Annotated in this window: 37 protein-coding genes (1 of these 37 running past the window's edge); 19 read left to right on the top strand and 18 right to left on the bottom strand. The window is 45.8% G+C overall.

The annotated features are described in order from the left end of the window. The coding region (locus QUA77_RS13455) for an Ig-like domain-containing protein (RefSeq protein ID WP_445302076.1) at positions 1–3,032 on the top strand (3,032 nt) is incomplete at its 5' end. Positions 3,033–3,680: 648 nt separating this feature from the next. On the opposite strand, the gene QUA77_RS13460 is transcribed toward QUA77_RS13455, so the two are convergent. Beyond that, complete coding sequence (locus QUA77_RS13460; protein WP_333040648.1) at positions 3,681–4,304, bottom strand: GNAT family N-acetyltransferase; 624 nt, start codon at positions 4,302–4,304, stop codon at positions 3,681–3,683. Positions 4,305–6,017: 1,713 nt separating this feature from the next. Between QUA77_RS13460 and QUA77_RS13465 the strand changes: the two genes are divergently transcribed. Together QUA77_RS13465 and QUA77_RS13470 are read left to right on the top strand one after the other, a co-directional pair. Next, a complete protein-coding gene (locus QUA77_RS13465) occupies positions 6,018–9,539 on the top strand; it encodes a response regulator (RefSeq protein ID WP_333450533.1) in 3,522 nt (1,173 codons plus the stop codon). Positions 9,540–10,187: 648 nt separating this feature from the next. Next, positions 10,188–10,637 carry a hypothetical protein gene (locus QUA77_RS13470; protein ID WP_333450535.1) on the top strand — a complete coding sequence of 150 codons (450 nt, stop codon included), beginning with the start codon at positions 10,188–10,190 and terminating at the stop codon, positions 10,635–10,637. 219 nt (positions 10,638–10,856) lie between these two features. Here QUA77_RS13470 and pheS read toward each other — a convergent pair whose 3' ends face one another. Further along, the gene (gene pheS / locus QUA77_RS13475) at positions 10,857–11,861 is read right to left on the bottom strand and encodes a phenylalanine--tRNA ligase subunit alpha (protein WP_015177077.1); all 1,005 of its coding nucleotides are present in this window, start codon (positions 11,859–11,861) and stop codon (positions 10,857–10,859) included. A 222-nt stretch (positions 11,862–12,083) separates the two neighbouring features. On the opposite strand from pheS, the gene surE reads away from it, so the two are divergent. Together surE and QUA77_RS13485 are read left to right on the top strand one after the other, a co-directional pair. Then, the gene (surE, locus tag QUA77_RS13480; protein ID WP_333040643.1) at positions 12,084–12,890 is read left to right on the top strand and encodes a 5'/3'-nucleotidase SurE; all 807 of its coding nucleotides are present in this window, start codon (positions 12,084–12,086) and stop codon (positions 12,888–12,890) included. Between the two features lie 128 nt (positions 12,891–13,018). Beyond that, positions 13,019–13,417, top strand: coding sequence for a hypothetical protein (locus QUA77_RS13485; RefSeq protein WP_333040641.1), 399 nt, complete (start codon positions 13,019–13,021; stop codon positions 13,415–13,417). 252 nt (positions 13,418–13,669) lie between these two features. On the opposite strand, the gene QUA77_RS13490 is transcribed toward QUA77_RS13485, so the two are convergent. Together QUA77_RS13490 and QUA77_RS13495 are read right to left on the bottom strand one after the other, a co-directional pair. Then, the gene (locus QUA77_RS13490; RefSeq protein ID WP_333450538.1) at positions 13,670–14,887 is read right to left on the bottom strand and encodes an LL-diaminopimelate aminotransferase; all 1,218 of its coding nucleotides are present in this window, start codon (positions 14,885–14,887) and stop codon (positions 13,670–13,672) included. 227 nt (positions 14,888–15,114) lie between these two features. Further along, a complete protein-coding gene (locus tag QUA77_RS13495; RefSeq protein ID WP_015177073.1) occupies positions 15,115–15,441 on the bottom strand; it encodes a thioredoxin family protein in 327 nt (108 codons plus the stop codon). Between the two features lie 144 nt (positions 15,442–15,585). On the opposite strand from QUA77_RS13495, the gene QUA77_RS13500 reads away from it, so the two are divergent. Next, positions 15,586–16,338 carry a biotin/lipoate A/B protein ligase family protein gene (locus QUA77_RS13500; protein WP_333450540.1) on the top strand — a complete coding sequence of 251 codons (753 nt, stop codon included), beginning with the start codon at positions 15,586–15,588 and terminating at the stop codon, positions 16,336–16,338. Between the two features lie 201 nt (positions 16,339–16,539). On the opposite strand, the gene QUA77_RS13505 is transcribed toward QUA77_RS13500, so the two are convergent. The 4 genes from QUA77_RS13505 to psaK all read right to left on the bottom strand — a co-directional run bounded on the left by QUA77_RS13505 (position 16,540) and on the right by psaK (position 20,953). Continuing rightward, positions 16,540–17,322 carry a DUF928 domain-containing protein gene (locus QUA77_RS13505; protein WP_333450542.1) on the bottom strand — a complete coding sequence of 261 codons (783 nt, stop codon included), beginning with the start codon at positions 17,320–17,322 and terminating at the stop codon, positions 16,540–16,542. 38 nt (positions 17,323–17,360) lie between these two features. After that, the gene (locus tag QUA77_RS13510) at positions 17,361–19,310 is read right to left on the bottom strand and encodes an adenylate/guanylate cyclase domain-containing protein (RefSeq protein ID WP_333450544.1); all 1,950 of its coding nucleotides are present in this window, start codon (positions 19,308–19,310) and stop codon (positions 17,361–17,363) included. Between the two features lie 81 nt (positions 19,311–19,391). Beyond that, a complete protein-coding gene (locus QUA77_RS13515) occupies positions 19,392–20,588 on the bottom strand; it encodes a site-2 protease family protein (protein WP_333450546.1) in 1,197 nt (398 codons plus the stop codon). Between the two features lie 80 nt (positions 20,589–20,668). Next, positions 20,669–20,953, bottom strand: a complete 285-nt coding sequence (gene psaK, locus QUA77_RS13520) for a photosystem I reaction center subunit PsaK (RefSeq protein WP_333040629.1) — start codon at positions 20,951–20,953, stop codon at positions 20,669–20,671. Between the two features lie 133 nt (positions 20,954–21,086). On the opposite strand from psaK, the gene QUA77_RS13525 reads away from it, so the two are divergent. Next, entirely contained in the window at positions 21,087–21,734 is a 648-nt protein-coding gene (locus QUA77_RS13525) for a phosphoribosylanthranilate isomerase (RefSeq protein WP_333450547.1), read from the top strand. A 133-nt stretch (positions 21,735–21,867) separates the two neighbouring features. Here the strand turns inward: QUA77_RS13525 and QUA77_RS13530 are convergent, their stop codons facing one another. Further along, a complete protein-coding gene (locus QUA77_RS13530) occupies positions 21,868–22,158 on the bottom strand; it encodes an acylphosphatase (RefSeq protein ID WP_333450548.1) in 291 nt (96 codons plus the stop codon). Positions 22,159–22,217: 59 nt separating this feature from the next. On the opposite strand from QUA77_RS13530, the gene QUA77_RS13535 reads away from it, so the two are divergent. Continuing rightward, the gene (locus tag QUA77_RS13535; RefSeq protein WP_333450549.1) at positions 22,218–22,769 is read left to right on the top strand and encodes a CPBP family glutamic-type intramembrane protease; all 552 of its coding nucleotides are present in this window, start codon (positions 22,218–22,220) and stop codon (positions 22,767–22,769) included. A gap of 45 nt (positions 22,770–22,814) precedes the next feature. Further along, positions 22,815–24,116: a HEAT repeat domain-containing protein gene (locus tag QUA77_RS13540; RefSeq protein ID WP_333040620.1), complete on the top strand. Its 1,302-nt coding sequence runs from the start codon at positions 22,815–22,817 to the stop codon at positions 24,114–24,116. A 316-nt stretch (positions 24,117–24,432) separates the two neighbouring features. Here QUA77_RS13540 and QUA77_RS13545 read toward each other — a convergent pair whose 3' ends face one another. Further along, positions 24,433–26,472 (bottom strand): BamA/TamA family outer membrane protein, encoded by a 2,040-nt coding sequence (locus tag QUA77_RS13545; RefSeq protein WP_333040615.1) that lies wholly within the window; start codon positions 26,470–26,472, stop codon positions 24,433–24,435. Between the two features lie 151 nt (positions 26,473–26,623). Next, entirely contained in the window at positions 26,624–26,824 is a 201-nt protein-coding gene (locus QUA77_RS13550; protein ID WP_006634481.1) for a hypothetical protein, read from the bottom strand. Positions 26,825–26,982: 158 nt separating this feature from the next. On the opposite strand from QUA77_RS13550, the gene QUA77_RS13555 reads away from it, so the two are divergent. The 3 genes from QUA77_RS13555 (at position 26,983) to QUA77_RS13565 (ending at position 29,424) form a co-directional block, all read left to right on the top strand. Continuing rightward, positions 26,983–27,312, top strand: a complete 330-nt coding sequence (locus QUA77_RS13555) for an alpha/beta fold hydrolase (protein WP_333450551.1) — start codon at positions 26,983–26,985, stop codon at positions 27,310–27,312. A gap of 36 nt (positions 27,313–27,348) precedes the next feature. After that, complete coding sequence (locus tag QUA77_RS13560) at positions 27,349–27,813, top strand: alpha/beta hydrolase (RefSeq protein WP_333450552.1); 465 nt, start codon at positions 27,349–27,351, stop codon at positions 27,811–27,813. A gap of 129 nt (positions 27,814–27,942) precedes the next feature. After that, positions 27,943–29,424, top strand: coding sequence for an ATP-binding protein (locus tag QUA77_RS13565; protein WP_333059403.1), 1,482 nt, complete (start codon positions 27,943–27,945; stop codon positions 29,422–29,424). Positions 29,425–29,545: 121 nt separating this feature from the next. On the opposite strand, the gene QUA77_RS13570 is transcribed toward QUA77_RS13565, so the two are convergent. The 4 genes from QUA77_RS13570 to QUA77_RS13585 all read right to left on the bottom strand — a co-directional run bounded on the left by QUA77_RS13570 (position 29,546) and on the right by QUA77_RS13585 (position 34,142). Further along, complete coding sequence (locus tag QUA77_RS13570) at positions 29,546–29,899, bottom strand: slr1659 superfamily regulator (protein ID WP_333450554.1); 354 nt, start codon at positions 29,897–29,899, stop codon at positions 29,546–29,548. Positions 29,900–29,965: 66 nt separating this feature from the next. Beyond that, positions 29,966–30,574: a DUF6272 family protein gene (locus QUA77_RS13575; RefSeq protein ID WP_333059402.1), complete on the bottom strand. Its 609-nt coding sequence runs from the start codon at positions 30,572–30,574 to the stop codon at positions 29,966–29,968. Positions 30,575–30,605: 31 nt separating this feature from the next. Then, entirely contained in the window at positions 30,606–31,841 is a 1,236-nt protein-coding gene (locus QUA77_RS13580; protein ID WP_333450557.1) for an adenylate/guanylate cyclase domain-containing protein, read from the bottom strand. Between the two features lie 156 nt (positions 31,842–31,997). Then, complete coding sequence (locus QUA77_RS13585) at positions 31,998–34,142, bottom strand: SpoIIE family protein phosphatase (RefSeq protein ID WP_333450558.1); 2,145 nt, start codon at positions 34,140–34,142, stop codon at positions 31,998–32,000. Positions 34,143–34,317: 175 nt separating this feature from the next. Between QUA77_RS13585 and QUA77_RS13590 the strand changes: the two genes are divergently transcribed. Beyond that, complete coding sequence (locus QUA77_RS13590; protein WP_333040601.1) at positions 34,318–34,677, top strand: VOC family protein; 360 nt, start codon at positions 34,318–34,320, stop codon at positions 34,675–34,677. A 3-nt stretch (positions 34,678–34,680) separates the two neighbouring features. After that, positions 34,681–35,961, top strand: coding sequence for a recombinase family protein (locus QUA77_RS13595; protein WP_333450560.1), 1,281 nt, complete (start codon positions 34,681–34,683; stop codon positions 35,959–35,961). Between the two features lie 49 nt (positions 35,962–36,010). Here the strand turns inward: QUA77_RS13595 and QUA77_RS13600 are convergent, their stop codons facing one another. From QUA77_RS13600 to QUA77_RS13610, 3 genes are all read right to left on the bottom strand, one after another. Next, positions 36,011–37,228, bottom strand: coding sequence for an adenylate/guanylate cyclase domain-containing protein (locus QUA77_RS13600; RefSeq protein WP_333040649.1), 1,218 nt, complete (start codon positions 37,226–37,228; stop codon positions 36,011–36,013). Between the two features lie 195 nt (positions 37,229–37,423). Beyond that, positions 37,424–41,104: a GAF domain-containing protein gene (locus tag QUA77_RS13605; RefSeq protein ID WP_333450562.1), complete on the bottom strand. Its 3,681-nt coding sequence runs from the start codon at positions 41,102–41,104 to the stop codon at positions 37,424–37,426. A 105-nt stretch (positions 41,105–41,209) separates the two neighbouring features. Further along, positions 41,210–42,763, bottom strand: coding sequence for an ATP-binding protein (locus QUA77_RS13610; protein ID WP_333450574.1), 1,554 nt, complete (start codon positions 42,761–42,763; stop codon positions 41,210–41,212). 649 nt (positions 42,764–43,412) lie between these two features. On the opposite strand from QUA77_RS13610, the gene QUA77_RS13615 reads away from it, so the two are divergent. The 5 genes from QUA77_RS13615 to QUA77_RS13635 all read left to right on the top strand — a co-directional run. Next, positions 43,413–44,735 carry an AAA-like domain-containing protein gene (locus QUA77_RS13615; protein WP_333450564.1) on the top strand — a complete coding sequence of 441 codons (1,323 nt, stop codon included), beginning with the start codon at positions 43,413–43,415 and terminating at the stop codon, positions 44,733–44,735. 357 nt (positions 44,736–45,092) lie between these two features. Further along, complete coding sequence (locus QUA77_RS13620; protein WP_333450566.1) at positions 45,093–48,611, top strand: WD40 domain-containing protein; 3,519 nt, start codon at positions 45,093–45,095, stop codon at positions 48,609–48,611. A gap of 27 nt (positions 48,612–48,638) precedes the next feature. Further along, the gene (locus QUA77_RS13625) at positions 48,639–52,220 is read left to right on the top strand and encodes a WD40 domain-containing protein (RefSeq protein WP_333450568.1); all 3,582 of its coding nucleotides are present in this window, start codon (positions 48,639–48,641) and stop codon (positions 52,218–52,220) included. 27 nt (positions 52,221–52,247) lie between these two features. After that, positions 52,248–55,832 carry an AAA-like domain-containing protein gene (locus tag QUA77_RS13630; RefSeq protein ID WP_333450570.1) on the top strand — a complete coding sequence of 1,195 codons (3,585 nt, stop codon included), beginning with the start codon at positions 52,248–52,250 and terminating at the stop codon, positions 55,830–55,832. A gap of 27 nt (positions 55,833–55,859) precedes the next feature. Continuing rightward, positions 55,860–57,671: the 5' portion of an AAA-like domain-containing protein gene (locus QUA77_RS13635; protein ID WP_333040590.1), read on the top strand. The gene runs 1,770 nt beyond the window's last position; 1,812 of the gene's 3,582 nt are visible here — the first part of the coding sequence; it begins with the start codon at positions 55,860–55,862; the stop codon falls past the right edge of the window.

Genomic DNA, 57,671 nt, shown 5'->3' on the forward strand with positions numbered 1-57,671 from the left:
TCGGCGCAGTTAGCCCCCCAGCTAACGCAAATCTCGGTTTAACAGGAACGACACCCCCGCCGACTCCAGCACCAGTACCAACGCCCACTCCCACACCATTACCAATACCGATTCCAGCACCAACACCAACTCCCACACCAACTCCCACACCGACTCCCAACGAACCGCCAACAGCCAACAATACTAACCTCACCCTAGAGCCCAACAGCACCGCGCAAATTCCGGGATTAGGAAAAAGTGACCCCGATGGGTCGATCGCCTCTTACACCATCAACACCCTGCCGCCAGCGGCCCAAGGAGTCCTGTTTTTAGGAGATCCAGCCAACGGCGGAGTAGCCGTGACACCAGGTCAAGTCCTGACACCGGAACAGCTAGGACAACTATTTTTCCAATCCACAGGTAGCTTTACCGGAGCAACTTTCAGCTACAGCGCCACAGATAGCAACGGCGCTACCAGTTCCCTGGCTACCGCTACTCTCGGTTCCACAGGAGCAACTCCCACACCAAATCCCCTAAACTTACCGCCAGTAACCAACAATGCTAATTTCACGGTAGACCCCAACAGCAGCGCGCGGGTGCCGGGATTGGGAGGAAGTGACCCCGATGGGTCGATCGCCTCTTACACCATCAACACCCTACCGCCAGCGGCCCAAGGAATCCTGTTTTTAGGAGATCCAGCCAACGGCGGAGTAGCCGTGACACCAGGTCAAGTCTTGACACCGGAACAAATAGGACAACTATTTTTCCAATCCACCGGCGACTTTACCGGTGCCAATTTCAGCTACAGCGCCACAGATAACAGCGGCGCTACCAGCCCCGCCACTGCCACAGTTGCCGCTATCTCCCCGACTTCCAACCAACCGCCTTCGATTAACAATGTTAACTTCACGGTTCCGACTAACGGCATCGTGCAGGTGTTGGGATTGGGAGGAAGTGACCCCGATGGGTCGATCGTCTCTTACACCATCACCAGCGTCCCCCCAGCCAACCAAGGAGTCCTGTTCTTATCAGCTTCAGTCAACGGCGACGTACCCGTGACAGCCGGTCAAGTTTTGACTCCGGCAGAAATAGGACAACTATTTTTCGTAGCCACAGTTGACTTTAACGGAGCAACTTTCAGCTACATCGCCACCGACAACCTCGGCAAAGTCAGCCCCGCTAGCGCTACTGTTGCTGCTATCTTGAGGCCAGTTGGAACTGTTCCCCCACTCATACCTACACCCACACCAACACCCGCGCCCGGTATCTCAAATCCGATCGCCGAACCAGATACCGACTGTTTGTGTCAGCCCATTATTGAAAAACCGGGAATTAACTTTGCGCCTCCGCAGCAACCACCTGCTGTTGGATTTGTCCGGCCTATTTCACAATTTTCAGAGGGACAAACCACCAAAGGAACCGATGGCGATGACTTCATCGTAGACACCAAAGGCAACCAAAAAATCGTCGGTTTTGAAGGCAACGACCTGCTTTTAGGTGAAGACGGCGCGGACGAAATTTACGGCAACGAAGACAATGACACGATTTTTGCGGGCATTGACACCGATATTGTTTACGGAGACGAGGGCAACGATATCGTATTTGCAGGCAAACAGAACGACTGGATTGCCGGCGACTTAGGCTCTGACAACCTGTTTGGAGATCGAGGTGCGGATACTATTCTCGGAGACACCGGGCAGAACAACTCCCAGAGTCCTGACGATGCTCGCGATTTGATTTTCGGAGGCGAGGGTGCAGACCTCATTAACGGCAACGAGGGCGACGATACCATCCATACCGGCAAAGGTGACGATATTGCCCTTGGAGGTAAAGAAAATGACCGAATTTGGGGCGAAATCGGCTCCGATACGTTGTTTGGTGGCATCGGCTCCGACAGCTTGTTTGGGGGCATCCGCGACCAAAGGGCCACCGACTCCGAGGGACGCGACTTGCTGTACGGAGGCTTCGGTAACGACTTCCTCAACGGCCAACAAGACAACGATACGCTGGTTGCAGGCAAAGATAACGATCGCGCTTACGGAGGTAAAGGCAATGACATCATCTACGGTCAATTAGGCTCCGATACCCTCTACGGCGGCGAAGGAGCCGATACTCTGCTCGGCGACAGTGGCAGTTCCCAGTCCATCGGGGATCTCGGCGAACAAGACTTAATCTTTGCCGACAGCGGCAACGACATCATCGGCGGCGGCCACGGTAATGATACCGTGCAAGCAGGTAAAGGCAATGATTGTGTTTGGGGTGGCAAAGATAATGACCTGATTTGGGGCGAACTCGGCTCAGATACCCTTGTCGGGGACAGCGGCGACGACACCATGTACGGCGGTGCTCGAAGTCGAGCTAAAGATGTTGGCGGCCAGGACTTGCTTTTTGGTGGCATCGGTGCTGATGTGCTGTTCGGCGATGAGGGTGACGATACCATCAGTGGCGGTCAAGACAACGACTTGATTTACGGCGGTAAAGCTAACGACCTCATACACGGAGATCTGGGCGACGACTTGATTTACGGGGGTGACGGCAGCGATGAACTCTGCGGTGGCGAGGGCAACGATACCATCTATGGCGATCGTGCTGATAACCGGGCTTTCTCGGTGGGCGCAAACGACCAGCAAGACTGCATCAACGGCGGTGAGGGCGATGACTTGCTCTACGGCAACGAAGGCCAAGATACTATCAACGGAGATGCTGGCAGCGATACTCTGATTGGTGGTAAAGATAACGACCTTCTCAATGGGGGCGCTGGAGATGACTGGCTGTTTGGCGACTTGGGCGAGGATACTTTAATTGGAGGTATGGGGAGCGATCGATATGTGTTGAGTGCTGATGGCGGCACTGATACTGTCATTAACTTCGAGGTAGGCGTCGATAAGTTGGTTTTGAGCGACAGCCTGAGTTTCCAGCAGTTGCAATTTAGCGCCACTCCGAACGGTACGTTGCTGCGAGTAGCAGGAACCGATCGGGTTTTAGCGAATCTGGTTGGGGTTAACGGGGCGATCAGCTCCTCGGATTTCCTACCAAATCTCTCTGAGCTCTAGAATTGGCGGCGAAAGTCTCCTGTTCTGACGAACAAAACGCCACAGAAGTTCTGATCTGCTGTGGCGTTCCTCACAATACTCAATCCGGGCTAGAAACTTTGTAGCGCTCGGCCATTGACATCACTCTTACAGTTGCCTTTTGTTCCTCTCTAAAATGCTAAAAAATAAAGGTGTATTCAAGCTGGATTTGGTATAATATCAAATCTGTTAGGAGCTAGAGTATTCATCAATCTATTATCTTTATCGGCGTGAATCATGGTCTATCTATTGTCATCTGCGGTGAATAAAATATATTTTTTTACCGCTAGTAAACACAGATTAACGCAGATTAATTATATTAATTCCTGTTGAATAATCCGTAATTCTTGACTATTTTTACGCCTGACGACGCTACCGGAGTTTATATAAGTTTGTATGGTTTTTTTAAGGTGTTTCAAGGTACACAATGGTTGGTAGCTCAAGTGTTTACTACCCACTAATTTTAGTGTGTTGTGCGATCGAGCTTAAGAGCAAACTAAAATTCATCACTAATTCCCCATTCCCATTCCATTTATTCACAATAGAAGGAAAGAAGAGATACACGGATAGCTATTTTTTCCTTTTTCTTGGCGAAGCCCCAATTCCCCATAATAAATTCAAATACTTAGCTTAGGATAGCGAAATCTGCTTGCGTAAAAATAGCCGACGCGGCTGGCCGAACAGCCAACCAGTCCAATTCCAATCCACCTGTTGCAAGCGATAGCCGGCCTGATAGTATAACTGTCGCGCCGCGTGATTATTTTCCAGAACGTGGAGGTAAATCTCAGAAAATCCCCATTCTCTAGCTGTCTCCTCGCAGTGGCTGAGCAATTGTTGAGCAACCCCCTGCCGCCGATACTCCGGGTGAACGGCTAAATTCGACAAATAAGGATAGTCAGAATTAGGGCTTTGCCAAGGAAAGCGAGAACGCAGAGCCATTTCTACTGTTCCTGTTATGCGCTGAGCTCGGTGCGATCGATAATTCTGCGTTCCCTCCTCGCGCGAGACTAGCTCAGCAACCAGACAAATGTAATGTTCTGCCTTAGAACGCAGTCGATTTTTTAAATCTTCGTAAATGCCCAAACGCAACACTGGATACACCCATTCTACAAACCCCTCGCGGGAGTGAAAGCTCATGGCTAAAATATCAGCTAGCTGCGTTAAGTCGTTGGGCGCAGCCACCCGGATAGAAAAACCAGAAAGTCCGGGAGGTTGTTGTTGGTGAGATGGTGAGGAAAAAAATGAAGGATTCACAATGCCAGGCCACTATAGTAATTTTTTTACGCGGGTTTCTAAGCTACCCTCTTAGAAAATTCACTGATGTTATACTGATCTTATAACGTAACTTATAGGCATAGTTTATTACCCGATTAAATTACATTTTTTTTGCTTGACTTTAAGTAGCGTTTGAGGTAAATGGAAAATTATTAGCATTTAATACTCTAGTTATGACAAAATAAAACTCATCCCCTAATACTAGATTTGTGGATAAGCTATTTGACCTTTAAATTGAAGCTTGATCCCTGGCTTTCGGCCGGCATCACAAGAGTTTAAGTAAACAGTAGCTTACAAATTAAATGCGCGACAGCTTAGCGGGCAAGGTATTAAAAACAATCACAAAGGTTTTAACGTCAGGTTCCCGGCATCCTACCGCTCTCTGCTTACGGAAATACCCGATCGAATATAATTTATCCGTCAAGCGGTAGTTGAAAAACTCAACGACTGACCATACTAACACCGGGCACGATCGCGCGTCGGATGTTCCCCGCCGCCCCCCCGGCTTGGCACCCCAGCTTTCAGCAGTTCTGGGCTATCCATCGCCCATCCCCCATCGAACCGGTCTTACCTGTTGAGCTACTGGGTACTTTTCCAACGTCCAATTTAAATTTGGATGCCTGGAAACAGTCTGCAAGGGTTTTCCCCGTCGGTTCGATACTCTGCTGCGCGCGAGCGAGACCTTCAAAACCTCGATCGAGCTGATTGACCCTGCCCAAAAACCGATACAAGCCACCGACACTCGTCGGGGACAGCTCAAAATTTTAGACCCTAGTTCAAGCTCCCCGATTCATCTGTGGAGTAAATCTAAAATCTAAAATCTAAAATCTAAAATCGACTGATCGGTTTCCACAGAGTACATCCCTAGCTAAGATTAACAGATGGATGCTCAAGCTTGCGGTGTTTCGCCGCAGTAATTGGCTTGTCGAAGGTCTGCAGGACGCACAAAAAATGCCGAGATCGGGGAAAAAAGTGCAAGTCTACCTAAAATGGTACAGCAATTGCGTCACTCCCACAGACACCTCTGTGGTCTGTCAGCCACCCCCCAATATCAGTTAGGGGCTCAGGGCCCGATGGTGGTCGTTATCCTTGGCTGACTGTTAAAGTTGCTGTTACTTGTGGGAAAAAAACACAGGCGAAGATGTTGGTTGTCTATTGTATCTTGCTGCGGGCAGCTTTCACATACCAAATACAATATTCCCAGGAGCTAGGAGCAAACATAAATTTGGCAAATCAACTCACAATCAGGACGGTTATTCCTATGTATTCTGAGATATCCAGACGGCAGTTAAAATGGCCAGATTTGTGTTTGCTCTATTGCTGTATAAAGGTAAGGGGTAAAAAAAACTTATCGGGAGACGAGTTTATATGAATATCATTAAATAATAAAATTGGGGTGCACGACAGATAACTGTGGCTCAGAAGAATTCCGAATTTAAAACCCAGACATCAAAAATCAAGGTTGATGCTTGCCTCGCACACTCACAACAACTTCATATCCACGAATTATTGTGATACCATTTTCCCAAAATAATGGCACTCTAGGCAAAATCCCAATCCTTATGTCATCAGTCATTCGCAATCGAAAATCGAAAATCGAAAATGGTATGACTTCAGCAATTTAAATCGGCGAATTCTTCCTTTAATCAGACTTATTAAATCGAACAGCCCCGGGGCACAGGAGAACGGTGCATGAATTCCCAAGAAAATCCTAAGCTAAAAATTCTGATCGTCGATGACGAACCGGATAACCTCGACTTGCTTTACCGCACCTTTCATCGAGACTACAAAGTGCTCAGAGCCGAATCTGGTCCCGCTGCTCTCGAAATTTTGGCAAAAGAGGGAGAAGTTGCGGTGATTATCTCCGACCAGCGAATGCCAAAAATGAGCGGTACGGAGTTTCTCAGCTTGACGGCGGCTCAGTACCCCGACGTGATCCGAATTATTTTAACTGGCTATACGGATGTTGAAGATTTAGTGGAAGCTATTAACGCTGGCAAAGTATTCAAATACGTTACCAAGCCTTGGGATGCTCAAGAGCTGATAAATCTTGTCAGTCAAGCTGTTGAGACTCACAATCTTCTGAAAACGCGCACCAATGAACTGCGCCGTGCTTTGAGCCAAGAATCGCTGCTTTATGCCGTTACCAATACTATCCGCTCGGCTCCCAATTACCAGCAAATGCTGCAAAGAATTGTGGAAACTGTCGGGCAGATGTTTGAGGTGAGTTGCTGTCTGCTGCGGCCGTTCCAAGACGGCCGAGTTGCCGATGAGTGGTTCGTTTACCAGAAGGGAGAAACTCAAGGGTTGGGGGGCGATGAGGAAGCGATGCCCAGAGATGCTTCTGCTGCCGAACTTTCCCCGGATTTGCTGCCGGATTTGGTTTGGGAAACTTTGGATGTGGAAGTGATTCAAGATGCCCAAACTGACGATCGAGTTTTAAACTCGGATAATCAACAACGACAGCAGGCTTACGAAGCTGCGAATATTCGATCGAGCTTGATCGTACCGCTGTTTTACAAAATCGAACTGATGGCAGTCTTGGCGCTGCACCAGTTTGATCGACGGCGCCAGTGGCAAGACCACGAGGTACAGTTGGTAATTACGGTGGCAGACCAAGCGGCTTTGGCGCTTTCTCAAGCCCGGGCTTACGAACAGGTGCGGGCGCTGGCCAAGCGCGAGGCCTTAGTCAATACTATTACTACGGCAATTCGATCGAGTCTCGATCCTCAAAATATTTTTGCAGCCATTACTCAACAACTCGGCCAAGCTTTGCAAGTTGACGGCTGCGCCCTATCTCTGTGGACAGAAGATGATGAATACGTCCAATGCGTGGGGCTATACGACACAAATAGAGATACCGTGGCTGTAGAACAGGGTTTTATTGATCCAGAGGTAGTTGCGAACCCTCTGGGCTACGAGACGGCTTCTGGCGATGCTGCTGCTAACACTCGCGCCTGGGTTTTTGCCCATCCTTCTTTGCCACAGTCTTTGGTGCCGATTCGGGGCAATCCGGTGTTGCTGCAAGTTATGGTATCAAAAGAGCCGGTGGCGATCGAAGATCTCGAGGAACACCCCGAGTTAAATGTTACAGAACTCCAAGTTCGATCGCCAGCCCGCGCCCTGTTAGTCGTTCCCTTACTCTCAGAAGGCAAAATCATCGGCAGCATTTCCCTGCGCCAAAATCGCAGCATCCGCCGCTGGAACATCTCAGATATTGACCTGGCTCAAATAGTCGCAACTCAAGCGGCTCTAGCCGTGCAGCAGTCGCGCCTCTACCAGACTACCAGACAGCAGGCAGAACGGCTTCTGGAAGCCGATCGGCTCAAAACCGAATTTTTCCAAAATATCTCCCACGAGTTCCGCACCCCTCTAACTCTAACTATCGGCCCTCTAGAATCAGCTTGCAGGCGCCAAGAAGACTTGCCCTACGAACAAGCCGTAATCGCTTTGCGTAATTCCCGCCGCCTCCTGCGCTTGGTAAATCAACTGCTGGACTTGCAGCGGCTCGATGCCGGACGGATGCAGCCGAGTTTCCGCCCCTGCGATTTAGTCGGTTTCTGTTACTCTACCGCAGAGTCGTTCCGCGCCTACTGTGAGAAAAAAGGACTGCACTTAATTACCCAACTGCAAGAATGTCCTTTACTTTATTTGGATCTGGAAAGATTTGACAAAGTTATTTACAACCTGCTATCAAATGCTGTTAAATTCACCCCAGAAGGCGGAACTATCACCCTGAAAGTTGAATCGGCTGGCGCTCACTGCTTGTTGCAAGTAAAAGACACCGGTATCGGCATTCGCACCGAACAAATTCCCTATTTATTCGAGCGCTTTCACCAAGCCGAAGGTTCTGCTAGCCGTTCCTACGAAGGCAGCGGTTTAGGTTTGGCACTTGTCAAAGAATTGGTCGAACTCCACGGCGGTCAAGTTTCAGTTGAGTCAGTTTACGGGGAAGGTACTACTTTTACCGTTTGGCTGCACTTCGGTTCGACTCACTTGCCCCCGGAACAGGTACTAGAAATACCCGCAGAGTTTCACTCATCCAAAGCTGCGGTGGAACTGGCCGATGTGGAGGCAGATTTGTCCGAAAATGAGGCTGAAAATCACAACTTTGAGGCGATCGAGCCGATCAGATCTGAAACAGCAGTGGGAACGGTTTTGGTGGTTGACGACAATCCCGATTTACGCTTTTATGTGTCGGCTATTCTGCGAGATTCCGGTTTTGCAGTTTTGCTCGCCCGCAACGGAGAAGAAGGATTTGCCGTGGCTAAAAAACGCCGTCCTAATTTAATTATAACGGATTTGATGATGCCTTTGGTCTCGGGTTTGGATTTGATTAAGATGATTCGAGAGGATGAGGAATTGCAGGGAACTCCGGCAATTTTGCTGACTGCTAAAGCCGACGAAGATACTCGAATTGAAGGAGTAGAACGGGGTGCGGATGCTTATTTGTCCAAGCCTTTTAACGATCGAGAATTGTTGGCGGAAGTGCGGAATTTGATCGCCCTCAAACAAAACGAGCGCCGAGTGCAGCAGTTGAACAGTTATTTAACTGAGTCGGTGCTGCGCCGATTTTTACCGCCGGCGATGGTGAAGGCCGCTGCGGCTGGAGATTTGGCATTGGATTTGCGCCCGGAACCGCGATTGATTACTATTTTGTTTAGCGATATTGTCGGTTTTACTCAAATGGCAAATACGCTGCGCTCGCGCCGGGTAGCTGAGCTGTTGAATGAATATTTGGCGGCAATGACTAAGGCTATTTTTGACAGTGGCGGTACGGTGGACAAGTTTGTTGGAGATGCGGTAATGGCTTTCTTTGGCGCGCCGGAGGAACTAACGCCTAACGAGCAAGTACGCCGCGCTATCGCTGCTGCAAGGCAAATGGTGCTATCTCTGAAGGAGCTTAACCAGGGCTGGTTGGAGCAGGGAATTGTTGGGGAAAATGGCGTGCCTCCGGTGCGGTTTCGCTGCGGAATTCACCAGGGTACTGCGGTGGTGGGGATGTTTGGCGGCCCCGATCGATCGGATTATACTGCGATCGGGCCGAGCGTGAATATTGCCGCCCGCTTGCAAGAGGTCACGGAACCAAACACGGTGCTAATTTCGGCGGCGGTGGCAGATTATGTTGAGGAAAATCGCATTGTTAAATATAAGCCTTTGAAACTAAAGGGAATTGATGAAACTGTATTGACTTTTTTACTAAATTGTGATTAGTCATGATAAGTATTATATGTTGATACCCCACGCACAATTTCGGGAACAACCTATTCCTAAATAAGTAGATGAGCCGCAAAATATGTATGTAGTCCAAAGCGATGGTCACTCTGTGATATCGTTTCCGGTTGCATCGGAATAATAAAATCGAGTCAACAGTTAACCCTCAACCATTCAGTTTTTAGACCCGCCCGTCAATAGTCAACAGTCAACAATAATTCCAGTGCAACAGGAATTGATATAATTCATCTATGTTTATCTGGGTTTATCTGCCTGTATATGCGGTTAAAAAAAGACAATTTATTAACCGCAGGTAACAAGGGATTGACGCTGATTCACGCAGATGTAGAGCAGAGATATAGGAAGAATCTTTCTCCTAACAGATTTGATATCAAGTGTTTAATCTAAAATCTAAAATCTACAATCTATCCATCAAAGTTCAAGAGTCCCAATTACGCTTGTAGAGTCAAATCTCAAATCTCAAATCTCAAATCTCAACTCTACCATTGACTGACAGTCCTGGCTTGAATCTATCAAAAGAGGGAACTTTTTTAACCGATCGTCGCTGGATAACCTCTATCTAGAGAACGGTTACGCTGATCGCTCTGATCGAGTAAAAATAGAATGTCATCTCTCATTTTGTATTCTATGAAACTGAATTATTTTACGAAACGACTTTCGACTTTAGGGCGCTCGATCGCTGCAACTGTGCTTTGCGTCTGTGCGATGGCCTTCGTCTGGTCTGGTGCGTTCTTCTCTAACACCGCAGCAATGGCATCTCCTGCTGTAAACTCGATGGCAGCAGACCCAGATGCGGGCGATGTGGTTCAAGAAAAAGCCAGCAAAGATGCTGGACGAGCCAAGAACTTCATCCGAGATACAGAAGAGAAGGTTAAGGAAACTGCCAAGACAAATGCTGCTAAAGTCGATCGAGCATCGGATGATGGTAGTGTAGTAGAGCGCAAAGCTAAGAAAGATGCGGCCACAATTGAGAAAAGAGCATCGGAAGATTCAGCTCGGACTCAGAAAGCAGTAGATAATACCAAGAATGCTGTCGAGAGCGCTGTTGACAGCATCAAGGGTGTTTTTGGCAAGTAGACAATAAATAAGTAGGTAAGCGCAAAAAAACAATAATATCTTGCAGGGGCTTGTAGGGACGGCTTTAGGGCTTATTTACAGTAAGGGCGAGTCGATCGTTGCAGAACCCGCCCTCTCCCCAAGTAATGTTTATTTGTACTTACTTACTTCAAACTGAAAGATTGATGTACATTGACCAAGACTTCTAGACGGCTCGTGTAAGCGACCCCAAGCCCTTGTTTAAAATTGTCGCAAAAAGCGCAAATCGCTAGCATAAACCCGGCGAATGTCGTCGATTTCATAAAGTACCATTGCGAACCGCTCGACACCAAAACCGGCCGCAAACCCAGTATATTTTTCTGGATCTAAACCGACTCCTTTAAGAACATTCGGATCGACCGTTCCGCAGCCCAAAACTTCCAGCCATTTGCCGTTCCACTGCAAATCAACTTCGGCAGAAGGTTCCGTAAACGGAAAGTAACTGGTGCGGAAACGGATAGGCAAATCTTGCCCGAACATTTGCCGCAAAAACTCTTTAATTGTGCCTTTCAAGTCAGTAAATGTCAGACCTTCATCAATTGCTAAAAGTTCAATTTGGTGGAAAACTGCCGCGTGAGTAGCATCAACAGTATCGCGGCGGTAAACGCGGCCGGGAGAGACAATCCGAATCGGCGGTTTGTGCTGTTCCATGTAGCGAATTTGCACTGATGATGTCTGAGTCCGCAGCAAGTCGCCGCCTGGTAGGTAAAATGTATCTTGCATATCCCGCGCTGGGTGGTCGGGCGGGGTGTTGAGCGCCTCGAAGTTGTAATAATCTGTTTCCATTTCCGGGCCGTTGGCGACGGTGTATCCGAGGCCGACAAAGATATCGAGAGCGCGGTCTATGACGGCGTTTAAGGGGTGAACGCGGCCTTGGGGGCGAAAAATCCCCGGCATCGTGACATCGATGGTTTCTGAGGCTAATTTGGCTTGGATTTGGGCGGTTTGGAGGGCGGCGCGCTTGTCTTCTAAATCGGCTTGCAGGGCTTCTTTAACTGTATTGGCGATCGCACCTACTTTGGGTCGCTGGTCTGGCGACAGTTTGCCCATCATGCCTAAAATTTGAGAGAGTTGGCCTTTTTTGCCGAGGTAGCCGACGCGCAACTGTTCGAGTTGTTCGAGGGTATTGGCAGTGGCGATCGCACTTTTGGACTCTTGACCGAGGGTTTCTAGTTGAGTTTCAATGTCGCTTAGCTGGACAGTCATTTTGATTTTAGATTTTAGATTTTAGATTTTAGATTGATGGCAGTTTTGGGCCAAGTTGAGTTTAGCGCAATTTTGGCTCTACAGCTTGTTGATTTTAGATTTTAGATTTTAGATTTTAGCTTTTCGGCAGTTACGGATAATTTGTAATAGGTAATTGGATATTAGAGCGATCGCCGTAGTTGAATCTAGTTTAGTATTGTTATAAGGCCTATAAAAATTTCAATGAAACTTTTAATTAGCAACGACGACGGCATCTTTGCACAAGGCATCCGCAGCCTCGCCAACGCTCTCGCCGACGCTGGCCACGACGTGAGCGTAGTTTGTCCCGACAGAGAGCGCTCCGCTACCGGCCACGGCCTTACCCTGCACCAACCCATCCGCGCTGAAATTGTCGAATCTATTTTTGAGCCCGCAGTTCAAGCTTGGGCCTGTTCGGGTACTCCCGCCGACTGCGTGAAACTTGCTTTGTGGGCTTTACTTGACAAACCGCCGGATTTTGTTCTTTCCGGTATCAACCACGGGCCCAATTTAGGCACGGATATCATCTGTTCGGGTACGGTTTCGGCAGCAATGGAAGGAATTATGGAAGGCATTCCCAGCATTGCTTTTAGCCTCGCCAGCTTTACTTCGCAGGAATTTGGGCCGGCGGTAGATTTCGCTGTCACTTTGCTGGCACAGTTGGAAAAACAGCCAATGGCCAAACCGATGCTGTTGAATGTCAACATACCAGCAGTCACACAAGCAGAAATTACCGGAGTTGCGATCGCCCGTCAAGGCATTCGCCGCTATTTCGACATATTTCAAAAGCGCACAGATCCGCGCGGCAAAACTTATTATTGGCTGGCTGGGGAATTGTTAGAAGATGTAGAAGAAATCGCTGATTCGGCGGTGCCGCATGATATTCCTACAGACGTACAAGCTATTCGCGACAACAGAATAACCGTAACTCCCTTGCAATATAATCTCACCTGTGCTCCAGACTTGCACTCGTTGCGGGATTGGCAAGTTGAAGGTTTTCCCAAGCAGTGAGATCCGATCGACCCGATCAGAGCGGTAAACTAGGAATTAAGGAAAAGTGCCTCTCAAGGTCTATACCTTAAGCGTTAACACAGGCTCCCAATTACTTGTTAGTTTTTTTTTACTCAAGAAAAACAGTTATGAACGCTCCCACCTATAACACTCATTCTGTCACTTGCCCGATCTGCAACCGTTCCAGCGTCGTCGGCCCAGTTGGGATGGTCAGTGGACTATTCACTTGTCCCCACTGTCATTCTCATATGGTAATTAGCTGGAGCGGTCATTTTGTGCGCGATCCTTTTAGTCTCAAACAACTGACGGTAGGAAAAATGCTCAGGCGCGAGAGCAGACCGTTAGCTCGCCTTCAGCGGGACTTTGGACTGAGTAAGCCTTTTCCGCTGATTGCCATTTTGGGCAGTGTGGTGTTTTTCGGGTGTGCGCTCGCCGCTACGGAACAATCGCTACCCCCACAGAATTCACTGCAAGGATTTTTAGAGTGGGTGAGCGGAACTGGTAATTCCGAAGATGTCTCACGTTAACATTTCTTAAAAGAAATTCTGACAGATACTGCGTGCAAATATCTATTCCTTTAGGTAGAAATCACACTATTTTAGCAATTGCATCCCTCTTGAGCTAGGGGTAAGCACTTAGACGCCTTGCGCTTCATCCTGTGCCCAAAAACGTCAAAACCCCAGTCCGGCAGGGGTTAAAACCCCTGCCTCAAAGCTCAAGTTTGGTGGGCGTAAGTCTCACAAGGGTGTTTCGGGTTAAGTTGACAAATATCACATCGCTCAATTTAGAAACTCAGCAATTTTTCTAACTGCTGCTTCCAAAATTGCTGGCGACTCTACTAAGGCAAATCGCACGTAGCCTTCTCCTGATTTCCCGAAACCGGCACCGGGGGAAGCTGCGACTCCTGTATTCTGTACTAGCTGAGTGCAAAATTTCACGGAATCGTGGGCCCAAGGTTCCGGCAGTTTCGCCCAGACGTACATGGTGGCAGGGGGTACGGGTACTTGCCAGCCGATCACCTGTAGCGCGTTTACAAAGGCATCTCGCCGTTTTCTGAAGGTTTCTACGCTGGTTCTGACGGTATCTTGAGGGCCTGTTAATGCGGAGATCGCTCCATTCAAAATCCCTCGGTATTGGTTGAAGTCCACTGCGGCTTTTACCTGTCGCAGGGCTGCAATTAGTTCGGAATTGCCGATCGCGTATCCGACTCGAAAACCTCCCATACTGTAGGATTTGGATAGTGTAAAAAACTCGATCGCCACACTCTTATCTCGATCCGCCTGAAATATTGACGGCGCCATCAATTTTCGATATTCTTCCTCGTTACCAGGCTCTGCCTCTATGAGAGAATTGCGATCGTCAAACACCAAATCCACATAAGGGAAATCGTGAACTAAAACAAGTTGATGTTCCCGACAAAAATCCACAGCTTTCTCAAAAAAAGCAACCGGGGCGATCGCAGTTGTAGGATTATGAGGATAGCTCAAAACCATCATCTTCGACTGAGCCAGCACTGCTGTCGGAATATCTTCAAATATCGGCAAAAAGGCATTTTCTGCTAATATTGGCATCGGATAAATTTGACCACCAGCCAAATGCACACCGCCCGCGTGGGAAGGATAGCCCGGATCGAGCAGCAAAGCAAAGTCTCCAGGGTTGAGTACAGCTAAAGGCATATGCGCCGTTCCTTCTTGGGAACCAATTAACGGCAGCACTTCTGTTTCTGGATTGACTGCAATCCCAAATTTTTGCTCGTACCAAATAGCTGCTGCTTCCCGAAAATCTCTTGTGCCGTTAAATAGCAAATAGCCGTGAGTGCTGGTGTCGGACAGAGAATGTGCGATCGCATCTGTAATGTGAGCAGCCGCCGGCAGATCCGAAGAACCCAGAGACAAGTCAATCACATTCTGCCCCGCTGCTCTAGCTTGAGCTTTTGCCCGATCCATATCGGCAAATACATTAAATTGCAGTGGATCTAAACGTTTAGCAAATTGCATATTTTCTGTATTTTTGGGGGATTTTTAAGGAATATTTTTATATTAGCTAAATTATTTTTTATATTGCATTTTTATTGGGTTTGTGTTTTTTTTCCTAACCGCAGAGAGCGCAGAGGGCGCTGAGCCCGAGAGGAAGATCGAGGAGAAAAGAGAGGTGTTAACAAAAATATTTGTGCTTATTATAATTCTAAGTTGGGAGTTGGAAACTCCCGAATCATTTCCAAACTTTATAAGTGAGCGTCCAGCAAACCGACCAAAGTTTGTTTAGTAATCGCTCCCTCGTGAGAAAGCACTACTTCGGCATTTTTAAACAGCCTGAGAGCTGGGACTCCTTCTACTTTATACTGCTTGACAGTATTAGGATTGGGGTCAATTTCCATTTTAACCACTTTCAGCCGATCGCTGTAGTTGGCCGCCACCCAGTCTACCGAAGGCGCGATCAGTTTGCAAGGCCCGCACCAACTAGCCCAAAAATAGGCAAGCACTGGTTGCTCAGCTTTCAGGACTTCTGTTTCAAATTTTTCGTCGTTAATGACAATTACACTGTTGCTCATGGTTCTGCGATTATTTTTTCTATTTATTTCTAAAGCACCGGCGGGCGTGAAACTTGCACCAACTTAGAAGACAGGCCCAAAAAACTGTTACTAATTTTAAAACATTCTGTGAATTATTGAGTGCAAACTCAGGACTGGGAACGGATGGCTAATTCTGTATGGCGTTTAATTCCACTGTTGTCGGTGTCTGGTAGCGTGCAGATGGCGATCGACCAATGGCTGCTGGAACAGCATCTAGCGGGCAAACATCCGCCAACTCTACGATTTTACACTTGGCAACCGGCGGCGATTTCCTTGGGCTACCACCAGCGCAGGTGGCCGGAGTTTTGGCAGCATTTGTCTTGGCAGGGAATGCCTGTGGAGTTGGTGAGGAGGCCCAGCGGCGGGCGCGCAGTGTTGCATCAAGGGGATTTAACTTATGCAGTTGTGGCGTCGGGATTTGGAAGCAGCCGTATGAAAGCTTATCAGACTATTTGCGAGTTTTTGATTGAGGGTTGGAGGGCGATGGGTTTGGATTTGCACTATGGGGAAGCTGGAAGGGGTTATATTCACAATCCGAATTGTTTTGGTACTGCGACGGGTGCGGATTTAGTTACCGCTGATGGTTGCAAGTTAATTGGTAGCGCGCAATTGCGACGGGGTGATGCTATTTTGCAGCACGGTTCGATGCGTTTGCAGCCGGATGTTTGTTTGTTTTCTCAAGTGTTTGGGGAGCAGTTAATTCCTGTGCAATTACCTCTATCTGAAGGGGGAGATGATTTGATTGCAACTGTAATTGATGTTTTGAGTGCGGCGGCTTGTCGGTGTTTTGCAATTGATTTGAAAGTGCAGCCACTTTCAGATCGGGAATGGCAGGATATTTTGGAATTAACAAGTAATAAGCTGTTTCACATTTAACCTGCCTATTTGGCGACGGGCTTTTATGCCACATTTTCGGAACAGCCAAGATGGCCGTTCTACAATAAAAATTATTTGTTGGGAACGGTCATATTGGCTGTTACTAATACAAGTTAAAAACTGGTACACTTATTGTATTAAAACTTTTCTGGCCCGTTGCTGTAACGCCACCAGAAAAGTTAAATTTAAATGCAGTACAGCTTATGGTTGTGGCTGAGTTGGAACGATCGGCTCTTTGGCAACTTCGCCCAATTTCACAGAATCCAGCAAGCTTTCCCAATCAGCAGTTAATTCTGCATCATTAGGCCGATCGCGGCGAGCGGCAGCTAGGGTGCTGAGGGCATCTAGCCAAATCCCATTTTTAGCATAAATAACGGTTTTCTGGCGCGGATCTGCCTGATCTAATTGACGGCGGATATCTGCACTGATTTCCACTCGCCGTACAGTACCGCTTTCGATTTGATCGCTCGATCTGTCTTGAGAGTCGCAAATCACTGTCAAATTCCAACGGTAACTTTTGCCTACTTCCAAGGGTGGCACATTTTGGTTAGCGGGGATATTAACGCCGATCACCCCTGATAAATTGCTAATTGTGACATCCTGTTTATAAATCTGGTTGCCGCTTTGATCTTGTACGATAAATTCGGCTAATTCTGCCTCTGTTTGAGGCAAGTAGAAAAAGAAAGTTGGATACTCGGAAACAGTCCGTGCGATCTTATTTTTAGGCATTAAGGCTGTGAGACCTAGCTGACTAATGCTCGCGCAGCCACCGCGCACAGGCCGTCTCGGTTGAGTGGGGGGGCGCTCATCCATATCTTCACGGGGCTGAACGAAGCGCGGCCCTCCCGATTGAGTGATTGGCTTGCCATCTACGTCTGGAGTCGGCTGTCCCACAACTGCTAATTGGGAAGTATTAAGTGTTGCTATCAATACTATTGAGCCAACGGATGTCAGATTGAGGATAAATTTAGTAATTGTTTTCATATTAACTCCCAGAATTTTTATGGATAGATTCTCTCTTTTTATTTCTTTTTACTTCCCAAAATCCGGTAGACATTAACTTTTTGTTCCCTGCCTCTTAAAGGCAAAGCTCCCCAAGATTCTACCTCAAATTTGTCCGCCAGATGCAGAAAGGTTTCTTCTGCAATCAATATCCGGCAAGTGTCCTCGTGCCGATCCTTTTCGCAGCTTTCCAGGCGAGAGGCAATATTTACGCTGTCGCCGATCACTCCATATTCTAAACGGGTTGTGCCTCCCAGACTACCCACCATAACAGGCCCTGTAAAGATGCCTACTCGCATTTTTACGGCCGGTAAACCGCGATCGAGCCAATTTTGATTCATTTCTGGCAAGCGGGAACTGATGGCTAAAGCGCAAGATACGGCAAGGCGAGCATCTTCTGCAATTTCTTCTGGAGTGGTGCGGGGAATGGGTACGCCAAATACTGCCAGCATTCCATCTCCGGTAAATTTATTAATCACGCCTTGATGTGCTTGGACTTCTTGAGCCATTGCTGATAAATACTCATTTAACCAACTCATTACGACTTCTGGCGCTAGTTTTTCGGAGATTGTACTAAAACCCTGCAAGTCGGTGAGGATGATCGTAGCAGTAACTTTTTGCCCAGGCAATAACCCTGATTCCAGCAGATGGACGCGCTCTTTCCACAGGGCATTTGCGATCGCGGGTGAAGTTTGTTGTCCTAATAATTTCATCACAATCCCTTGCTGTTGCCTCGACTGCTCGTATTTATAGGTAACTGCGACTCCTGCGGTGATTAAAAGGGCCAGGGCTGGAGCGATTAGAGGTATCCACCCCTGTTGCATGAAGAGAAAAAAGGTGAATCCGAATAATGAGCCGCAAGCTATGATCGCGATCGCGATCAAATTCAGGGATTTTTCTAGCCGCCAAGCTAAACAGCCACCCACTGCACTCCAAACTGCGATCCAGAGAATTTCTTGCCATTCGTCCCAATACCAAAATAGCCCTTTCCCATCTAAAACTGCGCTGAGAATTTGGCTAGTAGCCGTTGCGTGAATGAATACCCCCGGCATCGGCTGGTTTCCGCTTGCACTAGCGCTGTAAGGGGTGGAAAAGAAATCTTTGGCAGTTAGGGCTGTAACGCCTATTAGCACTATTTTACCTTTCACCCATTTCGGGTCAACTTTTCCCTCTAACACTTGAGTTAGTGTCACGGTTTTTGCTATATTTTCAGGAGAGCGGTAATTGAGCAGGAGTTGATAGCCTTGGGCATTAATTTTCTGATAACCTCCTGAGTTCGATCGCAACTTGGAAAATACTGTTTTGTCTACCTGTAGTGTGTTGTTTTCTATTAGTTTAGAATTTATTTTTTGGGCGTTAAAATAGGCAAAAGCTAGTCGCATTGAAAATGAAGTCAATGTCGTTTTACCCTTCTTGGCGTACATCAAATTGCGACGCAGTATACCGTCGGGATCGACGACTAAATCGTTAAATCCTACCCGCTTTTCTGGTATATTGGGAGGTGGTGGCACTGGATCTTCTTTAGAGTTACCGATCAAGGTAATAGGGATTACTTTCGGGTTTTTCCATTGAGTTACTAATTCTGCATTCCCCGGTTCGTAGGGAATATTGCGAATTATATCTATGCCAATAGCTGTGGGTTCAAGACGCGCTATTTGTGCGATCGCTTTTGCTAAAGTACGATCAGAAATTGGCCATTTTTCAATAGTATTAATGTCCTGATCGGTGATTGTTACTACCAGTAACCTGGGGTCAGGAATGGCATCAGGACGCAACTGCACCATGAGGTCGTAAGAATTTAATTCTAGTGGCTGCAACCCGCCTAAATGCCTTACGCCCAATAGAGTTCCGGTCACGACAATCCAGATAATAGCAACAGGTTGCAAGTCAGCGTTGGGGAATAAATGAGTTAAATTTTTCCCAAGTCCCTCCGCAAATTTATGATAAATTATCTTAAAGAATTGGGGCATAAAATTTAGTGTTTCAACCCTGAGTCACAAAGTTTGCTACATCTTAACTTATCACTAATGCCCCTTACCGATGCCCAATTTTTAATTTTCCTGTGCGGTTTTGGCGATCGCACTTAACTGCAATCCCTGCGGATAGCTGTTTTCTTCTTTGCTGCGCTTGATGTCGGCCATTGAAATCTGCGGTTTGAGGTATTTTGCTAAAACTTTAACCACGTCGCCCCGATCGATCGTCCCCACTACTGAACCAATCGGCGAGAGGACGATGATTCGGGGGAGTTGGCGGGCTTCCATGCTGTTAATTACTTCTGCGAGGGATGCTTTTTCCGAGACTGTGGGGGTTTTTCCCAGGGGTTTCAAAATGTTGTGCAAAGTCTGAACTTGCCATTGACTGCGTTCTGTGAAGCGGATATCGTCGATCGACACTAAGCCCAAATCCCGGCCGTTGGTCGCAGCAATGTAAAATGGAAACGGATTGACTTCTAACAAATATCGATCTGCAAATTCTCGCAGAGTCAAATCTGCATCTACAACTCGAAACTCGCGACTCATCGTATCGCTGGCTTTAATTTTGAGCAGGGCTTCTTGCAGCGAAGTAACTTGGCTATAAGCAGTGGCATTGCGAATGCCAAACCAGCCGATTAGCGCAATCCACAAGCCGCCGTACTCGCGCGCTAAAAAGCATAAACTCAGACCCAAAGCAACAGCCAGCCAACCTAAAACTTGTCCTGTTTTTGCCGCCCAGCGAACGCCGGCAAATCGAGAGCCGGTGATTTTCCAAATTGCTGCTTTTAAAACTTGTCCTCCATCCAAAGGCAGACCGGGAATTAAGTTAAATAATCCCAAAACGAGGTTGATTAGTGCTACCCTTTCCGTGACAATTGCTAGCAAACTTTTCGGGGGAAGAACTTGAGAACCCAAACCGAGGATTAAAAACAGCGCAAAGCTGACTAGAGGGCCGGCAATGGCTACTTGAAAAGCTTGACCGGGAGTTTTTGATTCCGAGTCGATCGAAGCTACTCCGCCAAATAAGAATAAGGTAATAGAATTAACTTTAATGCCTTGCGATATCGCGGCCAAGCTGTGTCCGAGTTCGTGCAAGAGCACGGAAGCAAACAGTAGCAGAGCTATTGCTAACCCCGCACTCCACGAGAGCGCAGGCCCCCACAGGCGGTAACTGCTGGCGTATTCGCGGGTTGCTAAAGCTAAAATTATAAACCACGAATAATCTATAACTAGGGGGATGCCAAATAAAGAGCCGATTCGCCAACCTGTCTGCATGAAGTTTCCTGGGAAAGGAGAGCAAGAAAGAGTTTCTATTATATCTTTTCTACTCCTTGCCTTTGCCTTTCCCCTGATTTTTACAGAACTCCGGCGTTACCCAAGCCCAAGATTACTCCGGCTCCGAGCAAGTGGCCGAAGCTGGCTGTTGCCAGCAATTCTGGTACGCCGAAGCCTTTGAACATTCCAGGGAGTGCAACGGGTAAAGCTGGGCCCTTGCCTCGGTTTTGCTTGGAGATGCCGTAGTAGCCGATCGTGATCGCCAACAAATTACATAAAATCATTGTCAGTCCTACCAGTGGCGACCACTCGGGTGTTGAGGGAGCGGTAGATTGTACGGCTAACAGCAAAGATGAGGTGATCATGTTCTTATCTCCTGATTTCACAGATAAATTGATTTCCAAGATTATAAAAAGCGGTTTGCATTAAACTAAGATTTGTTTTAATAGTTAACAATTCGTTGATATTTTGATACAACTGCGGAACCGAGGAGGAAGAGTGCGGGTTAAAATTTGCGGAATCACTAAATTAGACCAAGGAATTGCGATCGCCCGCTTGGGAGCCCAGGCTTTAGGGTTTATCTGCGTGCCGGCTTCCCCCCGCTATGTCAGCCCAGAAACAATTCGCCTGATTGTCGAGCAGTTGCCGGAAAATGTCGATCGCATCGGCGTTTTTGCCAACACCACAATAGAAAATATCTGTCAAGTAGCGGCAGAGTCAAATTTAAGCGGGGTGCAGTTGCATGGAGATGAAACAGCGGAATATTGCGATCGACTGCGGGAGTTTTTGCCGGGAATTGAAATTATAAAAGCCCTAAGAGTTAAGACTCCTGAAACTTTAGCCAGCGCTGCTGTTTATGCTGTTCGTGTCGATACTTTACTACTGGATGCTTACCATCCAGAGCAATTGGGCGGTACTGGTAAAACGATCGACTGGATGATGTTATCAGAGTTTAGACCGCAGTGTCCTTGGCTGCTGGCGGGCGGTTTAACACCCGATAATATTTTAAATGCAATTGATAGCGCGATCGGCAATAACTTCAGCGGTGTTGATCTTTCTAGCGGCGTAGAAATAGCGCCGGGAGATAAAGATTTGACCAAAGTTGCTCAGTTGTTTGCTAATTTAAGTCAACTTGCTCATCATTGATAAATTGGCAATACCAAATTCGCGCTTTTTATCGGATTTATTCTTTAGTCTGCTTGGGCGAAGCCTGCCGTAGACTAGGTAGACTTCGTTTGTATAGTAGCGGTTTCAACCGCAGTTTATTTCCTTTATTGTTTTATCGGCGGATCTCAAAAGTGCACTCGCCCTCCGGGTCTTCGTATTCCAAAACCAACTCACTAACCCTAGCACCGGTGGGGCCGCGTCGGCACCAACTAATCATTTCTTCCACAGCTTTTTTGGAGCCTTCAAAGACAGCCTCGACGCGGCCGTCAGGGAGGTTTCTTACCCAGCCGCCCAGGCCGAAATACTTTGCTTGATTCATCGTTGAATATCGGTATCCTACTCCTTGAACTAATCCGGAAACAAAAACGTGGACTCTGACGGGCGGCGATGATTGGTTTTGCATAATAAACGGCTCAACTTACTGCTAACATCTGTTTGAAAATTTTAAGGATCAGTTTGATTATGTTAAATTTTAGTGCGATCTCGCTGCCGGGATTCCTGATACGCCGTATCACCCTGGCTTTTTCAACTATTCCCGATTTCACTGATTGGCTGGTTGCAGCTATGCTCGCGCTGGTTTACACTTTGATCGCTCTTTCCGTGGGTTTTTGGTCGGGATTTCTAAAAGTAGACGTGCAAACCTCTCGGCGTACAATTGTGGGAGTGCTTCTTGGCTGTTTGTTAAGTCCGGGCATCACCGAGGAATTATGGTTCCGGGTGTTAATGCTGCCGCACCCGTTCGAGAAGGCTTCTGGGTTAATGCTGTGGCTTTGGGGATGTGCGAGTTTGGCGGTTTTTGTAGTTTACCACCCGCTGAACGCGCTAACTTTTTACCCGGTTGGTCGATCGACCTTTATGAATCCAGTGTTTTTGCTACTGGCGGCAATTTTGGGAGTTGCGTGCTCCCTCGCATACCTGCAAAGCGGTTCTATCTGGCCTGCGGTGGCGATTCACTGGCTGGCAGTGACAGGCTGGCTGTTGCTACTGGGCGGTTACAGGAGGCTGTATGGTTAAATGTAAAAAGTCCAGCATCACTATTTTGTCGGGAGGATCTCAGTTGTGGGTATCATAGGAGCGATCTTAGGTTTTTTGGCAGGGGTAGCAGTTGCTTACTGGTTAGTGGAAAAGCGCTTAAACAAGCAAAAACAAGAATACTTGCAGCAAACTAGCAGAATTAGTGAAGAAATAGAATTAGCTCAAATGTCTCGGGTGCGACAAGCTGTCGAATCTCAGCAACAAGAACGCGAAAATCAGCTTAGAAAAGCTACTATCGAACACGAAAATTTACTCAGACAAGTTACTACCCAATACGAAAACCAGATCAAACAAGTTGCGGCTCAATATGAAAATCAGCTCCAACAAGTTTTGGCAGAACGCGACAGTCAGATCCAACCAGTTGCCAACGTAGACGAGTACGAGCTGCGGCGACAAATCAGCGAGGAATTAGAAGTCGCTAACAATGCTAGGATGCAGCAAAATATCCAATCTTTGCAAGCAGAACACGAACATCATTTACTCAGAGTTGCTGACGAATTGCATATAAATTATCAAGCTCAGATGGAGCAACATTTGCAAAACCTGCAAAATGAACACGAAATTCGCTTGAGGCAAATTGCCGAGGAATATGAGAACCGCGAGGTTGAGATGCAGTTAAATATGGAGGCTTTGCAAGAGCAATACGAGAGTCAGTTGCAAGCGGCTCACGAGCAGTTGAGAGATCACGAAGCTCAGATGCAAGCTACTATCAGGTCTTTGCAAGAGCAGTACGAGAGTAATGTACAGCAACAAGAAGTCCCCGAGGATCAGTTCAGTCAGTTAAATCCCACAGAATTTGGAGAATATTTACCACAAGAAGAAGTTTGGCAGGACCAGTCAAGTGAGTTAAATCAAACAGAAGTTCAAGAAGAGTTAAATTACACAGATTTTTCGGAACCACAACCAATTGATTTACATCAACCAGCAGTAGAACCACAGCTTCCAATTACCAGACAAGCAACAAGCTATTCCCTACCGCAGTTGATGGGATGTGTTCAAAGTCAGGATAAAGAAACCCGCAAGTTTGCAGCGTCTGCTTTAGGTAAAATGGCTGCTGCTAATGCTCTGAGAGCCGAAGGTCAGCGAGCAATAGAAACCTTGGGAAAATTAGCTCAAGATATTCACCCGGAGGTGCGCCAAGCTGCTGTGGAAGCACTAGCAATGATTAAGTCTGAAAAAGTGATTCCGCTGCTACAAAAAGCTTTGCGAGATATAGATAGCGGTGTGGCTAAATCGGCAAGTGCTGCGCTCAATAAGTTTAAGTTTTATCCGCGCACTCCGCCGGCTAAGCCGAAAACTGTTGATCTGAAGAAACCAAAGCGTTAAGCATTTACGATCACAAATAAATATAGCAATTGTCAATTGTCTACCACACAGTAGGGATACAACATTGTTGTGTCCTTACCGAGGTGCTATATTTCACTCAATTTCGATTACTAACACAAACTTTGGAGGTTGGGCTAAGGAAAGAAATCAAACTCAATTATTCGATCGACAACTCGCCCAATCCTTAGCAGCAATTACCGACACCCCGCCAGCCGAGGCCGGTAGGTTTGATGATACCCTGCCAACGGCTTTGGCGGCAATTGAGTCGCGCAAAATCTGTTTAAGATTGTGGTTTAACCGATCTGTTGTACTACTGTTAAAAACGTTGCTTTGTACCGAGTATAAATTTGAGGTCGCCGGAGTCGCTAACAGCCATATCTAAGCGAATTAATCCAAAGGACGATCGCACCCTCACACCCACCCCAACACCTGCCCCAGTCCCCGGTTTGTCCCTGACTACCGCCGGTTTTCCGAGTACGCTATCTCCTGTTCCTAAATCCGACGCAAAATCAACAAATATTACGCCGCCCACATCCTGACCCACAGGGAACCGATATTCGCCGGAAGCTAAAAAATAACTCCGGCCACTGCCAATATCCCCGCTATCGTAACCCCGCACGGAATTGCGGCCACCGAGGCGAAAAGCTTCCGTTGGTGGCAAATCCCCGATTACCGTACCCGCTTGCAAGTTAAAAGCCAGCATTTCGGGCAAGGCTTCGGACTCGCTGATGCCCAGGAAAGTTAGTGGTACATAGTGTATATAATTTGCTAACAGCCTGTTGCTCACAATGTTACCTCGTCCCAGAGGTATCGACTGCTCGGTGCTGAGGCTGAGAATCGATCCACTGGTGGGGTTGAAGGGATTGTCCCGCCGATCGCGCATTGCGCCAAAAGAAACAGTGTATAACTCGTCAACGCCGCTGCCGCTGAATGTGAGAGGATTGCCGAGTTCGTCGCGGCGGGCGATATTTAAGTTGCGATCGCGCGTACTGATGTTTGTATAGTTCAGTCCCAAAGTCGATTGCCAATCGCCCAAAGGTCTGGTAAACCTCAGATTTCCCCCCATCCGAATTTCCCGAACTCGGTTCCCGTTGGGCAAATCAATATCTTTGTTGAAAATTTCCGATATTCTGCGATCGCCAAAAGCTCTCACACTGTATCCCAAACGGTCTTCGGCGGCAACGTAAGGGCTGACAAACTGGACATCGTACTGGATACCTCGGAGGCTGGGCTGAAGATCCACCGCTAGCCGCTGTGGCGTTGTGCCAAAAGTTCGATCGGTATATGAAAGAGGAACAGCAACGCCAACATCATCACTAAGACTGGCACTTACGCTAAAAGATCGAGCCGATCGCTCTTGAACGTTGTAGATTACATTAACATCCGTGCCAACTTCTTCGATCGAAACCGTAACCTTGTCAAACAATCCCAATTGCTGCAACTGCTGCAAGTCCGATCGTACAACTTCCCGGCTATAGTTATCCCCCGCCTTGAGTTTGAGCTCACCTCGGATAAAATCTTCCGAAATTCTGCCCTCAACCGGATTCCCTTTTTTATCAACAGCTTCGCCTCTGGAATTGACAAAGCGAATTTTCACCTCTGCAACGTAAACGCCCTCAGCGTTGCCTGCTTGACTGATTTGTAGAGTACCGCCTAGCTGTCGGGCGTTGCTGTTTACTGCTTCGGGGATTTCGGGGTTTGCCACGATCGTCGCCGGAGTTTTTAACGATGTAAAATCTTTATTGTGGCTGGACTTGAGTGATATCAATTCCGGTTGCACCGGAATGACTGTTGACTGTTGACTGTTGGCTGTTGACTGTTGACTCCGGGTGGAAAAACTCAATGGTTGAGTGTTAACTGTTGACTCAATTTTATTATTGTGATGCAACCGGAAACGATATGAGGGCGATTCACTAGGAGATAGCTGCGCCGCGCCTACTTCTGGAGAAGCTGCGAGCTCATCGGATGCCGGCAAATCCTGCACAGTTGGGTTCACCTCATCCGATTGGTGACTATTTAAGACTGGAAGCGATAACAAATGTCGCTTGTCATCAAGTCTAGATCCCCCTAAATCCCCCTTAAGAAGACCCACTTTGAGCATATTTCTTGTCCCCCCCTTATTAAGGGGGGTTAGGGGGGATCTAGACTTCGCTACAAACAAGAGAGACGGTCGGTTTGACGTTAAGTTATCACCAATGACCTCATCCTCCCTCTGCGCCCTCTGTGCCTGTGCGGTTCCCTCTCTAAACTCCGCCTCAGTCGCTGCGGCACTCGGATCGATCGCCCGCGCTGCCAATTCGCCGCCAGCCAGCGCAGCCAAAGTCAAAAATGCAATAATCGAAATTCGCATAGACATTAAATTTAAAACACACCGAACGCATATTACCCAAAACCGGGCCCCCTGCATAATTAGCCGAAAAGAAACCCGGTATTGTTGAGGCTACCGGGTTTCTGGGATGCTGAAATGTGCGAAAGTTCGATCGACCGCGGGCGATCGTAAAATTTGTTTAAATAGCTTGTCGAGAAACTCGTTTCTCAAAATGAGCCTGAGTCTGCTGCAACAGTTGTTCGCGACTATCCTTAGCGGTGGTAATGGTAGGGAGCAAGTTGCGAGCTTGTAAAGTCATGTGAAGCTGTAGGTGTGCTACGTACTCACTGACATCTTCGCGAAGAGAGCAAGCCGGGTACTGTTTTAAAGTAGAGTTCAAAGTGTTCTCCTGCTTTGAGTTTGTAGTATTTTCTAATAATCATAGACAATATCATGGTCTATTTCTAACTGTGTACTCCGTAATGAAGTTTAACCTTTGGACTGCTTTTTTGTTACAATTGTTTACAAAGATTTCTTACCTATCAGGAGTCGAGTCCCATGCAGTCTCAAGCACTTGCAGGACAAAAGCACATATTAAGTACATTTGTCAATAGCACCACCCAAATAGCCGCCTACCTCGACATCGGGTGCGGCAGACCCTTATTGATGCTGCACGGTTTCTTAGGAGAAAAGACTTGCTGGCTGCCATTAATTGAGTTATTGCAATCTCAGTTTCGGTGCATCAGTTTAGATATGTTGGGTTTTGGAGAATCCAGCAAACCAGAAATCCGCTACGACGTAGCTGTAGAAGTTGCTTTTGTGCGGCAAGTTGTAGAACAACTAAATATCGAACCATGCTGCATCATCGGACATTCTTTTGGCGGTTGAGTAGCATCTGCATATTCCCTCAAATATCCTAATTCTGTGAGCAGTTTAGTGTTAGCAGCACCAGCCGGAATTCGGGACGACAGTTTTTGCGGTCAATACGATGCTTTGCGGCCGCTGTTGTGGGAAACCCCAGCCGTTGATTGGGCCTTGCAGTTGGCAAAACCTTTTGCTAGTTTAGCGGGAAAAAGTGAGCAATTGCAGCAAATTTATGGGTGGCGCAGGGAGTTAATGTCTCAACCAGTAGCAAGGTCATTTTTAATGAGTCGGATGCGGCCAGAAGATGCAGTGGATACAGTAGAAAAAGAAATTCACCAATTGCAAATTCCTACCTTAGTCATCGCAGCAGATAGTGACGAAACAATTCCTCTATGGCACTGTGAAACCTACGCTAACGAGATACCGGGGGCAGAGTTAGCAATTATTCCCAATGCTGATCACGGCTTGCCGCAAACTCAAGCTCAAATTATGGCGAAGTTGACTTGTGAATTTTTGAATAATTAAGAAAAACTGTGCAAGAAGCCTAATCCTAAAAAGTGTGATAAGCCACCAAGTGCCAATAATTGTGTTTTAGTATACTACTTTATTAGGAAATACAGAATATATTGATTAGTGTCTTGTACAATTATTTTTATGGCTCTTAAATCTTGTGTCAGCACGAGCTACAGACATTTAGTTGAGTCGGGGATATTACCAATGGCGGCAATGAGGAACTATTTTAATCTGGAAGAAATTACGACAGCCAGAAAAATTAGTGCTGCGGTAATTAACATCAGCGGCCGCCAGCGAATGCTTTCCCAACGAACGGCTTTTTTTTGCATGAGGTTAGTTTGCTCTCAGAATGGGGTAGAAAGAGCCCAACTGCGGGTGAATTTGTTAGAAGCGATCGAGCTTATGGAAAAATCGCACCGCGACTTAATTAATATTGGTAGCAGCGTCAACTTAGTGAGTCCCCCTTCAGGCGCCCTCAAGGCAATGTATTTTGAGCCGCCACTGTATTTAGACAAGCAAGTGCGCGCATATATCGATCGAATAAAAGCATTGGTGCAAGTTCCCGATGCCGAACTCATGCTGGAAAATCCCCACCTGCTGTACATTGTCGAAGCAGCGGGCGGCGACTTGCTAGAAGCTTTCGATGCCGTGGTGAGTCAATACCAGCAAGAAAGCGAAATAGAACAATTTGAAATCGACCTCAAACAGGTAGAACTTTATCAAGAAAGTTGTGCTGCTACCTCGAAAGCGGAAGCTCAAGCCGCCCAGCTCGATCGCGCACTTCGCGAACTAAAACAAACTCAAGCTCAACTCCTCCACAGCGAAAAAATGTCTTCGCTGGGGGCGTTAATGGCTAGTATCGTCCACGAAATTAATAACCCAGTTAGTTTTATTTACGGCAACTTGAGCCATGCCGCAATTTATACTCAAGATTTGTTGCACCTGCTGTGTCTCTATCAAGAATGCTATCCCAATCCCTGTCCAGAAATCACAGCTAAAATCGAAGAGATAGATCTTGGTTTTCTAGTTGAAGACTTGCCTAAAGTTATCTCTTCCATGCAAATGGGTTCCAATCGCATTCGCGAAATTGTCAAATCTATGGGCAATTTTTCGCGAACCGATAACAGTAACATGACCATGTGCGACTTGCACGACAGCATTGATAGCACCGTGTTAATTTTGCGAAACCGTCTCAATTCTCAAATAGACCGTCGCGACATTCAAGTAATTAAAAATTATGGAAAATTACCTCATGTAGAGTGTTATTCAGGACAGCTAAATCAAGTATTTATGAATCTAATTACCAATGCCATTGATGCTTTGGACGAGACATCACAAAATCAGCCTTATGCTGCGCTCAAAATTTCGATAACCACAGAATTAGCTGGGCCCGATCGCGTGAGAGTGCGGATTGCTGACACGGGGCCCGGAATGACACCACAGATAAAAGAGCGAATGTTCGAGCAGTTTTTCACCACCAAGGAAATCGGTAAAGGTACCGGTTTAGGATTGTCTATTGTCTACAAAATCTTAGTAGACAATCACCGAGGATCGCTTCGGTGCGAGTCGGAACCCGGCAAGGGAACCGAGTTTATCATTGAACTGCCGATCCAGCAAACTTAAGCAATTTACTAATCATCCACATTTATCTATGTTAACTGTGGCACGGGCGTCCTGCCTGTGTTAACTGTGTGTGGCACGGGCGTCCCGCCTGTGTTAACTGTAGTTAAAATTTACACATATCCTACGCTAATTCTAGCTTCAAAGTTGGCAACAGCTTTTCTAAATTTCTGAGAGATTTCTGTTGCCAAGGAATATCATTTGAACCCAATACCAAAAGTTGAATCGTTTTCTTTTTCCGGACGCTAATGACAAATTTAGACAGCATACTGATACCAGAACTGTTAACAAATTCCAATTGTTTTAGGTTCAAGGTAATAGTAGGCGGTTCGCCATTGGCGATCTCATCTAACAATTCGGCTATTGGGGCATATTCTGGAGGGCCACTCAGGCTGAGTTCGCCTTGGAAAGTGACTGTGACTGATTCTGGATCGTACTGGATGCTGTAATCTTCACCTTTAATTTCTTGAATGCCCATTGTGATTTGGTTTCCTGACTAATATATTGCGATCGCACAAGAGAGTAAATATTGAAATGCTAGAAACTAGACCCTAATTTGAACGACAGTCGTAACAATGATGGTATCACTATCTGGCCTGCGATCGAATTTCCAACCTATCTTAGCTGAATAGTCATTAATCATCGTCAGCAATCCCAATCCCGAGGTATCGCTTTCAGATTCCGCATTCTTTTCAAGCTGCTGCAAATAAAGTTCATTTGGATCGGAATCGAGAATTTCTTCAATAAACTCCTTCAACTTCTTCGCCCCTTCTGGATTGACACTATTACTGGCAAAAATTACCGCCGTCACCTCGGTTTCACCAATAAAATGTATACCAAATCTGACCTTGTAATTGATATCATCCTTATTAAATTTTATCGCATTTTCTAACAGTTCGTTGGCGACATAGCTAACAGCTCCTTTGCTTTCTTTTATCCGTTTCTCACTGCTAGCATCCTCCTCATCCACGGGTAGAAAGCTAGACAAATAATCGGCTACAAAATGAGCTGAAAGCCGATTGTTGCGCCAGCGCTGTTTGATCGGGCGAGAACTGGGAGTAAATGTAAGTTCTAGGGAGTCGTGTTCAGGAGGAAAATCTTCAATGAATTCTCCAAAGATTTGTGTCATTGTTTTTAAGCTTCCAGATGTCATGATGTTTTTATCTCCAATTGATGTATTAATGTCACTTCTGAGTGAATTTCCACACGCCATTCCAGTTAGCAGGAAGACTATTTTCTAACAGCAATTGGATGCGTTTTAGGTAAAGTTGACTTGGCTTGTCATCTGGATTTAGTGCTACTATCTGTTCAAAACAAGCTATGGCCTTAGCAAAGTTTCCCTGACAATATTCTTGGAGTCCCTCCTCAAATATAGGCAAAGTTTGAATTTTGAGCGATCGCACTGGCTCTACTTCAACATCTAACACCTCACAAACTGTAATGGCTTCTTGTCTACCTTTGACAATAGCCCGATCTAAAAAACGGATATGATACTTTTCGGGTTGACTCAAACGTTGTACCACATCTCCAGAAATTAATAAAGATACGCCATAATACTTAGTCAAACCTTCCAGACGAGCGGTGAGATTGACATGATCTGAGAGCGCATCTGCTTGCATCCGATTCGCATCTCCAATAATCCCAACCATCGTATCACCCACATGGATACCAATGCCAATTTTCAGCGGTATATCCCCATTTATTTTACGGCTTTGATTGTATTTCTGCAACTGTTCCAACTTCACAATTCCTGCCTGAATAGCATCATCCACGCCATCAGGAAAAACTGCCATAACTCCATCTCCTATATACTTGACAATAAAACCGTTGTGCTTACGAATTTCGGGACTAATTTGCTGTAAATAGTTATTGATGAAGTCAAAGTTTTCTTGAGGAGTCATTTGCTCCGCCATCGTGGTGAAGGAACGCATATCGGAAAACATAATTGCCATCTCTTTGCTCACGTGATCTCCAAGCTGGAAATCAACCATGCTTTGCTTGCCGAGAAATTGGAGAAATTCATCGGGAACAAAACGTCCGTAAGCCTGCAAAAGTTTCTCTAATTCTTGTTCCCGCGCTTTCACCGTTTGCACCATATGCGAGAATACCTGTGCCAGTTCTCCCAGTGCATCACTGCGCGCTGCCACATCTGACAATATCTGGGGTTGAAAGCTATTGTTTTTTACAGCAATAGCTGCATCTATAACTTTTTTTACCTGCTCGATGTAAGTCTGCATCTCTCGGTTTTTATGACGGATCTGGTTTTCCAGATCCGTAGAGTGTTGCGTGATAATTTCTACTAAGGTTTCATAGCTATTTTTTTCATCCTCTACTTCCTCAAGTTTTTCACTCAACTCCTGTAGCTGCGTATGGAGTTCTTCTGGAGATTTAGATGGTGCTAAATTTATTTGTGGTTTCATAATTTATACTTCCCAATGTGGAAGCGCAAAATTGTTTGACTTCCTCGCTGTAAATTATTATAACTTACACACGCGGAACTCGAAATCCTGTTTCTGCTTCGATGCTTGACCACTAAATCCAAAATTCCTCGTAGAAACCGGGTTGACGACCGTCAATCATAAATTATGTACAATATTTCCCTGTTGCTTCAATACTAGCAAAGTAATGTCATCAAATACCTTTTGTTCTCCAATAAATTTTCGCAAATCAGCGATGGTGGCTTCCTTGATTTGTTCGGCGGTCAAATGCCAGTTTTGAGAAACCACTTCACAGAGTCTTTCGATACCGTAGAATTTTTTGTGTATGTTTCTAGCTTCGGGGATGCCGTCAGTATAAAGCACCACCCCGTCCCCCGGCTCTAAGTCTACTAAAACATGGCTAATCCAATCGGAAATATCCTCATCTAAGGCGAGCGGAAATCCTAAATTTATTGTGTCTATCCGCTGGGTTTGACCACCTTTCCTGACCACAATAATTTCCTCATGTTGACCGCTGATACTAATGGTGCGATCCGCATAGTTTAGCAAAGCAAGTGTCATATTTTTGTCGGAGTTCATGCGCTGGACATTTTTATAAATAGTGCGGTTGAGGGTATCTAAAAAACGCACCGGGTCGGATTCTTGAATTTCCTGAAGAGTGCGGACAGCAGCTTGAGTCATCACCATCAAAATGCCACTTTCTAATCCGTGTCCGGTGACATCACCAATGCAAATCGTGACAACCCCGTTAGTACAAAGTACGTCGTAGTAATCACCGCCTACTTCCGAGGCTGGCTCCATAAATCCGGCAATATCTAAATCTTCAATCGCTGCGAGTTCAGCAGGTTTTGGCAGAATCAACTGCTGCATTTGTTTGAGCATATCGAGCTCGGAGCTCATGCGGAGGTTTTCCGCTTTCAGGCGCTGGTTGAGAGTGGCAATTTGTTTAGTGGCTGTGGCGAGTTCAGAGGTACGTTCTTTGACTTTATCTTCTAGCGTTTCAAAGGATTCTTGCTGTTGTCTCGCCATGCTGTTAAACGAATTTCTTAAGGTTTCAATTTCCCAAATCAGACTGGAAGCAACGTTCTGGTTAAGAACACCACCTGCTAGATATTCTGAAGCTTGAGCAATTTGATTCAGGGGGCGAGTAATCCAGCTAGCGGTGAAAATACCCACTCCAACAGAGACAATTAGAGCCACAATACACAGCAAAAATGTCTGGCGAGTGTTAGCATAAATTTGCGCCATAAAGTCGGCTTCAGGAACTACTACTACAATCAGCCAATTGAGACCGTACTTGTCAGTTAGCGGAGAAACTTGGATAAATTGCCGCTCACCGTTTAGCTTAAAGTCAAGTTGAACAGTTTGATGAATGTCTTCCAAACGCTTGAAGCGATCGAGCAGATAAACCACACTTTTACGCATCAATGGGTTGCTGCTTCCCTGTGCTTTTATCCGCTTTGTATCTTTGCCTTTTCCCACTGAAAGAGGCTGTTCTTTAAGCGAGGTGGCTATTAATTCACCCTGGGGTTCAATGATAAATACTTGACCGGAATTACCCACCCTTAAGGTTTGCAAAAAGTGACGAATTTGATCGAGTCCCATCTGGCAAGTCAGCACGCCAATTAGTTTCCCTTCGCCATTATAATAGGGTAGACTCGCATTAATTTGCAGCGTACCATAACCAAAATTAATATAAACTTCACTCCAAGCTGCCTGTTTCTTCTCAACAACAACTCTGTAAAAAGGGCGCGTGCGAACGTCATAATTGGGCGTAGTTTTGTCAATTTTTGTGGGGTTTCCATCAGCGTCAAGGTTGTAATATATCAAGTTGCCACCCCCGGAAACCAGTTGCTGGGCAAGCTGAGGTTGTTCAAGTCCAACCAGCCGATTTACCCAACCCACACGCAGGTACTGACCTTTTTCGTTGGCAATTCCCGCGTGACCGATCGACTTAAATTGCAGAACTTGTTTCCAAAAATAGGGTCTAGCTTGCTCCAAATCGTCAAAGTTCAACACTCCCAAAGGTACAGCATCCTGATTGATCTGATTCACCAGTGGCGGAGCTTCCAGATAGGTTTGAACACGTTCGTAAACTCTCGCACTCACTTCCTGCCGCAACTGAGTAACAATATCGTTAACTATCTGCTCTCCGTTTCTGTAAGAAAGATAGCCAACGCAGCCAACAGCAGCCAAAATTTGGAGAACAAAGGGAACTACCAAGACATTGCGGAGACGGAATTTGCCCGATCTGGAGACGATCGCACTTTTTTGAGAAACCATTGTTAAAAACACTCCCAGCGGGCAGTTTTTTGTTACAAGACTTGATAATGGATATATTAAGAGCGACTCACAATGTTATCATATCAAAAACTCAACCAACATCAAAAAATCGGCGTTCATCAGCGCTCATCTGCCTCCATCAGCGGTTACAATAAAAAAATAAATACTCAAAAAAATGCAAATTACTAACTCCCTCCACAGCGCCCTACTCATCTCCAACCTAGAAAAATCCCAACACTTTTACAGCACCGTACTAAGACTGCAAAAAATCGATCGAGACTTAAAATTTCCCGGAATCTGGTATCAAATCGGCGACTTCCAGCTCCACCTAATTTTAGCTGCAACAATTATCCCAGATGCCGTAGACCATGCCAAATGGGGACGCAACCGACATCTAGCATTTTCTGTTGCTAACTTAGAGGCAGCCAAACAGCAGTTAATCGCTCACAATTGCCCGTTTCAAATGAGCGCGTCAGGTCGATCGGCATTATTTACCCAAGATCCCGACGGCAACATCATCGAACTCAGCGAGTAACAGATGAAAATCATCGCTTATTCTTACACCGAACCGCTACTCGAAACAGCACCCGCACCGGAAATTTGGGGCCAAGAAGTCGATCGCACCTATCAAGACTTAGGAGGGCGGCAACAACTGCAACAACTCCTCAAAGACTGCCAAACAGAACCCGTCAAATACCTGTTAATTCAGCGCTTTGAAGAACTCGGCGACACGTTGCAGCAAGTGTGTTCGCACCTCGCCCAACTCGAAAACCTCGGCATCGAAATCATCGTACAAGCAGAGACAGAACCACGAAACCGCAAAAACTTGCTGCAAATCCTCGCAGAAATCCAGCGCAGCCAACACAGCCGGAGTATTCGCAAAGGACACGCCCGCAACCGCATCAAATCCCGGATTCCACCGGGTAAGGCTCCCTACGGCTACCGCCGCGGCAAAGATTGTTATACGATCGATAAAACCACCGCCCCCACCGTCAAAGACTTTTTTGAACACTTTTTAATTTACGGTTCCTTGCGAGGTTCCGTGCGGTATTTAGCCAAGAAATACAACAAAAAAATCTCTGTAAGTACCGGCCGCCGCTGGCTGATAAATCCCGCCTACCGAGGCGATTTGGAATATCAAAACGGTCAAGTAATTTCTAACACCCACGTCCCGATTATTTCCAGAGAAGAAGCAGCCCAAATAGACAGGTTACTGCGCCGTAACCGCTGCCTTTCACCTCGCAGCGCTAGCGCCCCACGTTCCCTCGCGGGTTTAGCAATTTGTGCAGAATGCCAATCGCCGATGACAGTTGCCAAAGTCACCTCCTACCGCCAAGAAAAAGAATACCTTTATTTGCGACCGATTAACTGTCCAAAACAGCCTAAATGTAGCGGCCTTTCCTACGATGAAATATTGCAATTAACCATCGCCGGTATTTGTCGGGATTTACCCGATGCTGTTGCTGGGTTGCAAATGCCGAATATGAATGGAATTAAAGCAGGAATTGTCAGGGCGATCGCATCCAAACAAGAAATCATAGAGCAACTTTCCGCCCTGATTGACAGCGGCATTTTAGACACCGAAACGGCAGAGTTTAGAGCCTACAAAATCCGCACCGAAATTGCCGAACTGCAAAGCAAATTAGCGCAACTACCCCCAGTAAACTTGCGAGAAACTGCCCAAACTGTTTCCCTTCCACAATTTTGGCTCGATTTATCAGAATCAGAACGCAGGTTTTACTTTCGAGAATTTATCGATCGCATTGAAATCGTCCGGGAAAATACAAATTGGAAACTGCAAATTATTTTCATTTTTTAAGAATTAGCTAGACGTTCATCCATAGCTCGTAGGTTAGATGCCCAACTTCTTAAATAAGGGGGGTATTTGGGTACTCTATTAGTTCGCTAGGAGTGGACTTCGTTTGACAAGCATCGGTTTCTACCGCTGGATTATCTTTTTTACCTTTTAGCCAATAGACGCTCATCTCTCCTTTTCCTTTAATCGTTATCGCACCTCTTTCCTCAAATAAATACCGATTTTTTAACAGTTCGTAAATAGCGGTAGTAACTTGAATATATCCCGGTAATCCTTGACATTCCATCCGAGAAGCAACATTAACAGTATCTCCCCACAAGTCATAGATAAATTTTTTAGTGCCAATTACGCCAGCAACTACTGGCCCTGTATGAATGCCAATCCGAATTTGAAATGGTTCGCCTCTGTCATTTTGAAAATCAGCGATCGCTTCCTGCATATCCAAGGCCATATTCGCGATCGCTTCTGCATGATCTGCCCTCGGCACCGGCAACCCCCCCGCTACCATATAAGCATCTCCAATGGTTTTAATTTTTTCCAAACCGTGTTTTTCAGTTAGTTGGTCAAACCTGGAAAAAATTTGGTTCAATACATTTACCAATTCTAGAGGTAACATTCTAGCAGCAATAGACGTAAAATCGACAATATCGGCAAAAAGAACTGTTGCTGAATCAAACCTCTGGGCAGGAGAACCCTCGCCCTTTTTCAAATTTTCAACAATCGCTGCTGGTAAAATATTCAGCAATAAATGATCCGACTTTGTTTGAGCAAGCCGTAAAGCTAGCTCCACCCCCTGCCGCTCTTTAATTTCGTTTTGCAAACGTTCGACAAGTTCTTGGGATTGCTTCGTGTGCTCTTGAAGTAACTGTTTTTGACTTTGAATTGTTAACTGATTTGCCACTCGTGCCAATACTTCTTTACCGTGAAAAGGTTTAGTAATATAGTCAACTGCTCCCACCTCAAAAGCTTTCACCTTATCTAAAACGTCATCTAAGGCGCTTAAGAAAATTACCGGAATGGAACTGGTTTTTGGTGAAGCTTTCAACTTTGCACATACCTCATATCCATTCATATCTGGCATCATCACGTCCAGCAAAATTAGAGTTGGCGGAAACTCTTGCACTGTAGCGATCGCCCTTTGCCCGTTCAGCGCTTTACGAACCTGATACCCTTGTTCGGTCAAGATTGTAGATAAAAGCCGCACATTATCGGGCTTATCATCAACTACTAAAATGTTGGCTTGAATTGTAGGATATTGATGGCTGTCCATGCGATCGCTCACGGTAGTTTGTCAAGATAACAGATATTAACACTTAAGAATTTTACCTCAAAAAAAACGAAACAGTATAAATTCCTATTTTATCTCCTAAAAAGAGATGGCAAGGAGACGCTATTGGGGCTTAATGTTACGTAGTTTTTAAAGAGAATAGCGTCCTAAGTTTAAATTAGTTAAAAACAGGTATTTTCACCTCGTCGCAACTGCTGACTGCGCTATATCTATAATATCGTCAAAGAGGAAATCCTGCACCAAAGTAGTTAAATATTCTGCTGCCAAAGCAAACTGGCTCGGCATTTCCTCAATCAACTTTACAATTTTATCGTCGCAACATTCATGAGCAGCATGAGCTATCTTTTCTACCCACTCAATAGGCATTTGACCGAGTTGTGACTCGATAGATTGATTGCTAGTCACTCCGCTAATTTGGCTTTCATTTTCTAGTGGTGCATCCACAGATTCCTCGTAAATGTAACGTACCCCTAAAAGTTCTTCCATTTTCGCAAATAATATCTTTGCCTCGAAGGGTTTACGCATGAAATCATCGCAGCCAGCTCCTAAAATAGTTTGTCGTTCCTCTTCAAAAGCGCTAGCCGTAAGAGCAACTATTACAGTTTGTTTTCCGAGAGGATGAGCTTTAATTTTTCTGGTGGCTTCATAGCCATCCATGACAGGCATCTGCATATCCATCCAGATCAGGTGCGGTTGCCAATTCTCCCATACAGCAATAGCTTCTTCACCATCTCTAGCTGCTCGCACGATGAGGCCTAGTGGTGACAATAATCTCTCTATGACTAGGCAGTTATCGGCGCGATCGTCAACAACCAAAATCCGGTATTCTGGTTGATTCGGGGCTAAACTAATTACTTTTTTCTGCGGTTTAAGGATTTTAATCTCGCTGGGAGTGGCAAGACTGATTTGAATATCAAATGCAAACTTACTTCCCAACTCCGGTGTACTGCTGACAGTAATATCTCCTCCCATCATTTGTACAAATTTGCGGCTAATTGGTAAACCTAATCCAGTCCCCTGTTGAGACTTTTGACCTGTTTTTGTTTGCTCAAAGGGTTCAAATAACTTATTCATCTCTTCTGCGGCAATGCCAAGGCCAGTATCTTCAATTTCAAACTGAAGGCGTAACAATTCCGGGTGAAGGTGATTCGCGTCTACACAATCACAGTCCGCCAAGCTTTCGGACTGATTAAAACCAGTGCACCATCCGGGTTTTTTTTGTATAGCTGCGGTTTCAACCCCTAAGTTTTCGGAATGTTCAGAACCCGCGTCATCAAGCTTTGTGTGTGTGTCCGAAAACTCTGCCGTTTTAGTCCCCAAACTTTCTTTTACCTGATTTTTTACTCGCAAAGTAACGCTACCCCTCTCTGTAAACTTGATCGCATTTCCTACAAGATTGATCAAAATTTGCCGCAATTTACCTTCATCTGCCGTAACAAAGTGTGGTACGCCGTCACCAACTTCCAAATTTAGCTGCAATTTCTTAGATTTAGCTTTTAATCGAAACATTTCTTCTAAGGTTTTTAGCAAGCGCATTAAATTAAAACTGCTTTCATTAAGCTGACTTCGGCCGGCTTCAATTTTGGACATTTCTAAAATGTCATTAATTAGCGCAAGCAAGTGTTCACCGGCGCGATTAATAATTTCTAGGTGCTGTTGGTGTTGATTGTTGAGAGATGAATCGCGCACCATCACCTGACTGAATCCGAGAATGGCATTGAGAGGAGTCCGCAATTCATGGCTCATAGAAGAAAGGAATTCGCTCTTGGCGCGGTTAGCTGTATCAGCAGCTACGACAGCTTTTTGTAATGCTGTTTCTGCTAATTTACGTTCGGCAAGTTCTGTTTTGGCTTGTTCAAAAAGGGTGGATTGCTTGATGGCAATTGCTAGCTGCACGGAAATTTGCTGGAGAGATTCTATCTCAGAAGAGGTCCAATGCCTGTAACTGCGGCAGTGATGAGCAATTAGTAGCCCCCATAGTTTTTCACCTTGCAAAATGGGAACCACGAGGTTAGCTTTAATTTCCAACTCGCTCAGTAAATTAACGTGGCACTCTGAAAGACCTGCCCTATAAATATTGTCGATCGCGCGCAGGTGTCCCTGCTCGTAAACAGAGACGTAGTGTTCTCGAAAACAAGGGTCATTAATGTCAATTCCCAAAATCGGCATCGTACCGACAGATACCGACTCGACGGCTATAAATCCACTCCAATCTGGGTTAAAGCGGTAAATAACTGTTCTATCAGTTGACAAAAACTGGCGAATTTCTTCAACAGCCATTGTCATTACTTCTTCTAGGTTAAGAGAGGAGCGAATCCGCTCTTGAATAGCATTCACGAGCCGCTCCCTTTTTACTTGTTGCTGCAAGGCTATTTCCGCCTGTTTGCGAGCAGTAACATCTACTCCATAACCAACGCACTCCACAGGTAGACCCGCAGCATCTTTGACTAACTTAATCTCATCGTAAATCCAGCGATAACTACCGTCTTTGTGCCGTTCGCGGTATTCGTAGGAAATCGATTCTTTTTCCAATATCTGAGCGTATGAAGTAGCAACAATCTCTCGATCTTCGGGATGAACCAGGCTATGCCAATCAAGGGAACCATCAACCAATTCTCGCGCTTCGTAACCAATCATTGAAACAACATTATCGCTGACAAATGTTACCTCATAATTTCCCCCTAATTTGCAGCTAAAAATCACCGCCGGAGTAGTCGCCAGCAAATATTGCAAGCGTTCGGTGACAGAACGCAAGTTTAACTCGGCTTGCTTGCGATCGCGAGCTTCCATTGCTAAAGCTGCGATCTGCGCCACATAGCTAGCGAAGCTTTGTTCGTCGAGCGTCCAATTCCTGGTCGTTCCCTGATGTTCTAAACAAATTACACCCGCAATTTGCCCTTTATGGGTAATAGGAACATCTAGCATGGCCGAGATGTTTAAAGGCTTCAAATAAGATTCGCTAAATTCTCGGGTGCGCGGATCGGTTTTGGCATCAACTGCTGCGATCGCCTGTTCTGTCTTCAAAGCTTGGAAATAGCTAGGATAGTCAGCAACTTTCAGTTCTGCGCCGGCGCTGTGTTGATTGGGAGTCAGTTCGTAAATATCCGCACAGCACAGTGCGGATTTATCTTCCTGATAAAACCAAATACTTGCCCGATCGACATTGAGGGTACGAGTTGCCATTTGCGTAATTTCTCTCAACGCCTCGCCGATATTTCCCTCGTAAATACTAGAGTTTTTGGCTAATTCTAGCAAACCATTTTGTTGTTCAGTTAACCTAGTTTCTCGTTCCCGCAAAGCGGATTCAGCAGCTATCCTTTCTCTTATTTCTGCTTCTAAATAACCATTAATTTCTGTCAACTGTGCGGTGCGCTCTTGGACTTTAATTTCTAAATCATCATAAGCGTGGCGTAACGCTAATTCTGCATCTTCACGCACAGCAATCTCAGTCTGCAACTTGCGATTTATGGCCTCTAATTCTTGGGGGGTTTTTAAGGACAAAAACTGTGGCAATAGTGTTACCATCGAGGCGGCGGTGTAGCAGGAAACCAGTGCAGTAATTCCTTTTTCAATCCCCGACAGCCAATAAGCGGAATGCCAAAGCGTCCAAATGTCTATCAAGTGACCCGTCCCGCAGAGAATAATAAATGCACCAAATAAAGCAAATATTCCTAAAAAAGGAACATCGCGCCGCTTGAAGATAAAATAAATTAGCATCGCCGGAATTGAATAGTAGGCGATCGCGATTAAAAAGTCCCCAGTTACGTGCAGCCACACTAAAGGCGTTTGCCAAAGATAGCAATGGCCGTGAGGCATATACTGAGTAGGGGAAAAGATATTTTTGAGTGCTTCCCACATAATACTTGTTATTGGCAGATAATATGGATTTGATGATGCCTAAGTTAGACAAAAAATAAAAGAAACCGAAAAATTTAGCTGGATTCAGCATTATTTATTAACGCCTCAACCCAGCTTGTTCATAACAGCTTGCTTTTGTACTTGATGGCGATCGCCAAATTGCGATCGCAACGGAATTTCAATGATAAACTCAGTACCTCTCCCAACCTCGGAAGTGCAGCGCAAATAACCTTCATGAGCTTGAATAATCTGATAAGAAATTGCCAAACCCAGCCCGGTACCAGCACCGATAGGTTTCGTCGTATAAAATGGATCGTAAATTTTAGCGATCGCATCATAATCTATGCCCGTGCCATTATCAGCAATGTGAATCTGCACCCACTTGCCATCAACTAAAAGGGTGCGGATGCGAATTTTTAGCAGTGGGCAATAGGTGTTTTGTAAGTGGTCAGAGAAATTATTTTCCCAATAGCCGTTGGTCGCATATCCCTGCTGTGCCATCTGTTCTAAAGCATCAATAGCATTAGAACAAATATTCATAAATACTTGGTTAAGCTGCCCAGCGTAGCATTCCAATTCTGGCAAATCTCCATACTCTTTAATCACTTGAATAGGCGGACGGTTTGGTTGTTCTTTCAAGCGGTGCTGCAAAATCATTAAAGTGCTATCAAGACCTTCATGGATATTTACCTTTTTCATATCGGCTTCGTCTAAACGGGAGAAAGTCCGTAAAGATTTAACAATTTCCCTAATTCGCTCGGCTCCAATTTTGATCGAACCCAAAAGTTTTTGCAGGTCTTTTAAAATAAAATCGAGTTCGATAGTGCGAATCTTGTCTGCAATTTCCGGCGCCGGAGTGGGGTAATAAACTTGATAAGCCTTAATCAATGCCACAATATCTTTAATGTATTCCTCAGCCGGAATCAGATTGCCATAAATAAAGTTGACAGGGTTATTTATTTCGTGGGCAACTCCAGCTACCATTTGCCCTAAAGACGACATTTTTTCAGTTTGCACGAGTTGAGTTTGAGCGCCTTTAAGTTGTTGCAGAGCGGTTTCTAACTGTTGAGTTTGTTCTAGCAGTTTAGCTTCCGAGTGCCGCAATGAATTTTCCGCCAAATAGCGATCGCGATTTTCCTGTAGCAAAAGTTCATTAGTCGATTCTAAAGCGATCGTCCTCTCCATCACCCGTTTTTCCAATTCTAGCATTAATTCCGAGAGTGCTTCTTGAGCTTGTTTGCGCTCGCCAATCTCAGTTTGTAAAGCTACATTTGCCGCCGCCAATTGATTCGGACTGGGGATAGCCAAGATTTTTGGGATTAGTTCCACCAGCACTGCTGCTGTACTTAGCGAAATCAGCGCCGTAATCGCTTTAAGAAAACCAGAGAACCAATAATTAGGATGCCACAGCGTCCATATTTCCATAATATGGGTAATCCCGCAGCAGATAATAAAAGAGCCAAACAGCATGAAAACCCAGTCAAAAGGCAAGTCTTTCCGCTTCTTAACAATATAAATCAGCGTGATGGGTATCAAAAAATAAGCGACGGCTATCAAACCATCGGACAAAATGTGCAGCCCGACTAATCCAGGCTTCCACAAGTAGCAATGACCGTGAGGAATAAAATAATTAGGAAAAATTTCATGAACCATTTGCATTAAATCAACTAGGTTATTTGCTAAAGTTTTTAACACAGGATTACAGGCAAATCCAAAAACCTGCTAGCACAACAAGAAGAATTATGCTTTTGGACTTAACGCTTGTGATGAGTAAATGCAGCGATCTAAAACTACTGTTAATTAAATTAACATCAATCGACTCAGCTTTCGCAAAGTCAACTGTCACATTTTTAATTCGGCCTTCTATACCAACTGTGACACCGGCATGACATTTTGGCCAAGGATCAAGAAAAACTGAGCACAGATTCGTTTCCAGTAGGAGCGCCAGCGCCCATTGAAATTAGGTTATAGCACTCAGCGATCCGTCAGACAACCGGGAAATTACCAGATTTAACGGGTATCACGGATTTCACTTAACGAAGAGAACCATTCTCCAAAGCCTGTAGAGGTAGGTTCACTCTTGTACTCTTGAAGAGTGCAGACAGGTTAAATACACCCGCCCCCACCCCGCGAGGGAATTCTTTATTGATAGTGTACTCTTTGGGGGAGAATTAACCGATGTGACCAATTACCCCCTGAAAAATGTCGCGACAGGATCGTGTCGCAATCCAATAGGCGATCGCTCTGAGTTTTACAGTCAATCATAAGTGATAATATCAACGATACACTTATATGGTTATTGCCAGTTATGACGATAGATGAGGTACTACAGCTAACTCGTGTCCGATTACAAAAAGATTTATATCCAGTACAAGAAATCATACTCCGCCAAGTTTGGGAAGGAAAGACTTATACAAGTATCGCATCTGGCTCTCATTACGGAGAGCATTACCTGAGAAACATCGCCTCATCCTTGTGGCAATCTCTCTCTCAAATCTTGCAGACATCTATTAGCAAATCAAATTTTCGCTCTTGTGTAGAATCACGTTCCCTGACCACAGAGGAACGAGAATTAATTGAAGCATTCACCCGCAGCAAATGCCTAGCAACACCTTTAGAATTTCCCGGCTCTCCCGTGCCCCTGGATTCGCCATTTTATATCCCTCACCCGCTAATTGAAGAACTCGCCTATCGAGAGATTACTAAACCCGGAAGTGTGCTGCGGATTAAAGCTCCTAGGAAGATGGGAAAAAGTTCCCTTCTGCTACGCATTTTAGAGCGCGCGACTTCTCTTGACTATCGAACTGTAAGTTTAGATTTTCAGCAAGCCGAGGAAGCTGTTTTAGACAACCTCGATAAATTTTTACGCTGGTTTTGTGCCAACATCAGCCGTCACCTAGAATTACCACCTCTATTAGATGATTATTGGGATGAAGACATGGGTAGCAAAGTAAGCTGTACCATCTATTTGCAACAATATGTATTAGCAGAAATAAGTACCCCTCTTGTGTTAGCTTTAAAGGAAGTAAATATGATTTTTGAATATCCAAAAATTGCCCGAGAATTTTTGCCGCTCCTGCGAAGCTGGCATGAAGAAGCAAAGCGGATTGAAACTTTGGGAAAACTGCGGTTAATCGTTCTTCACTCCACAGAAATTTATGTTCCTTTAAAGCTCACTGAATCGCCTTTTAATGTCGGTTTACCGCTGCAATTGCCCTATTTTACAGAAGAGCAGATACTTGCTTTAGCCCAGCGTCACGGACTGGATTGGACAGATAGCCCCGATGCCGATCGACTGATGGCAATGGTGGGGGGACATCCTTATCTGGTGCGGCTAGCTCTTTACCACCTCTGTCAAAACAGTGTAACCCTAGATCAGCTACTACAAGAAGCTCCCACAATAGCGGGAATTTATAAAGATTACTTGCGGAGTTTTTGGGCAACATTGCAAGAGTATCCCGAACTTGGGGTTACACTTAAACAAGTGGTAAAATCGGAACACGGAGTGGAATTAGATCCGATAGTGGCTTCTAAATTATTTAGTATGGGGCTGATTCATATCGATAACAACCGCTGTACGCTAAGCTGCGAGTTGTACCGCCTCTATTTTGGTTCGCACAACTTTATTTAGATACGATTTACGCAGTCGAGCCCCCAAACCCTCTTAAAAAGCACGGCTGTAACATTGCTCTCAAAACTACAATCTGTCAGGGGTTGAAACCCCTGCCTCATGGCGAAAGTCGTCTGAAGACGACTCACATAGTCAGGACTTACACATTGTAACGGCAGTATAAGGTTTGAGATTGCTTCGCTTCGCTCACAATGACAGAATTCCATTAGATGTGCGTAAGTCCTGATAGTAATATATAGTCGTCTTTAGACGACTTTCGCTATTAGCCCCGAACTTAAGTTCCGGGCGGGTTTCGGGAGAATGAAACAGCTAAAGAGATTCCCTACATACTCAGGTTTAAACCCACCCATAAACCGCATGACCCAGGTAACATACCAAATTGGTGGCAGTCTCGCCAGTGATGCGCCTACATACGTAGTGCGACAAGCCGATTCCGAACTTTATGAAGCCTTAAAAGCTGGCGAGTTTTGTTACGTTCTTAACTCCCGGCAAATGGGCAAATCTTCCCTTCTCGTTCGCACCTTCCATCGACTGCAAGCCGAAGGATTTCAATGCAGCACGATCGACATGACCCGCATCGGTAGCGAAAATATCACTCCCTTACAATGGTATAAAGGAATCGTTGGGGATTTATGGCGTAGTTTCAATCTTGTAGGAAAAGTTAATTTAAAAAGCTGGTGGCAAGAACAAGAAGAAGTTTCTCTCCTCCAAAGATTGAGTCAATTTATTGAAGAGATTTTATTAGCGAGATTTCCTAACGAACGAATTTTTATATTTGTCGATGAAATTGATAGTATTTTAAGTTTAGATTTTCCGGTAGATGATTTTTTCGCCTTGATTCGTTATTGTTACAACCAACGAGCCATCAATCCCGCCTACAATCGGATTACATTCGCGATTTTCGGCGTAGCTACACCCAGCGATTTAATCGCCGATAAAAATCGGACACCTTTTAATATCGGAGTGGCGATCGATTTGTCAGGATTTAGCTTAGAAGAAGCGCAACCATTAGCGAAAGGGTTAGAAAAGGTCATAGTCAATCCGCAAGCAGTTCTCAAAGAAATCTTAGCTTGGACTGGAGGGCAGCCATTTTTAACTCAAAAAATATGTGAATTAGTGTTAAGAATAGCGGGCGCATCCCACAGCGGAAATTTAAAAACCCTACCGGGAACCGAGGAATTTTTTGTGGAATCGGTGGTGAGAGAAAACATCATCAATAAATGGGAATCGCAAGATGAACCTGAGCATTTAAAGACAATCCGTGATCGCATCTTGCGAAACGAGCAACGCATGGGTAGATGGCTGGGGATTTACCAGAAAATTTGGCAAGGCGTGCCAGTGCCCACTGATGACAGTCGAGAACAAATAGAATTGCTACTCAGTGGCTTAGTAGAAAAAAAACAAGGTTTTCTGAAAGTAAAAAATCGAATTTATCAAAAAGTTTTTGACAGCGAATGGATCGAAACCAAATTAGGATTACTACGTCCTTACTCGCAAAACTTAGATGCGTGGTGGGCGGCTAAACAACAAGATAAATCGCGCCTCTTGCGGGGACAAGCATTGAAAGACGCTCAAAATTGGGCGCGAGGAAAAAGTTTAAGTGACCTAGATTATCAGTTTTTATCCCAAAGTGAAGAATTAGACCGAATCGAAGTGCAACAAGCACTAGAAGCAGCACGACTAACCGAAGTTGAAGCGCGACTGTTCGAGCAGAAAAAAAATGCCAAACGACAAAAACACTTTATAGTAACACTGAGTCTAGCATTAATCTTAGCTTTAGGATTGGGATCGATCGCCTTTTCACAATATCATCAAGCCACTCAAAGCCAACGCAACGAAAAAATTGGTAAAATTCAAAGCATAACGCGGTATTCCGAAGCTTTATTTGCCTTAGATAAACGGTTAGATGCTTTAATAGAAGCCCTCAAAGCCAGAAAAGAACTACAACTATTAAAAGGCACAGATCGCCCGACAAATGGCATGGTTGAATCGGCGCTACGCCGAGCAATTTATGGAGCAATTGAATATAACCGTTTTTCAGGCAATAGTGGTTGGATGAATGCCTTAGCTCTTAGTCCTAATGATGAGATTGTCGCTGTGGGGACAAGCGACGGGGATGTGCAAATTTGGCATCAAGATGGCAGATTAATTCGCACTTTCAAAGCACATATAGCACCCGTTCTAGGAATTGCGATCAGTCCCGATCGTCAGCTTATTGTTTCTGGGAGTGGAGACTTAACAATTAAACTCTGGCAGCTTAACAGTAGCACAGATAAAGCCGCACTACCTTTACACACTCTCACAGGACATAAAGCTCCAATTTACAGCGTCAAGTTTAGCCCAGATGGAGAATTGATTGTCTCAGCTTCCCAAGATAGTACGGTGAAACTGTGGCGGCGCAATGGCACATTATTCAAAACATTGACAGGGCATCTTGGCGTAGTCAGGAAAGCTGTTTTTAGCCCAGATGGAAAGTTAATTGCCTCCGCTTCTGAAGATAGCACTGTGAAAATTTGGCGACGTGATGGCACCTTGCTGAAAACGCTTTCAGAACCTCAATCTCCAGTCTTATCCATTGCCTTTAGTCCTGATGGTAATGCGATCGCTGCGGGCACTGGAGACGGTACTATTAAACTCTGGAACCGTGACGGCACTTTGTTAAGAACAATTGCCGCCCATGAGGCAGGAATTCAGGCATTAGCTTTTAGTCCCGATGGAGAGACTATCGCCTCTGGTTCTGATAACCAAATACTCAAACTCTGGAACATTGACGGCACCTTGCTCACCGCCCTAAAAGCACATGACAGCGCAATTAGCGATCTTTCATTTAGTCGCAATGGCGAATATCTGGCCTCGACATCTTTTGATGGCACCGCTAAACTCTGGAAATTAAGCAACTCATTGCTGACAATTCTACGGAGACATACTGCTGGCGTTTGGGGAGTAGCTTTAAGCAAAAATCAAGGATTAGTTGTTTCATCAAGTGGAAACGAGGTTTTCCTTTGGCACAGAAACGGTAAGTTGCTGAGGCGATTTGAGGGGCGTAACTCTGCGTTTAGTGGTGTTGCTATCAGTCCTGATAACAACATTATTGCTGTAGCTAGTGCAGACAAATCAGTTAAACTTTGGAGTGCTGATGGCACCTTATTGAAGACTCTCCCTGGAGGAGTTGATATGAGGAGAGTTGTTTTTAGTCCTGACGGCAAAATCATAGCTTCTTCCAGTGGGGATAGGACTGTCAAACTTTGGCGGTTAGACGGAACCGAATTGACTACCCTCAGAGGACATAAAGCTGGGGTTTGGGGGGTAGCTTTTAGTCCTGACGGGGAGGTTATTGCTTCAACCAGTGGAGATAAGACAGTAAAGCTTTGGCGGCGGCTTGATGGGATGTTAATTAAGACCATTCAAGGTCACAATAGTTTAGTTTTTGGTGTAGCTTTTAGCCCTGATGGTGAGGTGATTGTTTCGGCGAGTGATGACAAAACGGCTAAACTTTGGAGTCGTGATGGTAAGTTGCTACACACTCTCAAGGGACATATTTCAGGAATTTGGAGTGTGGCTTTTAGTCCTGACAATAAAACGATCGCTACAGGGGGTAGTGACGGTATGATTAAACTTTGGCAACGTGACGGCAATGAGATTACGACTTTAATTGGACATAACGGACGGGTGGGGTCTTTAGTTTTTAGTTCTGATGGCAAAACTCTTGCTTCTGCTTCTGAGGATAAAACAGTAATTCTCTGGAATTTAGAGCAGAGTGTAGAGTTAGATCGGGTACTAGCCTCTGGATGCGATCGCGTGCGAGAGTATCTACGCACAAATGCTGATTTTAAAGAGGAGGACAGACATTTGTGCGATGCCGTGGGCGATCGCTAAATTATCCGAAACAATTAAATATCAATTATGAAAGATTACTCTTACCACATTGGTGGCAGTCTCACAACTGATGCGCCTACATACGTCGAACGACAAGCAGATATCGAACTTTATGAAGCCTTAAAACGAGGCGAGTTTTGCTACGTCCTCAACTCCCGGCAAATGGGCAAATCTTCCCTTCTCGTTCGCACCCTGCACCGACTGCAAGCCGAAGGATTTCTATGCAGCACGATCGATATGACTCGCATCGGTAGCGAAAACATTACTCCTTTACAGTGGTACAAAGGAATCGTTGGGGATTTATGGCGTGGTTTCCATCTTTTAGGGCAATTTAACTTAAAAACCTGGTGGAAAGAACAAGAAGAAGTTTCTCTCCTGCAAAGATTGAGTCAATTTATTGAAGATGTATTATTAGCGAAATTCCCTAACGATCAAATTTTTATATTTGTGGATGAGATTGATAGTATTTTAAGCTTAGATTTTCCCGTCGATGACTTTTTTGCCTTGATTCGTTATTGTTACAACCAACGAGCCATTAATCCCGCCTACAATCGGATTACATTCGCGATTTTCGGAGTGGCTACACCCAGCGATTTAATCGCCGATAAAAATCGGACACCTTTTAATATCGGACAAGCAGTAGATTTGCCCGGTTTTTCCTGGGAAGAAGCCTCTCCTTTAAGTCAAGGGCTAGAGAGTGTAGTTAGTAATGCCGAGGCAATTATCAAATCAATATTAGCTTGGACTTCGGGGCAACCATTCCTGAGCCAAAAGCTGTGTCAATTGATAGTAATAGCGGCGCGAGAATCTCACAGTGACGTGCTGACAATTCCACCGGGAACAGAAGGATTTTTTGTGGAATCGGTTGTGCGATCGCACATCATCCAGAATTGGGAATCTCAAGACGAACCAGAGCATTTAAAGACGATCCGCGATCGCATCCTGAGAAATGAGCAACGTGCTGGAAGACTACTAGGCATCTATCAAAAAATCTTACAAGGAGTGGAAGTACCCACCGATGATTCGCGAGAACAGGTAGAACTATTGCTGTCTGGTTTGGTAGTAAAATACCAGGGGTGTTTACAGGTAAGAAACCCCATTTATCAAGAAGTATTTAACACAAAATGGGTAGAAAAAAATCTCGCTTCCTTGCGTCCATACTCTCAAGCCTTTGATGCTTGGATAACTTCCAAGCAGACCGATAAATCCCGACTGTTGCGCGGACAGGCCTTGAAAAATGCTCAAGCTTGGGTCCAGGGTAAAAGTTTGAGTGACTTAGATTATCAGTTTTTAGGCGCTTCTGAAGAATTAGACCGAAGAGAAATGCAGGTAGGATTGGAAGCAGAACGGGCTAAAGAAATTGAAGCCAGACTAACAGAAGAACAAAAAAGGTTAGCTGTAGAGAAAAAAAGTTCTAGGCGGCAAAGATTTTTGCTTTTTGTAGTAACTATAGCATTAATGATCGCCTGTGCATTGGGGGTAGCGGTGTATTTTCAGTATCGGCAAACTGCTGTCAGCGAAATCAAAGCGATCGCCAAATCTTCCGAAGCATTATTCGCCTCAAATCAAAAATTAGACGCATTCATAGAGGCAATCCGAGGAAAGCGACAACTGCAAAAGTTAGGTGCTGTAGACCCAGAGATCGAACGTTCAGTTAAAGAAGCTCTCCATCAAGCTGTTTATGGAGCAGTAGACTATAACCACTTATCTGGGCATAACAATGTGGTTAATGATGTAACATTCAGTCCTGATGGGGAACTCATAGCCTCAGCTTCTGCCGATAAAACGATCGATCTTTGGGAAAAAGACGGTACAAAAGTAGGAATGCTTCAAGGGCACAACAATGCAGTTTGGGGAGTCGTATTTAACCCCACAGGGGATCTAATTGCTTCTGGTTCTGGGGATAAAACAGTCAAACTTTGGCGTAAAAACAGTACAAAATCAACCAAGGTCAAGCCGAATTATACCTTATGGCAAACCTTAAAAGGACATACCAATAATATTTCACAAGTCGCGATCACTCCTGACGGTCAAACTATTGCTTCCGCTTCTAAAGATAAAACAATTAAACTCTGGAGTACAGACGGTAAACTGCTGAGAACTCTCACCGGACATACAGATGAAGTTAACAGCGTTGCCTTTAGCCCGGACAGTCAAACTATTGCATCTGCTTCTAAAGATCAAACCATCAAACTCTGGAATGCAGACGGTAAACTGATCCGAACCCTCACCGGACATACGGATAGAGTTATGAATGTTGCCTATGCGCCCAGCGCAGGCTACGCCAACAGCCCTTCAGAATATCTCATTGCCTCGGCGAGTGCGGATAAAACAGTCAAACTTTGGCACATTGATGGAACTTTAGTCAAAACCTTAACTGGACACAGCGATGCCGTGACCAAAATCGCTTTTAACCCTCAAGCTGGTTTGCTTGCCTCGGCAAGTCTAGACAGAACAGTCAAACTTTGGAAACTTGACGGCACTCTGGTAAAAACCCTACCAGTCGCTAAGGATGTCGTCTCTGGATTGGCTTGGAGTCCTGACGGGCAAATCTTCGCTTCATCCAGTTGGGATGGCCCGATCGCACTCTGGAAGCTTGATGACAGTTTGCTTAAGACTCTTAACGGACATCAAGCATCGATTTACACCATAAAATTTAGTCCTGATGGTAAGACAATTGCCACCGCCAGCCGTGACAATACCGTTAAACTTTGGCGGCTTGATGGTAGTTTAATTCGCACTTTCGCCAAACAAGCTGATAAAGTTTTCGGAGTAGATTTCAGCCCAAACGGAGACACCATTGCTACAGGTGGTTATGACGGCACTGTTCGATTGTGGCGACTAGATGGAACCTTAATCAAGACTTTTACTGGACATCAAGGTAGAGTCTTCGCCGTTGATTTCCATCCAGATGGGCAATTACTTGCCTCGGTGGGTGAGGACAAAACAGTTAAAGTGTGGAAGATTGATGGCACTGAATTAGCAACTCTCAAAGGGCATACCGATCACATTAACGGAGTTGCCTTTAGTCCTGATGGAAAGCTCATTGCCTCAGCTAGCGTGGATGGCACTGTTAAACTTTGGCAGTGGGATAGTTTACTACTTTCTGGAAAGCCCAGCTACAAGCTTCTACACACTTTAACAAGCCATCGCCGTCAGGTAGCTGGAGTGGCATTTAGCCCTGACGGCAAGACTCTCGCTTCAGCAGGTATGGATAGCATGGTGAGACTTTGGCGGTTGGATGGTACAGAAATTAGAGCTTTAAAGGGACACAAAAATGGGGTATTCGGAGTGGCATTTAGCCCCGATGGAAAGACTCTCGCTTCAGCAAGTTTTGACGGCACTGTCAAACTTTGGAGGTACGATGGTCAAGAGATTGAAACCTTAAAAGGACACGGGGATGGAGTGTTCGGAGTCAGCTTTAGCCCTGATGGGAAGTTCATCGCCTCAGCAAGTCAGGATACTACAGCAATTGTGTGGAATTTAGAGCGAATTTTCCAGCTCGATTTTCTCAAGTATGGATGCGATTGGGTCGAAAATTACCTGCGGACAAATGCTGATGTGAAGGAGGAGGACAGACATTTGTGCGATGCAGTGGGCGATCGCTAAATTATCCGAAACAATTAAATATCAATTATGAAAGATTACTCTTACCAAATTGGTGGCAGCCTCACAACGGATGCGCCTACATACGTCGAACGACAAGCAGATATCGAACTTTATCAAGCCTTAAAAGCTGGCGAGTTTTGCTACATTCTCAATTCCCGGCAAATGGGCAAATCTTCCCTTCTCGTTCGTACCCTGCACCGACTGCAAGCCGAAGGGTTTCAGTGCAGTACGATCGACATGACTCGCATCGGTAGCGAAAACATTACTCCCTTACAGTGGTACAAAGGAATCGTTGGGGATTTGTGGCGCAGTTTCCATCTTGTAGGAAAAGTCAATTTAAAAACCTGGTGGCAAGAACAAGAAGAAGTTTCTCTCCTGCAAAGATTGAGTCAATTTATTGAAGAGATATTATTAGCTAGATTTCCTAACGAGCGAATTTTTATATTTGTGGATGAGATTGATAGTATTTTAAGCTTAGATTTTCCCGTTGATGACTTTTTCGCCTTGATTCGTTATTGTTACAACCAACGAGCCATTAATCCAGAATACAACCGAATTACCTTTGCAATTTTCGGAGTAGCTACACCCAGCGATTTAATAGCCGATAAAAATCGGACACCTTTTAATATCGGACAAGCGATCGATTTGTCAGGATTTAGCTTAGAAGAAGCGCAACCATTAACGAAAGGGTTAGAAAAGGTCATAGCCAATCCGCAGGCAGTTCTCAAAGAAATCTTAGATTGGACGGGAGGACAGCCCTTTTTAACGCAAAAGATATGTGAATTAGTAGTAAAAAGGGCAGGGAAAGCCCACAGCGGTGATTTAAAAATACCACCGGGAACAGAGGGATTTTTTGTGGAATCGGTGGTGAGAGAAAACATCATCAATAACTGGGAATCGCAAGATGAGCCTGAGCATTTAAAGACAATTCGCGATCGCCTTCTCCGCAACGAACAACTCACTGCACGTAGCTTAGGTATCTATCAAAACCTCTTACAATCTGGTGAAATTGAAGCGGATGATAGTCGAGAGCAGATCGAACTGCTGCTATCAGGCTTAGTAGTAAAGCAACAAGGTTTTTTAAAGGTCAGCAACCCGATTTATCAAGCAGTGTTTCACCTACAATGGGTAGAAAAACAGTTAGAGCAACTGCGTCCTTACTCCCAAGCTTTCAACGCTTGGATCGCTTCAAAACAAACCGATGAATCGCGATTGTTGCGCGGACAATCGTTAAAAGACGCTTCCTACTGGGCCCAGGGAAAAAGTTTGAGCGATTTGGATTATCAATTTTTAGCCGCTTCTGGTGAATTAGACAGGCTGGAAGTGCAGCAAGCACTCGAAGCAGCGAGGCTCAGAGAAGTTGAAGCCAGACTCACAGAAGAACACAAGCGGTTAGTTTTAGAGCGAGAGACAGCGAAGCGGCAGCGAAGATTTCTTGGGGCGCTCAGCGGAGCGCTAATAGTTGCGATCGCCTTTGGCATTCTCGCCCTTTGGCAATATCATTACGCCATCACCAGCGAGCAGCAAGCCCGGATCAGCGAAATTCAAGCTCTATCCTCCTCATCGGCAGGGCAATTCGCCTCCCAACAGCGATTAGATGCCCTCGTGAGCGCCATCAAAGCCAGACGCAGGATCGATAGCCTAGCTAATTCCAGCCCCCAGTTGCCATCTCAAGTTCGACAAGTCCTGCAACAAGCCATCTATGGAACGGCAGAATTCAATCGCCTGTTGGGGCATTCCAGCCCGGTTCTGGCAGTTGATGCCAGCCCAGACGGTCAACTCATCGCCACCGGAGGCGGCGACCAAACAGCCAAGATCTGGCAACGGGATGGCACCTTGCTGCACACTCTCCAACACACGATCAGCAGCGTTTACGCCCTTCGTTTTAGTCCCGACAGTCAGCGCCTGGTAACATCCAGCGTGGACGGCAACATTTATCTGTGGAGTCGGGAAGGCAAACTGCTCAAAACCTTTCAGGGACACAAGGCTGCGATCTGGGCGATCGCCGTGAGTCCAGACGGTCAGCGCATCGCCTCCGCCAGTGAAGACAGCACCATTCGCCTGTGGAGTGCCGATGGCAAACCGCTCAAAACCCTTAGCGGACATCAAGGTGCAGTTTGGGGTGTTGCCTTTAGCCCGGATGGAAACCTCCTCGCCTCTAGCAGCACAGATAATACAGTCAAGGTTTGGACTCTAGACGGCGAACTGGTGAGAACCCTGGAAGGTCACAGCGCGATCGTTTGGGACGTTGAGTTCGTTTTACTTGCCGACAATAGCGGCACCAAACGTCCCACCATTGTCTCTGCCAGCGCTGACAACACTGTCAAACTCTGGCAACCCGACGGAGGGGCAGGCACGGGGGCACTGCCCCTACTTACTCTTAGCGGTCACAGTGCGGAAGTGTTTGAAGTCGCCGTCAGCACAGCAGGTGATGTCATTGCTTCCGCCAGCGCCGACGGAACCATCAATCTCTGGAAGCCGGACGGGACGCTGTTAAAAGTCCTCAAAGGTCATCAATCTGGAATTCGAGGCGTGACCTTTATTCCCAACAGTCAAATGGTTGTCTCTGCTAGCGACGACAATACCGCCCGACTGTGGAACCCGACAAACCCCTTCTCGAAAGTCCTGTACGGACATGGCGGCACGATTTGGGATGTGGATTTCAGTCCGGACGGTCAAATGCTAGTCTCAGCCGGTTCGGATGGCAGCTTCAAACTGTGGGCGCGAGACGGCACGTTGCTGAAGTCTTTTGCCGGAAACGAGACTGCCGTTCACTCGGTTGCTTTCCTCTCTGGTACTAACTTTGCCAATCCGGCGATCGCACCTTTCCTTGCTACCGCTAGTGAAGATAAAACAATTAAATTCTGGCAGTTAGACGGGACGCTACTAAAAACCATAACAGGTCATGAAGCTGGACTTTGGGATATCTCTCCAAGTCCAGATGGTCGGCTAATGGCTTCTGCTAGCAACGATAAAACCGTGAAACTGTGGAACAAAGACGGCACTTTGCTGAAAACTTTCACAGGGCATCAAGCTAGGGTTTACGATGTGGACTTTACCCCTGACGGACAGAGGCTGGTTTCAGGCAGTAGCGACAGCACTGCTCGGTTGTGGAATCTTGACGGTAGGTTTTCCAAGACTCTAAAAGGTCATCGCAGCCCGATTTGGGAAGTTGCCATCAGTCCCGACGGTCGCACTTTGGCAACTGCCAGCAGGGATGACACGATTAAACTCTGGACGATCGATGGTACGTTGCTCAAAACCATCAAGGGAAATACTAGAGGCATGATGGCGGTTGATTTCAGTCCAGACAGTCAAATGCTGGTGGGGGGAGGCTCAACTGGCGCACTCAAACTCTGGAAAACCGACGGGACAGAAATCACGACGCTAACTGGACATGAAGGGAACGTTTGGGGGGTGGCGTTTAGCCCCGATGGCAAACAGATTGCTTCTGTTGGGGACGATCGCACTGTGATTTTATGGGATGTGGAGCGAATTCTCAAACTAGATGAACTCGCTTATGCGTGCGATCGCGTCCGGGATTACCTGCAAACTAATGCCGATGTGAAGGAGGAAGATAGACATTTGTGCGATGCCGTGGGCGATCGCTAAATTATCCGAAACCATGAACTATCAATTATGAAAGATTACTCTTACCAAATTGGTGGCAGTCTCACAACTGATGCGCCTACATACGTCGAACGACAAGCAGATCTCGAACTTTATGAAGCCTTAAAACGAGGCGAGTTTTGCTACGTCCTCAACTCCCGACAAATGGGCAAATCTTCCCTTCTCGTTCGCACCTTCCATCGATTGCAAGCAGAAGGGTTTCAATGCAGTACGCTCGACATGACTCGCATCGGTAGCGAAAACATTACTCCTTTACAATGGTACAAAGGAATCGTTGGCGATTTGTGGCGCAGCTTTAATTTATTAGGACAAGTTAATTTAAAAACTTGGTGGCAAGAACAAGAAGAAGTTTCTCTGCTGCAAAGATTGAGTCAGTTTATTGAAGATATTTTATTAACCGGATTTGCGGAGAATCGAATTATTATATTTGTCGATGAGATTGATAGTATTTTAAGTTTAGGTTTTCCGGTAGATGATTTTTTCGCCTTGATTCGTTATTGTTACAACCAAAGAGCCATCAATCCCTCATACAATCGGATTACATTCGCGATTTTCGGCGTAGCTACACCCAGCGATTTAATCTCCGATAAAAATCGGACACCTTTTAATATAGGACAAGCGATCGATTTGTCAGGATTTAGCTTAGAAGAAGCGCCACCATTAGCGAAAGGGTTAGAAAAGGTCATAGCCAATTCGCAAGCAGTTCTCAAAGAAATCTTAGATTGGACTGGAGGACAGCCATTTTTAACGCAAAAAATATGTGAATTAGTAGTAAAAATGGCGGGGTCAGCCCACAGGGGTGATTTAAAAATACCACCGGGAAGCGAGGAATTTTTTGTGGAATCGGTGGTGAGAAAAAACATCATCAATCAATGGGAATCGCAAGATGAGCCAGAGCATTTAAAGACAATCCGCGATCGCATCCTTCGCAACGAACAACGTGCTGGCCGATTGCTAGGTATTTATCAGCAAGTTTTACAAGGCGTAGGGGCGGTGCCGCCGTGCCCGCCCGTCCCAACCGATGACAGCCGAGATCAAATCGAACTATTGCTATCCGGTTTAGTGGTAAAAAAACATGGGTATTTGCAGGTAAAAAACAGAATTTATCAAGAAGTATTTAATCTCGAATGGGTAGAAAAACACTTAGGGCAACTGCGCCCTTACTCCCAACTATTTGATGCTTGGATCGCTGCCAAACAACAAGACGAATCGCGACTGTTGCGCGGACAAGCGCTGAAAGACGCTCAATCCTGGGCGCCCGGTAAAAGTTTGAGCGATTTGGACTATCAATTTTTAGCCGCTTCTGGTGAATTAGATAAGTTGGAAATGCAGCAAGCACTGGAAGCAGAACGATTAAAAGAAGTCGAAGCACGACTGGTAGAAGAACGCAAGCGCGTAGCTTATGAAAGAAAGACAGCACAGCGACAGCGCAAGTTTATTGCAGCGTTGAGTGGGTTGCTGATAGTTGCGATCGCATCCGCCATTTTCGCCCTCTGGCAATATTACCGCGCCGCCACCAGCGAAGTTCAAGCCCTCAGCATCTCCTCCACAGGGCAATTCGCCTCCCAACAGCGATTAGACGCCCTCGTCACTGCCATCAGAGCCAGACGCAGGCTGGATGGCCTCCCTAATTCCAACCCCCAGTTGCGATCGCAAGTTCGACAAGTGCTGCAACAGGCTATCTACGGAACGGCAGAAGTCAATCGCCTGACGGGGCATTCCAGCGTGGTTCTGGGCCTTGATGTCAGCCCAGACGCCCAACTCATCGCCACCGGCGGCGGCGATCGAACAGTCAAGCTGTGGCAGCGGGACGGTGCGCTG

This window comes from Microcoleus sp. K5-D4 (assembly GCF_036704575.1).
Lineage (GTDB): Bacteria > Cyanobacteriota > Cyanobacteriia > Cyanobacteriales > Microcoleaceae > Microcoleus.

Coding starts and splice junctions, on each gene's coding strand:
- QUA77_RS13465 (WP_333450533.1), top strand. CDS start 6,018: ATGAATTCCCAAGAAAATCCTAAGCTAAAAATTCTGATCGTCGATGAC.
- QUA77_RS13470 (WP_333450535.1), top strand. CDS start 10,188: ATGAAACTGAATTATTTTACGAAACGACTTTCGACTTTAGGGCGCTCG.
- pheS (WP_015177077.1), bottom strand. CDS start 11,861: ATGACTGTCCAGCTAAGCGACATTGAAACTCAACTAGAAACCCTCGGT.
- surE (WP_333040643.1), top strand. CDS start 12,084: ATGAAACTTTTAATTAGCAACGACGACGGCATCTTTGCACAAGGCATC.
- QUA77_RS13485 (WP_333040641.1), top strand. CDS start 13,019: ATGAACGCTCCCACCTATAACACTCATTCTGTCACTTGCCCGATCTGC.
- QUA77_RS13490 (WP_333450538.1), bottom strand. CDS start 14,887: ATGCAATTTGCTAAACGTTTAGATCCACTGCAATTTAATGTATTTGCC.
- QUA77_RS13495 (WP_015177073.1), bottom strand. CDS start 15,441: ATGAGCAACAGTGTAATTGTCATTAACGACGAAAAATTTGAAACAGAA.
- QUA77_RS13500 (WP_333450540.1), top strand. CDS start 15,586: ATGGCTAATTCTGTATGGCGTTTAATTCCACTGTTGTCGGTGTCTGGT.
- QUA77_RS13505 (WP_333450542.1), bottom strand. CDS start 17,322: ATGAAAACAATTACTAAATTTATCCTCAATCTGACATCCGTTGGCTCA.
- QUA77_RS13510 (WP_333450544.1), bottom strand. CDS start 19,310: ATGCCCCAATTCTTTAAGATAATTTATCATAAATTTGCGGAGGGACTT.
- QUA77_RS13515 (WP_333450546.1), bottom strand. CDS start 20,588: ATGCAGACAGGTTGGCGAATCGGCTCTTTATTTGGCATCCCCCTAGTT.
- psaK (WP_333040629.1), bottom strand. CDS start 20,953: ATGATCACCTCATCTTTGCTGTTAGCCGTACAATCTACCGCTCCCTCA.
- QUA77_RS13530 (WP_333450548.1), bottom strand. CDS start 22,158: ATGCAAAACCAATCATCGCCGCCCGTCAGAGTCCACGTTTTTGTTTCC.
- QUA77_RS13535 (WP_333450549.1), top strand. CDS start 22,218: ATGTTAAATTTTAGTGCGATCTCGCTGCCGGGATTCCTGATACGCCGT.
- QUA77_RS13545 (WP_333040615.1), bottom strand. CDS start 26,472: ATGTCTATGCGAATTTCGATTATTGCATTTTTGACTTTGGCTGCGCTG.
- QUA77_RS13555 (WP_333450551.1), top strand. CDS start 26,983: ATGCAGTCTCAAGCACTTGCAGGACAAAAGCACATATTAAGTACATTT.
- QUA77_RS13565 (WP_333059403.1), top strand. CDS start 27,943: ATGGCTCTTAAATCTTGTGTCAGCACGAGCTACAGACATTTAGTTGAG.
- QUA77_RS13570 (WP_333450554.1), bottom strand. CDS start 29,899: ATGGGCATTCAAGAAATTAAAGGTGAAGATTACAGCATCCAGTACGAT.
- QUA77_RS13575 (WP_333059402.1), bottom strand. CDS start 30,574: ATGACATCTGGAAGCTTAAAAACAATGACACAAATCTTTGGAGAATTC.
- QUA77_RS13580 (WP_333450557.1), bottom strand. CDS start 31,841: ATGAAACCACAAATAAATTTAGCACCATCTAAATCTCCAGAAGAACTC.
- QUA77_RS13585 (WP_333450558.1), bottom strand. CDS start 34,142: ATGGTTTCTCAAAAAAGTGCGATCGTCTCCAGATCGGGCAAATTCCGT.
- QUA77_RS13590 (WP_333040601.1), top strand. CDS start 34,318: ATGCAAATTACTAACTCCCTCCACAGCGCCCTACTCATCTCCAACCTA.
- QUA77_RS13595 (WP_333450560.1), top strand. CDS start 34,681: ATGAAAATCATCGCTTATTCTTACACCGAACCGCTACTCGAAACAGCA.
- QUA77_RS13600 (WP_333040649.1), bottom strand. CDS start 37,228: ATGGACAGCCATCAATATCCTACAATTCAAGCCAACATTTTAGTAGTT.
- QUA77_RS13605 (WP_333450562.1), bottom strand. CDS start 41,104: ATGTGGGAAGCACTCAAAAATATCTTTTCCCCTACTCAGTATATGCCT.
- QUA77_RS13610 (WP_333450574.1), bottom strand. CDS start 42,763: ATGCAAATGGTTCATGAAATTTTTCCTAATTATTTTATTCCTCACGGT.
- QUA77_RS13615 (WP_333450564.1), top strand. CDS start 43,413: ATGACGATAGATGAGGTACTACAGCTAACTCGTGTCCGATTACAAAAA.
- QUA77_RS13620 (WP_333450566.1), top strand. CDS start 45,093: ATGACCCAGGTAACATACCAAATTGGTGGCAGTCTCGCCAGTGATGCG.
- QUA77_RS13625 (WP_333450568.1), top strand. CDS start 48,639: ATGAAAGATTACTCTTACCACATTGGTGGCAGTCTCACAACTGATGCG.
- QUA77_RS13630 (WP_333450570.1), top strand. CDS start 52,248: ATGAAAGATTACTCTTACCAAATTGGTGGCAGCCTCACAACGGATGCG.